General features: G+C 64.9%; 49 protein-coding genes and 1 tRNA gene (1 of these 50 running past the window's edge). 19 read left to right on the forward strand and 31 right to left on the reverse strand.

Translation table 11 applies throughout. The features are described 5' to 3' along the window. From ABG80_RS03860 to groL, 4 genes are all read left to right on the forward strand, one after another. The coding region (locus ABG80_RS03860) for a calcium-binding protein (RefSeq protein WP_321166030.1) at nt 1–1,480 on the forward strand (1,480 nt) is incomplete at its 5' end. 310 nt (nt 1,481–1,790) lie between these two features. Then, nucleotides 1,791–2,603: a GNAT family N-acetyltransferase gene (locus ABG80_RS03870; protein ID WP_152987442.1), complete on the forward strand. Its 813-nt coding sequence runs from the start codon at nt 1,791–1,793 to the stop codon at nt 2,601–2,603. Between the two features lie 409 nt (nt 2,604–3,012). Then, on the forward strand, nt 3,013–3,303 hold the full coding sequence (locus tag ABG80_RS03875) for a co-chaperone GroES (RefSeq protein WP_058086464.1): 291 nt from the start codon (nt 3,013–3,015) through the stop codon (nt 3,301–3,303). A gap of 36 nt (nt 3,304–3,339) precedes the next feature. Further along, nucleotides 3,340–4,986, forward strand: coding sequence for a chaperonin GroEL (gene groL / locus ABG80_RS03880; RefSeq protein ID WP_058086465.1), 1,647 nt, complete (start codon nt 3,340–3,342; stop codon nt 4,984–4,986). Between the two features lie 137 nt (nt 4,987–5,123). Here groL and ABG80_RS22400 read toward each other — a convergent pair whose 3' ends face one another. Beyond that, nucleotides 5,124–5,291: a DUF3149 domain-containing protein gene (locus ABG80_RS22400; protein WP_160322425.1), complete on the reverse strand. Its 168-nt coding sequence runs from the start codon at nt 5,289–5,291 to the stop codon at nt 5,124–5,126. A 157-nt stretch (nt 5,292–5,448) separates the two neighbouring features. On the opposite strand from ABG80_RS22400, the gene ABG80_RS03885 reads away from it, so the two are divergent. Then, entirely contained in the window at nt 5,449–7,770 is a 2,322-nt protein-coding gene (locus tag ABG80_RS03885) for a patatin-like phospholipase family protein (RefSeq protein WP_152987443.1), read from the forward strand. Nucleotides 7,771–7,797: 27 nt separating this feature from the next. Here the strand turns inward: ABG80_RS03885 and ABG80_RS03890 are convergent, their stop codons facing one another. Genes ABG80_RS03890 through ABG80_RS03900 form a run of 3 tightly spaced genes read right to left on the reverse strand, consistent with a single transcriptional unit; the run spans nt 7,798 to nt 10,508 of the window. Continuing rightward, on the reverse strand, nt 7,798–8,925 hold the full coding sequence (locus tag ABG80_RS03890; RefSeq protein ID WP_058086467.1) for a protein-glutamate methylesterase/protein-glutamine glutaminase: 1,128 nt from the start codon (nt 8,923–8,925) through the stop codon (nt 7,798–7,800). Between the two features lie 18 nt (nt 8,926–8,943). Next, complete coding sequence (gene cheD / locus ABG80_RS03895) at nt 8,944–9,642, reverse strand: chemoreceptor glutamine deamidase CheD (RefSeq protein ID WP_058086468.1); 699 nt, start codon at nt 9,640–9,642, stop codon at nt 8,944–8,946. A 26-nt stretch (nt 9,643–9,668) separates the two neighbouring features. Next, on the reverse strand, nt 9,669–10,508 hold the full coding sequence (locus ABG80_RS03900; RefSeq protein ID WP_058086469.1) for a CheR family methyltransferase: 840 nt from the start codon (nt 10,506–10,508) through the stop codon (nt 9,669–9,671). 227 nt (nt 10,509–10,735) lie between these two features. Here ABG80_RS03900 and ABG80_RS03905 point away from each other — a divergent pair, with 227 nt between their 5' ends. The 3 genes from ABG80_RS03905 (at nt 10,736) to ABG80_RS03915 (ending at nt 12,831) form a co-directional block, all read left to right on the forward strand. Then, a complete protein-coding gene (locus ABG80_RS03905) occupies nt 10,736–11,497 on the forward strand; it encodes a GGDEF domain-containing protein (protein WP_058086470.1) in 762 nt (253 codons plus the stop codon). Between the two features lie 8 nt (nt 11,498–11,505). Next, nucleotides 11,506–12,306, forward strand: coding sequence for a MinD/ParA family protein (locus tag ABG80_RS03910; RefSeq protein WP_235513739.1), 801 nt, complete (start codon nt 11,506–11,508; stop codon nt 12,304–12,306). 93 nt (nt 12,307–12,399) lie between these two features. After that, the gene (locus ABG80_RS03915) at nt 12,400–12,831 is read left to right on the forward strand and encodes a group II truncated hemoglobin (protein ID WP_058086472.1); all 432 of its coding nucleotides are present in this window, start codon (nt 12,400–12,402) and stop codon (nt 12,829–12,831) included. A 19-nt stretch (nt 12,832–12,850) separates the two neighbouring features. On the opposite strand, the gene ABG80_RS03920 is transcribed toward ABG80_RS03915, so the two are convergent. Continuing rightward, the gene (locus ABG80_RS03920) at nt 12,851–13,552 is read right to left on the reverse strand and encodes a Smr/MutS family protein (RefSeq protein ID WP_235513740.1); all 702 of its coding nucleotides are present in this window, start codon (nt 13,550–13,552) and stop codon (nt 12,851–12,853) included. A 95-nt stretch (nt 13,553–13,647) separates the two neighbouring features. Further along, nucleotides 13,648–14,316, reverse strand: a complete 669-nt coding sequence (gene radC, locus ABG80_RS03925; RefSeq protein ID WP_058086473.1) for a RadC family protein — start codon at nt 14,314–14,316, stop codon at nt 13,648–13,650. 93 nt (nt 14,317–14,409) lie between these two features. Here radC and ABG80_RS03930 point away from each other — a divergent pair, with 93 nt between their 5' ends. The 10 genes from ABG80_RS03930 to ABG80_RS03975 all read left to right on the forward strand — a co-directional run bounded on the left by ABG80_RS03930 (nt 14,410) and on the right by ABG80_RS03975 (nt 23,885). Continuing rightward, nucleotides 14,410–14,871, forward strand: a complete 462-nt coding sequence (locus ABG80_RS03930) for an FKBP-type peptidyl-prolyl cis-trans isomerase (RefSeq protein ID WP_058086474.1) — start codon at nt 14,410–14,412, stop codon at nt 14,869–14,871. An 18-nt stretch (nt 14,872–14,889) separates the two neighbouring features. Further along, nucleotides 14,890–15,882: a 4-hydroxy-3-methylbut-2-enyl diphosphate reductase gene (gene ispH / locus ABG80_RS03935; RefSeq protein ID WP_058086475.1), complete on the forward strand. Its 993-nt coding sequence runs from the start codon at nt 14,890–14,892 to the stop codon at nt 15,880–15,882. Nucleotides 15,883–15,960: 78 nt separating this feature from the next. Further along, complete coding sequence (gene serS / locus ABG80_RS03940) at nt 15,961–17,283, forward strand: serine--tRNA ligase (RefSeq protein WP_058086476.1); 1,323 nt, start codon at nt 15,961–15,963, stop codon at nt 17,281–17,283. A 115-nt stretch (nt 17,284–17,398) separates the two neighbouring features. Next, a tRNA-Ser gene (locus tag ABG80_RS03945) sits at nt 17,399–17,489 on the forward strand. A gap of 178 nt (nt 17,490–17,667) precedes the next feature. Beyond that, nucleotides 17,668–18,108: a hypothetical protein gene (locus ABG80_RS03950; protein ID WP_058086477.1), complete on the forward strand. Its 441-nt coding sequence runs from the start codon at nt 17,668–17,670 to the stop codon at nt 18,106–18,108. Between the two features lie 139 nt (nt 18,109–18,247). Next, nucleotides 18,248–20,095: a phosphogluconate dehydratase gene (gene edd / locus ABG80_RS03955; RefSeq protein WP_200964251.1), complete on the forward strand. Its 1,848-nt coding sequence runs from the start codon at nt 18,248–18,250 to the stop codon at nt 20,093–20,095. Between the two features lie 101 nt (nt 20,096–20,196). Then, nucleotides 20,197–20,841, forward strand: coding sequence for a bifunctional 4-hydroxy-2-oxoglutarate aldolase/2-dehydro-3-deoxy-phosphogluconate aldolase (eda, locus tag ABG80_RS03960; RefSeq protein ID WP_058086479.1), 645 nt, complete (start codon nt 20,197–20,199; stop codon nt 20,839–20,841). 108 nt (nt 20,842–20,949) lie between these two features. Continuing rightward, entirely contained in the window at nt 20,950–21,732 is a 783-nt protein-coding gene (locus ABG80_RS03965; RefSeq protein ID WP_058086480.1) for a Spy/CpxP family protein refolding chaperone, read from the forward strand. A 27-nt stretch (nt 21,733–21,759) separates the two neighbouring features. Beyond that, nucleotides 21,760–22,476, forward strand: a complete 717-nt coding sequence (locus tag ABG80_RS03970; RefSeq protein ID WP_058086537.1) for a response regulator — start codon at nt 21,760–21,762, stop codon at nt 22,474–22,476. Further along, nucleotides 22,473–23,885, forward strand: coding sequence for a sensor histidine kinase (locus ABG80_RS03975; RefSeq protein ID WP_058086481.1), 1,413 nt, complete (start codon nt 22,473–22,475; stop codon nt 23,883–23,885). Before ABG80_RS03970 ends, ABG80_RS03975 begins: the two co-directional genes overlap by 4 nt. A gap of 69 nt (nt 23,886–23,954) precedes the next feature. Here the strand turns inward: ABG80_RS03975 and ABG80_RS03980 are convergent, their stop codons facing one another. The 3 genes from ABG80_RS03980 to ABG80_RS03990 form a co-directional block, all read right to left on the reverse strand. Next, nucleotides 23,955–24,974, reverse strand: a complete 1,020-nt coding sequence (locus ABG80_RS03980; protein ID WP_058086482.1) for an NAD-dependent epimerase — start codon at nt 24,972–24,974, stop codon at nt 23,955–23,957. Between the two features lie 67 nt (nt 24,975–25,041). Next, nucleotides 25,042–26,145: a sugar phosphate nucleotidyltransferase gene (locus ABG80_RS03985; protein WP_058086483.1), complete on the reverse strand. Its 1,104-nt coding sequence runs from the start codon at nt 26,143–26,145 to the stop codon at nt 25,042–25,044. 165 nt (nt 26,146–26,310) lie between these two features. Continuing rightward, nucleotides 26,311–27,216: an SMP-30/gluconolactonase/LRE family protein gene (locus tag ABG80_RS03990; RefSeq protein ID WP_152987444.1), complete on the reverse strand. Its 906-nt coding sequence runs from the start codon at nt 27,214–27,216 to the stop codon at nt 26,311–26,313. A 78-nt stretch (nt 27,217–27,294) separates the two neighbouring features. Here ABG80_RS03990 and ABG80_RS03995 point away from each other — a divergent pair, with 78 nt between their 5' ends. Next, a complete protein-coding gene (locus ABG80_RS03995; protein WP_160322426.1) occupies nt 27,295–29,895 on the forward strand; it encodes a right-handed parallel beta-helix repeat-containing protein in 2,601 nt (866 codons plus the stop codon). Between the two features lie 4 nt (nt 29,896–29,899). On the opposite strand, the gene ABG80_RS04000 is transcribed toward ABG80_RS03995, so the two are convergent. The 22 genes from ABG80_RS04000 to epsI form a co-directional block, all read right to left on the reverse strand. Then, nucleotides 29,900–32,701, reverse strand: a complete 2,802-nt coding sequence (locus tag ABG80_RS04000) for a NosD domain-containing protein (protein WP_152987446.1) — start codon at nt 32,699–32,701, stop codon at nt 29,900–29,902. 261 nt (nt 32,702–32,962) lie between these two features. Beyond that, the gene (locus ABG80_RS21215) at nt 32,963–34,885 is read right to left on the reverse strand and encodes an acyltransferase family protein (protein WP_083505791.1); all 1,923 of its coding nucleotides are present in this window, start codon (nt 34,883–34,885) and stop codon (nt 32,963–32,965) included. Nucleotides 34,886–35,198: 313 nt separating this feature from the next. After that, nucleotides 35,199–38,015: a NosD domain-containing protein gene (locus ABG80_RS04010; protein ID WP_058086487.1), complete on the reverse strand. Its 2,817-nt coding sequence runs from the start codon at nt 38,013–38,015 to the stop codon at nt 35,199–35,201. 308 nt (nt 38,016–38,323) lie between these two features. Then, complete coding sequence (gene gmhB / locus ABG80_RS04015; RefSeq protein ID WP_058086488.1) at nt 38,324–38,881, reverse strand: D-glycero-beta-D-manno-heptose 1,7-bisphosphate 7-phosphatase; 558 nt, start codon at nt 38,879–38,881, stop codon at nt 38,324–38,326. Then, nucleotides 38,878–39,603, reverse strand: coding sequence for a nucleotidyltransferase family protein (locus ABG80_RS04020; RefSeq protein WP_058086489.1), 726 nt, complete (start codon nt 39,601–39,603; stop codon nt 38,878–38,880). The genes gmhB and ABG80_RS04020 overlap by 4 nt, the downstream gene beginning before the upstream one ends. Continuing rightward, nucleotides 39,603–40,187 (reverse strand): D-sedoheptulose-7-phosphate isomerase, encoded by a 585-nt coding sequence (locus tag ABG80_RS04025; RefSeq protein WP_058086538.1) that lies wholly within the window; start codon nt 40,185–40,187, stop codon nt 39,603–39,605. Before ABG80_RS04025 ends, ABG80_RS04020 begins: the two co-directional genes overlap by 1 nt. Then, a complete protein-coding gene (locus tag ABG80_RS04030) occupies nt 40,184–41,218 on the reverse strand; it encodes a GHMP family kinase ATP-binding protein (protein WP_058086490.1) in 1,035 nt (344 codons plus the stop codon). Before ABG80_RS04030 ends, ABG80_RS04025 begins: the two co-directional genes overlap by 4 nt. A 13-nt stretch (nt 41,219–41,231) precedes the next feature. Further along, nucleotides 41,232–43,352: an acyltransferase family protein gene (locus tag ABG80_RS04035; protein ID WP_058086491.1), complete on the reverse strand. Its 2,121-nt coding sequence runs from the start codon at nt 43,350–43,352 to the stop codon at nt 41,232–41,234. Nucleotides 43,353–43,418: 66 nt separating this feature from the next. Next, on the reverse strand, nt 43,419–44,573 hold the full coding sequence (locus ABG80_RS04040; RefSeq protein WP_058086492.1) for a glycosyltransferase: 1,155 nt from the start codon (nt 44,571–44,573) through the stop codon (nt 43,419–43,421). A 6-nt stretch (nt 44,574–44,579) separates the two neighbouring features. Further along, nucleotides 44,580–45,161, reverse strand: coding sequence for a putative colanic acid biosynthesis acetyltransferase (locus ABG80_RS04045; RefSeq protein ID WP_058086493.1), 582 nt, complete (start codon nt 45,159–45,161; stop codon nt 44,580–44,582). Beyond that, the gene (locus ABG80_RS04050; RefSeq protein WP_058086494.1) at nt 45,142–46,299 is read right to left on the reverse strand and encodes a glycosyltransferase family 4 protein; all 1,158 of its coding nucleotides are present in this window, start codon (nt 46,297–46,299) and stop codon (nt 45,142–45,144) included. Before ABG80_RS04050 ends, ABG80_RS04045 begins: the two co-directional genes overlap by 20 nt. Next, the gene (locus ABG80_RS04055; RefSeq protein ID WP_058086539.1) at nt 46,296–47,600 is read right to left on the reverse strand and encodes a glycosyltransferase WbuB; all 1,305 of its coding nucleotides are present in this window, start codon (nt 47,598–47,600) and stop codon (nt 46,296–46,298) included. The genes ABG80_RS04050 and ABG80_RS04055 overlap by 4 nt, the downstream gene beginning before the upstream one ends. A 62-nt stretch (nt 47,601–47,662) precedes the next feature. Then, nucleotides 47,663–49,171 carry an O-antigen polymerase gene (locus ABG80_RS04060; protein WP_152987447.1) on the reverse strand — a complete coding sequence of 503 codons (1,509 nt, stop codon included), beginning with the start codon at nt 49,169–49,171 and terminating at the stop codon, nt 47,663–47,665. Nucleotides 49,172–49,186: 15 nt separating this feature from the next. Then, a complete protein-coding gene (locus ABG80_RS04065) occupies nt 49,187–50,026 on the reverse strand; it encodes a glycosyltransferase (protein ID WP_058086496.1) in 840 nt (279 codons plus the stop codon). After that, nucleotides 50,013–51,263: a glycosyltransferase gene (locus tag ABG80_RS21850; protein WP_058086497.1), complete on the reverse strand. Its 1,251-nt coding sequence runs from the start codon at nt 51,261–51,263 to the stop codon at nt 50,013–50,015. The genes ABG80_RS04065 and ABG80_RS21850 overlap by 14 nt, the downstream gene beginning before the upstream one ends. Before the next feature lie 4 nt (nt 51,264–51,267). Beyond that, on the reverse strand, nt 51,268–52,464 hold the full coding sequence (locus ABG80_RS04075; RefSeq protein WP_058086498.1) for a hypothetical protein: 1,197 nt from the start codon (nt 52,462–52,464) through the stop codon (nt 51,268–51,270). Further along, nucleotides 52,457–53,890: a hypothetical protein gene (locus tag ABG80_RS04080; RefSeq protein WP_058086499.1), complete on the reverse strand. Its 1,434-nt coding sequence runs from the start codon at nt 53,888–53,890 to the stop codon at nt 52,457–52,459. The genes ABG80_RS04075 and ABG80_RS04080 overlap by 8 nt, the downstream gene beginning before the upstream one ends. A gap of 30 nt (nt 53,891–53,920) precedes the next feature. Then, the gene (locus ABG80_RS04085) at nt 53,921–54,664 is read right to left on the reverse strand and encodes an SDR family NAD(P)-dependent oxidoreductase (protein ID WP_058086500.1); all 744 of its coding nucleotides are present in this window, start codon (nt 54,662–54,664) and stop codon (nt 53,921–53,923) included. Further along, nucleotides 54,661–55,596 carry a phosphoglycerate dehydrogenase gene (locus tag ABG80_RS04090; protein ID WP_058086501.1) on the reverse strand — a complete coding sequence of 312 codons (936 nt, stop codon included), beginning with the start codon at nt 55,594–55,596 and terminating at the stop codon, nt 54,661–54,663. Before ABG80_RS04090 ends, ABG80_RS04085 begins: the two co-directional genes overlap by 4 nt. A 3-nt stretch (nt 55,597–55,599) precedes the next feature. After that, a complete protein-coding gene (locus ABG80_RS04095; RefSeq protein WP_200964250.1) occupies nt 55,600–56,307 on the reverse strand; it encodes an acylneuraminate cytidylyltransferase family protein in 708 nt (235 codons plus the stop codon). A 24-nt stretch (nt 56,308–56,331) separates the two neighbouring features. Next, nucleotides 56,332–57,213, reverse strand: coding sequence for a glycosyltransferase family 2 protein (locus ABG80_RS04100; protein ID WP_083505795.1), 882 nt, complete (start codon nt 57,211–57,213; stop codon nt 56,332–56,334). A 10-nt stretch (nt 57,214–57,223) separates the two neighbouring features. Further along, nucleotides 57,224–57,671, reverse strand: partial view of an exosortase-associated protein EpsI, B-type gene (gene epsI / locus ABG80_RS04105; protein WP_058086503.1) — the 3' portion only. 254 nt of this gene lie beyond the right edge of the window; the window shows 448 of its 702 coding nt (coding positions 255–702); the start codon falls outside the window, past its right edge; it ends in the stop codon at nt 57,224–57,226.

Here is a 57,671-nt window from a genome sequence, read left to right on the forward strand (position 1 = left end):
AAGTGACGACACCATTTCTTTTGGTGACGGCATCAGTGTGTCAGATGTGGTGTTTTCTGTTGGATCATCAGGACTCATCATCCGAATCAAGGAAAATGGTGTTTTGACCAATGATCAAATCACTGTCCAAAACTGGAACGACACCGCCTACAGGATCGAGAACTTCGTCTTCAAGGATAGTGCGTCAATGTCGATGGCGACCGCGAACCTGCTGTCCACCGCAGTTGTGATGGCAGGTGATGAAAATGGCAACAGCATCACTGGCACCACGTCATCAGACATCATGCAAGGGCATGGTGGGGCTGACTCCATCAGCGCCGGGGAAGGTTCAGATGTCCTTTTTGGCGGGGCAGAGGGTGACAGTCTCTTTGGCCAAGCTGGAGATGACACCCTGTACGGCGAATCCGGAGGAGACACGCTGGATGGCGGGCAAGGCGCCGACACCATGTACGGTGGCTTTGGCGATGACAGCTACAACGTTGACGACGTTGGGGACAGGGTCATCGAAGCAGCCAACGGTGGCAACGACACGGTCGACACCACCCTGAGCGACTACGTCCTGCCTGATCACGTTGAAAACCTGATCATGAATGGCAAGGCTGAGGTGAACACGGCCAGTGGCAATGCGCTGGACAACTACATCGTCGGCTCATGGATCGGTTCCAACATCAGCGGTCTTGCTGGAAACGACACGATCGTCAGTTATGACGGCAACGACATCCTGGATGGTGGGCTGGGATACGACGTGCTTGAGGGTGGTTCGGGCGATGACGTCTACTACGTTGATCAAACGCTGATGCCAGGCGACAACTATGTTGTGGACGAGGTGCTTGAGTTCGATGCCTACTCAGGCGGCATCGACACGGTTTACACAGACATCGCCGACTACGTTCTCCCCGCCAACGTTGAGAACCTGGTCATGTCTGGCAAGTCCGCCTTTGGTAATGCGCTCAACAACGTGATCACCGGTTCGGACGATGCAAACCAGGTCGATTCAGGCAACGGCAATGACCAACTGATTGGCTTGGGCGGCGATGACTGGCTCACAGGCGGTGAAGGCAATGACATTTATGTCGGTGGCGCCGGTGATGACATGTTGATTGACGATGCTGGGGACGAACACTACACCTGGGGGCGTGGAGAAGGGTATGACGTCATCTCCGATGGAGGTGGTGTTGACAAGCTTCAGGTTCTCGACGGAGTCGCCGCCGATCAAATCTGGTTGCGCCAGGAGGGGCTGGCCCTTGAGCTCCAGGTCATTGGTACCAGCGACCGATTGCTCATCGAGGGCTGGTTCATCGACCCGCTGTATCAGGTCGAATCCTTCGAGTTGGCTGACGGCAAGACCCTGAATGCGTCCAACGTGCAATCCTTGATCTCAGCGATGGCCGCCTTCACGCCGCCGGCCATGGGGCAGACGACCTTGACCGCCCAGCAGCAGTCGCAGCTTGGCCAAGTGATCGCCACAAACTGGGTCTGAACGAGCTCCGCGAGCGGGCAACCCCTGCTCGCAGGCTCAAACTTGCATGCAAAACAGCATTCAACAGTTGATGCAGCAGGGGAGGATGGCTGAGGCCCGTGCTCAAGCAGGGGCCATACTGCAAGCACGCCCTCATGACCTGGCCTCTTGGGTGGCGTGGGGTGCTTGTGAGCTGGCACAAGGCACAGACCTTAGGGCACTCGTTAAAGCGTGCCGAGGGTATCAACAGGTACTTCCCCATTTGCATGCACCTGTTCTCTACCTTGCGCTGCTTCACCACCGCAGCAGAGCATTTGAAGAATGCGTTGACTTGCTGAAGCCCATCGCAAGCGCGCACCCTCGGGTCCTGTTGTCTCAGCCAAAGGTGGTGGACTGCTTTGTTGCCGCCTGCTTGGCGACGAACAACTTGAACGCCGCCACATGCTTGCATGAAGCAGCAGCGACATTGAACCCATTGATGTCCAGTCCAAGCCTGTGGCGCGTCAACCCAGCATGGTGGGCACGCCATGAAGGCCAGTCCCTGTTGTTCAGGCGGCTGCAACCATCGGACGCGGCTTGGCTCAAGCGGGTGTTCTCTCAGCCTCTGTTTGCCCAGCAGGTTAATCGCAACTATGCGAACAAGGTTGCGAAGATGACTGTTTCGGCCATCAGCAAGGAGTTGGAGCGGCAGTCGCCTCAATCACCTGCCGTCCTTGGCGCACTCATGTTGGTGGTCGAAGAGCGGCAGAGCGGTCGCCCCATTGGGATTGCGTGCTTTGTGTCCATCGATGCTGAGGCCAGGCAATCGGAGTTGGTGGTCGGCTTCACAGAGGATCAGTCCTCATTTCGGATCGCCGAGTTGTCTTGCTTCTTAACCCACCTTGCGTTCAAACGGCTGCGCTTCAGGCGTGTCACGACCTCCATTTACTCCAGCAACCCCAAGCTGAAGACGTTGAAGTCAACTTTGCGGAAGTTTGGGTTCCTTGACGAGGGGGTGCTGAGGGCTCACGCCATGTTGGGGCCAGGTCGATTCTCCGATGTTCACCTCATGGGTGGCATGGGCGAGGAGGTGGAGGCCTCCGACGGCTTCCAACGCCATTTGCGGCGACACGGTCCGTGGTCGGAGGTCTCGATGCGCTCCTAGGCTTGAGCTCGTGCCCATGCCGCCCAAAGCGGATTTTTGAGCTCTGAGCGGCTACTAAAGATCAGATGGGCGGACGACTGTCGACATCAATCCTGCTGTGCTATTCGCCATTTAGGGGCCTCATGCAGGTTGCGAAAGTACAAAACTGAACGAACAAAAGTACAGAACTGAACGGCGCTCGACAGCTCCCCCTTGGCATCGACGCCCTCTTGAAACCGCCAAGCATGTCCATATAATCATTAGCACTCGACTTCGGTGAGTGCTAACATGCCTGCCGAACCACCCCGGAGATCCGCTCCAGCGGCCGGTCCCCGTGGTGGACGAGACCCAAAAATCAGCTTCGATGTGAGTGTTCGCTCACTCGAAAGCGCTTGCCAACCCACAAGTTGTCTTCCAGACAGGAGAACCCATGAAACTGCGTCCTCTGCACGATCGCGTGATCGTCAAGCGCCTCGAAAGCGAAACCAAGACCGCCTCCGGCATCGTCATCCCCGACGCCGCCACCGAGAAGCCCGACCAAGGTGAAGTCCTGGCCGTCGGCCCCGGCAAGCGAAACGACAAGGGCGACTTCGTGGCCCTGAACGTTGCCGTCGGCGACCGCGTCCTGTTCGGCAAGTACTCCGGCCAGACCGTCAAGGTCGACGGCGACGAGCTGCTGGTCATGCGCGAAGAAGACCTCTTCGCCGTCATCGCCAAGTAAGCCAACCCCACACACTGAATTCTTCGGAGAACAAACATGGCAGCTAAAGACGTCGTCTTCGGTTCTGACGCCCGCGCCCGCATGGTCGAAGGCGTGAACATCCTCGCCAACGCAGTCAAGACCACCCTGGGCCCCAAGGGCCGCAACGTGGTGCTCGAGCGCTCCTTCGGCGCCCCCACCGTGACCAAGGACGGTGTGTCCGTGGCCAAGGAAATCGAGCTCAAGGACAAGCTCATGAACATGGGCGCCCAGATGGTCAAGGAAGTCGCTTCCAAGACCTCTGACAACGCTGGTGACGGCACCACCACCGCCACCGTGCTGGCTCAAGCCATCGTGCGCGAAGGCATGAAGTACGTGGCCGCCGGCATGAACCCGATGGACCTCAAGCGCGGCATCGACCGTGCTGTGGCCGCCCTGGTTGTCGAACTGAAGAAGGCCTCGAAGGCCACCACCACCTCCAAGGAAATCGCTCAGGTCGGCACCATCTCGGCCAACAGCGACTCCGACGTCGGCGGCATCATCGCTGAAGCCATGGACAAGGTCGGCAAGGAAGGCGTGATCACCGTTGAAGACGGCAAGTCGCTGCAAAACGAACTCGACGTCGTCGAAGGCATGCAGTTCGACCGCGGCTACCTGTCGCCCTACTTCATCAACAACCCGGAAAAGCAAGCCGCGATCCTGGACAACCCCTTCGTGCTGCTGTTCGACAAGAAGATCAGCAACATCCGTGACCTGCTGCCCACGCTGGAGCAAGTCGCCAAGGCCGGTCGTCCGCTGCTGATCATCGCCGAAGAAGTCGACGGTGAAGCCCTGGCCACCCTGGTGGTCAACACCATCCGCGGCATCCTCAAGGTCGTGGCTGTCAAGGCCCCTGGCTTCGGCGACCGCCGCAAGGCCATGCTGGAAGACATCGCCATCCTGACCGGCGGCAAGGTCATCGCCGAAGAAGTCGGCATGGCCCTGGACAAGGTCACCCTGGCTGACCTGGGTCAGGCCAAGCGCGTCGAAGTGGGCAAGGAAAACACCACCATCATCGATGGCGCTGGCGCCGCTGGTGACATCGAAGCCCGCGTCAAGCAGATCCGCATCCTGATCGAAGAAGCCACCAGCGACTACGACCGCGAAAAGATGCAAGAGCGCGTGGCCAAGCTGGCCGGCGGTGTGGCCGTCATCAAGGTCGGTGCCGCCACCGAAGTCGAGATGAAGGAAAAGAAGGCCCGCGTGGAAGACGCCCTGCACGCCACCCGCGCTGCCGTGGAAGAAGGCATCGTGGCCGGTGGTGGCGTGGCCCTGCTGCGCGCTCGCCAAGCCGCTGGCGCCATCAAGGGTGACAACGCCGATCAGGACGCCGGCATCAAGCTGATCCTCAAGGCCATCGAAGCCCCCCTGCGCGAAATCGTTGGCAACGCCGGTGGCGAGCCCTCGGTCGTGATCAACAAGGTGCTCGAAGGCGCTGGCAACTTCGGTTTCAACGCCGCCAACGACACCTACGGCGACATGATCGAGATGGGCATCCTGGACCCGACCAAGGTGACCCGCACCGCCCTGCAGAACGCCGCTTCCGTGGCTTCGCTGATGCTGACGACCGAGTGCATGGTCGCCGAAGCCCCGAAGGACGATGCCCCCGCCGGTGGCATGCCCGACATGGGTGGCATGGGCGGCATGGGTGGCATGGGCATGTAAATGCCTGAGCCAGGTGCCTCGCTTCGGTGAGGCGCCTGCCCTGCTGCAAAGCACAAAGGCCGCTGAAAAGCGGCCTTTTTCTTTTTTGGCGGCGACACCTCAGCCGTGCGCGGGCACAGCCGAGCTGCCCGACGGGATCAAAGCTTGCCGGCCTCGCGCAGCAGCTTGTCGTGGCGCTCGGTGTCTTCCTTGACGTGCTTGCTGACGTAATACAGGAAGTAGCCCAGGCCGCAAAGCATGGCTGCGATGGACAGCAGGCTCAGGATGCCGTAGTCGGTGGTCAAGAAGTCGATCCAGGCTTGCATGGTGTTTTCTCCTCTGCGGGGCGTTTCTGACAGGCTCCATCTGACGCCTGTTCGACCTTTGGCGTCCTGATGCAGATCAAGTCGCGAAGGGACGCGAGCCACCGGGTTCGCCGGATTTGATGCGGCACAATCGTTTGCACTGCTCGTCATCCGCCCGATGAAACACCCTGCCTCGTCCCCCCGCCGGCTTCACCCCTGCGCTTTGCTTTGCGGCCTGGCCTTGGCGTTTGCCGGGCAGCTGGCCGGAGCGCAGGCCACCAGCGCGCCCGGCTCACCTGGCTCGACGGATGCGCTCCTGCGGGACGCGACCCGCGCCCGCGTCGGGCTGGTGCTCTCTGGTGGCGGTGCGCGCGGTTTGGCCCACGTCGGGGTGCTCAAAGTGCTCGAGCGAGAGCGCATCCCGGTGGACCTCATCGCCGGCACCTCCATGGGCGCCATCGTGGGTGGTCTCTACGCCACGGGCCTGACCGCCACCCAGATCGAGGAAGAGGTCAAGCGCCTGGACTGGATTGGCGCATTCGCCTTGCGTGTCAACCGCCAAGACCTGTCGCAGCGCCGCAAGGAGCAGGACTTCGAGGTCTCGCCGCTGCTGGAGTTCGGCATCCGCTCCGATGGCCTGACCGCGCCGCTGGGCGCTGTCTCGAGCCGGGTGCTGGAGTCGCACCTGCGGCGCATGACCCTGGGCGCCACCCAGGTGCCGGACTTCGACGACCTGCCCACGCCGTTTCGCGCCATCGCCACCGACATGGAGACAGGCCAGGCCGTGGTGATGGAGTCGGGTGACCTGGCGCGCGCCTTGCGCAGCAGCATGTCCGTGCCGGGCGTGTTCGCGCCCACCGAGGTCGATGGCCGCATCCTGGGCGATGGCGGGCTGGTCAACAACCTGCCGGTCGATGTGGTGCGCAAGATGGGGGCCGAGCGCATCATTGCCGTCAACATCGGCACGCCGCTCTCGGGTCGGGACACCCTGGCTTCCATCATGGGCGTGACGGCTCAGATGATCAACATCCTGACCGAGCAGAACGTGCAGCGCAGCCTGCAGACGCTCGGTCCGCAAGACGTGTTGATTGCGCCGACCCTGGAGGGCCTGACCTCCGGCGACTTCGACCGCGCCATCGACCTCATGCGCCTGGGCGAGTTGCAGGCCGAAGCCCTGGTGCTGCGCATGCAGGACCTCAAGCTCTCGCCCGAGGCGTATGCCCGCTGGCAGGCCCAGCGGCGGCAGAAGTCCTTGCAATCGACCAAGCTGGACTTTGTCCGCTTCGAGGGCTCGGACATCACCCACCCCGAGAACCGGCCTGACCTGCTGAAGTCGCAGCCGGGCGAGGACTTCAGCGTGGCCCACGCCGAGCGGGACCTCGTCAGCCTGGCGGCATCGGGCGATTACCTGCGCACCGACTACCGACTGGTGCGCACACCCGATGGCGAGCGTGGCCTGGTTTTCGACCTGCAGGACAAGCCCTGGGGGCCCAACTACCTGCAGGTGGGCATGGACTTCAGCGCCGACAACCGCGGCCGCAGCATCTTCAACCTCAAGCTGGTGCACAACCGGCACTGGCTCGACGCTTCGGGCAGCGAGTGGCGCAACTTCGTGCGCATCGGCACCAGCCCGGCCATCCGATCGGAGTGGTATCGGCCCATGAACCTGCGCCTGCCCGATGGCCTGGAGGGCTTCGTGGCGGTGCAGGGCAGGGTGGAGCGCCACCGGCTCGACTACCACCTCGTGCCCGAAGAGAACCCCGATGCCGAGGTCAACCGCCGCATCATCGGCGCCAACCTGGACCTGGGCATGAACTGGCGCGAGCTGGGCGAGATCCGCCTGGGTGTGGTCAACGAGGCTTGGCACGACGACCCCACGCTGGTGAGCAGCCGCCTGGAGGCGCTGCGTGGTGTTCGCCCCGTGCAGACCGAGCGCTGGTACGAGCGCGGCCTGAGGCTGAAGGTGATCTTCGACCAGCTCGACCACGCTTTCTTCCCCATGCGGGGTTGGCGCGTCGAAGGGCAGTGGATGCAAGGGCATCGCGACAGCCGCGACCACCGCTTCCAGGACGGGTTCATCCGCCGGGTTGACCTGCAGGGCCAGTGGGCCACGTCATGGGGGGTGCACACTTTCAGCGCCCTCGGGCGCTTCAACCTGTCTGACGGCGTGGAATCGCTGGTGCCTCGCAATGGCCTGGGTGGTTTTCAGCAACTCTCCGGTTACGGGCCCTTCCAGGTCAGCGGACAGCAGGTGGCGCTGGCGCGCATCGGCTACCAGGTCAAGCTGGTGCCTTCGCCGCTCACCAGCGGCACCTTCATGGGCGTCAGCCTGGAGAGCGGCCGCGCATGGGACCGCCGAGATGCGTACGCTGCAGGGGTTCACCGCCAGGGCATGAGCCTGTACCTGGGCGCCGACACGGCGATCGGGCCGATCTACGCGGCACTGCTGCACAGCCCGCGCATCGGCCCGACGGTGATGCTGTTTGTCGGCCGGCCTTGACGGCGCGGGCCAGTTGCCCCGCTCGCTTCAGACCCGGCTGAGTGCCTGGCCGACGGTGGCGCGCAAATGGTCGAGCACGTGGCCCGAGATCTTGCCCAGGGGCAGCACCTCCTGCACGGCGCCGGCGTTGATGGCTTCACGGGGCATGCCGAAAACCACGCAGCTGGCTTCGTCCTGGGCCACGCAATAAGCGCCTGCGTCCTTCATCTCGCGCATGGCCTTGGCACCGTCGGCGCCCATGCCCGTGAGCATGATGCCGATGGCGTTGGGCCCCACCACGCGAGCCGCCGACTTGAACAGCACCTCGACGCTGGGCTTGTGGCGGTTGACCGGTTCACCGTCCTGCACGCGCGCGATGTAGTTGGCGCCTGAGCGCTCGACGCTCAGGTGCATGCCGCCCGGTGCGATGTAGGCGTGCCCGGGCAGGATGCGCTCGCCGTCGCTGGCTTCCTTGACGCTGATCTTGCACAGCCCGTCCAGCCGCGCGGCGTAGTTCTTGGTGAAGCCCGGCGGCATGTGCTGGGTGATGACCACGGCCGGCGCGTCGGCGGGCAAGCCGATGAGCACCTCTTTGGTGGCTTCGGTGCCGCCGGTGGAGGCGCCGATGAAGATGAGTTTTTCGGTGGACAGCCGGCCCAGCGAAGACGTGGCCGCGGCGGGCCTGGCTGCGTTGGCGGCCGCAGGTGCGCCCGGAGCGCGTGCTCCGGCTGGCGTGGGTGCGCTGGCACCAGGTGCCGGCGCCAGTCGGTGAATGCGCGCCTTCGACGCCACGCGGATCTTGTCGGTGATGTCGTCCGACAGCTGGCGCAGGCCATCGGCCACACCGATCTTGGGTTTGGCCACGAAGTCGATGGCGCCCAGCTCCAGCGCCTTGAGCGTGACCTCGGCGCCGCGCTCCGTCAGGGTCGACACCATCACCACCGGCATCGGGCGCAGGCGCATCAACTTGGACAGGAAGTCGATGCCGTCCATGCGCGGCATCTCCACGTCGAGCGTGATGACGTCGGGGTTGAGGTTGCGGATCATCTCGCGCGCCACCAGAGGATCAGCTGCGGCGCCGATGCACTCCATGTCGGGCTGTCGGTTGATGATCTCGGTGAGCATGCTGCGCACCAAGGCGGAATCGTCCACCACCACCACACGTGTTTTGGCCATTTTTCTTGTCTCCGTGTCTCAGAACAGGTCGATCGAGCCACCGCTGGACGCAACCGGCACGACCTTCTGAGCGGCGGCGCGTTCCTGCTGGACGATCGCGTCCGGGTTGGTGGGGGCCAGGCGCTTGACCATGGCTTTGCCGCTGTGCGGCAGGAAGCAGACCTTGCGCGGGTAGATCTCCAGCACGTCCTTGGAGACCACCGGGATGCGTTCGGTCTTGAGGTAGTCCATCACGAAGGCGGTGTTGCGCTCACCCACGTTGATGGTGTTCATGCCGCTGATGACCGCACCACCGCCGAACACCTTGGCTTCCAGCGTCAGCCGCGAGGCGCCCAGCTTGAGCATTTCGTTGATCAGCAGTTCCATGGCGAACGAGCCATACCGACCCGAGTCGCTGGCGCCGCCGCCGTTGTCGGGCAACATGAAGTGGTTCATGCCGCCGACCTTGGCCTGGCGGTCCCACAGGCACACGGCGATGCACGAGCCCAGCGTGGTCATGATGAGCACGTCCTCGTTGAACACGAAGTACTCGCCCGGTAGCACTTTCACGGCTTCGGACTGGAAGTGCGCATCGTAGAAAAAGAAGGAGGCCTCGCCCGGCTTGGCGATGCGCGACTTCAGGCGCGTCAGGCGCTCGGTTCGGTTGGCCTGCAGGCCCATGGCGGGCGGGGCGGCGGATCCTGCGCGCGAGGCGCCAACGGACGGGGTGCTGATCATCTGGATGTCCTGGCTGGCGGTGACTGTCAAACCCTGTCGTAGACCGTCTTGCCTCGCAGGAGGAAGAGGTCCCTTGATTCGGTGAAGTTCTCGGAGTGGCCCACGTACAGCATGCCGCCCGGTTTCATCACGGCGTGGATGTGTTCCAGCACCTTGCGTTGTGTCGGGCCGTCGAAGTAGATCATCACGTTGCGGCAGAACACGACGTCAAAAGGCTCGCCCAACTGCCAGTTCGCCTGCATCAGGTTGAAGGGGCGAAACTCGATGAAACGCGCCAGCTCCGGCTTGATCCGGATGCTGCCCTCGTGCGCGCCCTTGCCCTTGAGGAAGTGGCTGCGCAGCCGCTGAGGAGACAAACCGCGCGAGCTGGCGTCGTACACGCCACGCGAGGCGGTTGTCAGAACGTTGGTGTCGATGTCGCTGCACAGGATCTTGACCGGCGCGTGCAGACCCAGCGTTTCGGCGACGGTCATCGCCAGGGAGTAGGGCTCTTCGCCGGTGGAGGCCGCGCAGCACCAGATGCGGGTGGGCTTGCTGCCCCGTGCCTTGAGCCACTCAGTCAGCATGTGGAAGTGGTGCTCCTCCCGGAAGAACGAGGTCAGGTTGGTCGTGAGGCAGTTCACGAATTCCTGCCATTCCGGCTGGTTGGGGCTTTGTTCCAGCCACTGCAGGTAGGACTCGAAGGACGAGTAGCCGGTGTCGCGCAGGCGGCGCGAGAGGCGGCTGTAGACCATGGCCTGCTTGCCGTCGTGCAGGCTGATGCCGGCGCGGTCGTAGATCAGGGTGCGCACGCGTGCGAAATCGCGCGTGGTGAAAGTGAACTCTCGGTCCACGGGCATGCTCGGGGCTTCGGCGGTGGAGATCATCGTGGCATCAAGAGGTCGCGAGCCGAAGGTGGCTCATTCCTGCTTATCGGACAGCACTGGTGGAACCTTGAGCTTGCCGCGCCAGGGGCGCACGCACCGCGAGATATGTGGCACAAAGCCGGCTTTCATCGGGCTTTGGCGCCTTGAGCCGCTGCTAGACTGGACGGCGTTCCCCCGTTGTTCCCTGGAGAACCACCATCGCCCTCATCGACCTCGCCTCAACAGGCGTGGCGGCCGGATCCGCAGAACCCGCGACCGACCTGCGCCTCGAGACCGCCCTGAGCCTGCTGGCCCAGGCGGGCTGGCAGCCGCCGCCTGGTTTGTTGCCGGGGTCAACAGCCTGGTTGCAGGCGGTCATCGATGGTTTGTGCGAAGTCTCCAGCCGCGACGCCCTCACGGGCTTGAGCAACCGCCGCCAGTTCGAGGCCGCGATCGCACGCGAGGTCGACCGCGTCGCCCGCATCGGCGAGCCGGCCTTGCTGCTGCTGGCGGACATCGATCATTTCAAGAAGGTCAACGACACCCACGGTCACGCTGCCGGCGACGTGGTCATCAAGACGGTGGCCGACTGCCTGCAGGACTGCGTGCGCCCGATGGACCTGGTGGCCCGCGTGGGTGGCGAAGAATTCGCCATCATCCTGCCCAACTGCCCACCCGCCTTCGGGCAGACGGTGGCCGAGCGCATCCGCCAGAAGGTGGCCATGCGCCCCTCGGTCATCATCGGCGGCCAGGCCTTGCACGTCACCGTGAGCATTGGCGGGGCTTTTGCGCCACCCTGGGTCCGATCGTCGGCCAGCCTGTGGTCCGATCGCGCCGACCAGCAGCTCTATCGCGCGAAAACCGAAGGCCGCAACCGAACCTGCCTCGACATGCCACCCCTGACGGTGGTCAGCGCCGAGGAAAAAGGCATGCTCTTTGCCGGTCTGACTTCAACTGACGCCAATGAGGCCTCAGGAATGGCGCTCAACCTGCCGAATACACCGGAATGATGGAGCTCATGACCGCCCCCGAAACCACCCCCAGTGCGACGACGACTCGCCTTGCCCGCACGGTGGCCATCACCAGCGGCAAGGGCGGCGTGGGCAAGACCTTCTTCAGCGCCAACTTGGCCGCTGCCTTGACCCGCCAGGGCTTGAAGGTCCTGGTGCTCGACGCCGACCTGGGCCTGGCCAACCTCGACGTGGTGCTCAACCTGTACCCCAAGATCACGTTGCACGACGTGTTCACTGGCAAGGCCGAGCTCGAAGAGGCCATCCTGCCTGCGCCCGGTGGCTTTCATGTGCTGCTGGCTGGCTCCGGCCTCGTGGAATATTCACGCTTGACGCCCGAGGTGCGCGACCAGCTCATGCGCATCTTCGAAGCGGTCAAGCCGCGCTTCGATGTGGTGCTGATCGACACGGGCGCCGGCATCTCCGACGTGGTGCTGTACGCCGTGTCCATGGCCCACGAGGTCATCGTGGTGGCCACGCCCGAGCCCACGTCCATGACCGACGCTTACGCCACCATCAAGGTGCTGTCGGCTCAGCAAAACCGCGAGCAACTGCACCTGGTGGTCAACCAGGTGACCCGCGCGGGCGATGGCCGCACCATCTGCAACCAGCTCCAGCAGGTCGTCGAGCGCTTTGTTCAAGGCCCCAACGGGGTCTCGCCCAAGCTCTCCTTCCTGGGGGACATCCCGCTCGACAGCAGCGTGCGCGAAGCGGTGCAAAAGCGCCAGCTCCTGCTCGAGTTGCACCCCGGTAGCGCTGCGGCGCAGGGCGTGGTGCAGGTGGCAACGCGGCTGCAAGCACGCGGCTGATCACCTGTTGGCGGCGCCCCCACCCGGGCGGCAATCGATCCGCCTCAAATCCTGGCGCCCGACTTGGTCGAGACCGGCTGCTAGAGTGCCGGCATGTCCGACCTGCAAGACCCCTCTCAAGCGCCTGCCGATGCCGCCTCGCGGCCTGCCACCGCCTACGAATGGCTGGGTGGCCAAGCGCGCGTGCGCAGCCTGGTTGACCGCTTCTACGACCTGATGGACCTGGAGCCGCTCTACACCGAGTTGCGCGCCGCACATGGGCCTTCGCTCGACGATGCCCGAGACAAGCTCTTCTGGTTCCTCAGCGGCTGGCTGGGTGGCCCCAACCTGTACATCGAACGCTTCGGGCACCCCCGCCTGCGCGCGCGGCACATGCCGTTTCGCATCGGCATCAAGGAGCGCGATCAGTGGGTGGCCTGCATGGCCCAGGCCATGGCCGACGAGCAAGTCGATGCCGAACTCGCCACCCGCCTGCGCGAGTCGTTCATGCAAACCGCCGACTGGATGCGCAACCAGGGCGTCTGAGGTCGCCTGATCCCCGGCGTCAGGCCGGCCCGGAGGCCGATTGCAGCAGCACCACCAGGGCCCCGGCACCACCTTCGTCGGCCCGGGCCTGCACGAAGGCCAGCACCCGGTCGCTTTGCACCAGCCAGCGTTTGGCCTTGTCCTTGAGCACCGGTTGTTTGCCCGGTGAGCCCAGGCCCTTGCCGTGCACCACGCGCACGCAGCGCCAACCTTTGAGGTGAGCTTCGCGCAGGAATTGAGACAAGCGCTCGCGGGCCTCGTCTGTGCGCAGGCCGTGCAGGTCCAGCTCGCCTTGCAGGGCCCAGACGCCACGACGCAGCTTGCGCACCACGTCGATGCCGAGTTCCGGTCTTCGCCAGGACAGGCTCTCGTCGGTTTCCAGCAAGCTCTCCACGTCGAATTCGTCGGACAGCGAGGATTTCAACACCTCCTGTTCGTCGGCCTGGCGGCGGGCCGGCACAGGGGGAGGCTTGGGCGCAGGCGTGGTGTCGCGCCCCGTGTCGGGCAGGCCATTGACCTGACCCACCATGCGACGGAACAGCGCGGCATCGGCCTCGCGGGAGCGTTCCTGGGCCTCGCGTCGCGCGCGCTCCTGGCGTTCCTGTTCGGCGCGAGCAGCCGCCTCTTTGGCGGCATTGCCCAGCGCACGCTTGAGGTCACCGAAGTCACGCAGCGTGGTGGGGGTAGAGGGCTTGGCGGTCGACTTGGTGGAGCGGCTCACGGGCCGAAGACTACAACAAGTCCGAGGCGGATTGGCTGCACACGCGCCTGGGGGCGCTCCCAACCCTGATCCAGGCTTTTGTGTGCTTCAAGCGTTCACATGAGGCCCCGTTCGGCAAAGGACATGGCGCCCGTGCGTCCAACCACCACGTGGTCCAGCACCCGCACATCCACGAGCTGCAAGCTGGACTTGAGCGTCTGGGTCAGCAGCTCGTCGGCGCGCGACGGCTCCAGCACGCCCGAGGGGTGGTTGTGGCTGAGGATGACGCTGGCGGTGTTGAGCTCCAGGGCTCGCTTGACGACCTCCCGGGGGTAGACCGATGTCTGCGTCAAGGTGCCCCTGAACATTTCTTCGCAGGCGATCAGGCGCTGCTGGGCGTCGAGGAAGAGCACCGCGAACACCTCGTGGGGCAGGGCGCCCAGGCGCATTTGGAGGTAGTCCTTGACCCGCTGCGGGGTGGTGAAGACGGGTTCTTCGCGCAGGCCTGCCGTCAGGCCGCGGCGCGCAAGCTCCATCACCGCCAGCAGTTCTGCCCTTTTGGCTGGCCCCAGGCCTTTGATGCCCTGCAGCTGGCGCCCCGACGAGGTCAGCAGGCCGCCCAGGCCGCCGAGCTGTTGCAGCAGGTTTTCGGCCATCTGAAGCACCCCTTGCCCCCGCAGGCCCGTGCGCAGCAGCAGGGCCAGGAGTTCGGCGTCGGCCAGCGAGGCAGGCCCCAGAGAGAGCAGCTTTTCGCGTGGCCTCATGGCGGCTGGCAGGTCTTTCATGGCGTGGGATCCCCGATGTGTCGTTCTCAAACCTAAAATTGTGGTTTTACACCCCCGCGAACCCCATCCTCCTGAAGGGTGGGGCGTGACACCATGACCACACCCGCTCCCACCGTCGTCCCCGGCTCCTTCCTGACCCTGCACTACCGCCTGGCGGGCCCTGATGGCGACGACCTGGTCAACACCTTCACGGACAAGCCCGCCACGCTGTCGCTGGGCTCGGGTGAGCTCTCGCCCGCTCTGGAGACTCGTTTGTTGGGTCTGGTCGAGGGCACCCGCACGACCTTGCAGCTCGAGCCCGGTGAGGCCTTCGGCCCCCGCAACCCCGAGATGATCCAGCGCGTGGCGCTCAAGCTGCTGCGCGAGCTGGGTGACCCGGACGAGACCTGGAGCGTGGGCGATGTGGTCCAGTTCCCCACGCCGGATGGCAGCGGCAACTTCGCCGGTGTCGTGCGCGAAGTGGACACCGCAGGCGAGTGGGCCTTGTTCGACTTCAACCACCCGCTTGCCGGCCAGCCTGTCACCTTCGAGGTGCAGCTGATCGGCGTGCTCTGAGCCCGAGGCTGCACCCGCATGAGCACCCCAGCCCCCCACCGTGTTGACGACGTCCTGCTGGCAGAGCCCCGCGGCTTCTGCGCTGGTGTCGACCGCGCCATCGAGATCGTCGAGCGCGCACTGACCCAGTTCGGCGCGCCCATCTACGTGCGCCACGAGATCGTGCACAACACTTATGTGGTCAACGACCTCAAGGCCAAAGGCGCCATCTTCATCGAAGACCTGGCCGAGGTGCCTGTGGGAGCCACCCTCATCTTCAGCGCCCACGGCGTCAGCCAGGAGGTGCGCCGCGAGGCCGATGCACGCGGCTTCAGCGTCTTCGATGCCACCTGCCCGCTGGTCACCAAGGTGCACGTCGAGGTGGCCAAGCTGCGCCGCGAGGGCTACGAGTTCATCATGATCGGCCACAAGGGCCACCCCGAGGTCGAAGGCACCATGGGCCAGTTGCACGATGGCATCTACCTCGTCGAAGACGAAGCCGACGTCGAGCGCGTGCAGGTCACCACCCCGGACATGCTCGCCGTGGTCACGCAGACCACGCTGTCGGTGGACGACGCGGCGGCCATCCTGGCGGCCATCAAGCGGCGCTTTCCCAAGGTGCGCGAGCCCAAGCAGCAAGACATTTGCTACGCCACCCAGAACCGCCAGGACGCCGTCAAGCTGATGGCGCCGCAGGTTGACGTGGTCGTGGTGGTGGGCAGCCCAACGAGCTCGAACAGCAATCGCCTGCGCGAACTCGCCGAGCGCCTGGGCACACCCGCCTACATGGTCGACTGCCCTGGCGACTTGCAGGACGCCTGGTTCGAAGGCCGCCCGCGCGTGGGCCTGACGGCCGGTGCCTCGGCGCCCGATGTGCTGGTGCAGCAGGTGATCGCCCGCCTCAAGGCCATGGGTGCGGTGTCCGTGCGCCGCATGCAGGGCGTGGAAGAGCACGTGCGCTTCCCGCTGCCCAAGGGCCTGGGCGGCACCGGACTGGATCGGCCATTGCCGACGCAGCGATCCCAGGCCTGAACCGAGCCCCAGAACACCGACCTGCGCAGGCACATGCCGCGCCACAACGAACCCACTCTTCGAGAACCGAGAACCAACATGCTCGACATCGCTCTGCTGCGCAAGGACCTCGACACGGTCCTGACCCGACTGACCCAGCGCAAGAACCCCCAGCCCTTCCTGGACGTGGAGCGCTTTCGCGCCCTCGAAGGTGAGCGCAAGACCATCCAGACCCGCACCGAAGACCTGCAGGCCCAGCGCAACAGCCTGTCCAAGCAGATCGGCATGCTCAAGGGCAAAGCCGCCAAGGGTGAAGACACCGCCGCCGAGGTGGACGCCGTGATGGCCCAGGTGGCCGGCATCGGCGACGAGCTCAAGGCCAGCGCCGACAGGCTGGAGATCATCCAGACCGAGCTGCAAGCCATGCTGCTGTCGGTGCCCAACCTGCCCCAGGAAGGCGTGCCGGTTGGCAGCGACGAGTCGGGCAACGTCGAGGTGCGCCGCTGGGGCACGCCCGGCACCTACGCCTTCGACGTGAAGGACCACGTGGACCTGGGTGAAAAGCTCGGCCTGGACTTCGACACCGGCGCCAAGCTCTCGGGTTCGCGCTTCAATTTCATGAAGGGCCCCATCGCCCGGCTGCATCGTGCGCTCGCGCAGTTCATGCTCGACGTCCAGACGCAAGAGCATGGCTACACCGAGTGCTACACGCCTTACCTCGTCAAGGCGCCGGCGCTGCAGGGCACGGGCCAGCTGCCCAAGTTCGAGCAGGACCTTTTCCACGTCACCTCGGGCGATGCCGAAGACGCCGACAGCAAGTGGTACCTGATCCCCACCAGCGAGGTCACGCTGACCAACACCGTGGCCGACAGCATCGTGCCGCTGGAGCAGCTGCCCATCAAGCTGACGGGCCACACGCCTTGCTTCCGCTCGGAGGCGGGCAGTGCCGGCCGCGACACGCGCGGCATGATCCGCCAGCACCAGTTCGACAAGGTCGAGATGGTTCAGGTCACCACGCCCGAGCAGAGCAACGCCGCGCTCGAAGCCATGGTCGGCCACGCCGAAGCCATCCTTCAAAAGCTGGAGCTGCCTTACCGCGTGATGGCGCTGTGCACCGGTGACATGGGCTTTGGCGCCGCCCGCACCTATGACCTGGAGGTGTGGCTGCCTGCGCAGAACACCTACCGCGAGATCAGCTCGTGCTCGAACTGCGAGGCCTTCCAGGCCCGCCGCATGCAGGCGCGCTTGCGCAACGCCGCAGGCAAGACCGAGTACGTGCACACGCTCAACGGCTCGGGCCTGGCCGTGGGCCGCGCGCTGGTGGCCGTGCTGGAGAACCACCAGCAGGCCGATGGCAGCATCAAGGTGCCCGCAGCACTGCGCCCCTACCTGGGCGGCGCCGAGGTGCTGACAGCGGCCTGATGTGGTGAGCAGGCCGCACGGAGCGGTCAAAAAGCTGCAAAAGGCCTGCTATACTGCCGAGCTTTCCAGGGCACGAGCCCTGGCGCCGAACAAGACCCCGGCGTGCCCCGTTTCAGGAGAGGTGGCAGAGTGGTCGAATGTACCTGACTCGAAATCAGGCGTACGTGAATAACGTACCGTGGGTTCGAATCCCACCCTCTCCGCCACTGCTCACGCAGACACGAACCCCGAGTGCCTCCCACTCGGGGTTTTTGCTTTGTGCTCCCCAGATTGACCCAAAGCAAGACGCCCGAGGGGTCACGTTTGCCATCCGCCTCGCTCGGGAGTAGCCTGCCGCAGGTATCTCACCCCCGGCAACCCCAGGCACGACACGAGGAGGCAGACATGAGCAACACCAGCAACAAGGGTTCCGCAGCCCGTTCCCGTTCGAAGGCCGCCAGCGGCAGCCCGACCGCCCCGGTCGATGCAACCCTCACCAACCTGCAGGCTGCCCCATGGGGCCAGGTGATGGGCGACGTCATGCAACTGTGGCTCGATCAGGTGGCGCAGGGGCAGCGCACCGGCTTGGCCCTGGTCGACAGCCAGATGCGACTGTGGCAGGACATGCAGGCCAACGCCACGCGCCTTTGGACCGGTGGCGAGCCGCAAGACCTGCACGTGATGCCCGATTCGGCGGGCCCCGTGCTGTGCCCGCCGCTCGACTTCACCCCCGCCGGCTTGACCCGCAGCACCCTGGGCACTTTGCAAGCGATCGGTGCGGCCTGGTCCACCGCCGTGCAGCACGAGTTGCAGGACCTGAACGAAACGTCTCGCGCTCGCCACTGACCCTGACGTGGTCTTGGCCCGCAGCAGCCCTGCCGCGTCAACCAAGTGGTGACGCAGCCGGGTGGTCCGTTTTTTTCGGCGACACTGGTTCGATCCTGTTCCCGATGATGTGCGCATGAGCGAGAACCGACCCGACCTGATCGTTCCCCTGCACCCGGTGCTTGAGCGCGTCACCGAGCGCATCCGCGAGCGCAGCGCGCCCACCCGCCAGGCCTTCCTCGGCATGCTGGCGGCCTCGCGCAAGCCAGGCCGCTACCGGCAAGGCATGGGTTGCGCCAACGCCGCGCACGCCTGGGCCGCCTTGCCCACGCCCGACAAACTCACCCTGGCTCAAGAGCGCCAGCCGCACCTGGGCATCGTCACCGCCTACAACGACATGCTCTCGGCCCACCAGCCCTACGAGCACTACCCGCCGCGCCTGCGCGAAGCCGCCCGCCTGGCTGGTGCCACCGCACAGGTCGCCGGTGGTGTGCCCGCCATGTGCGACGGCGTCACCCAGGGCGAAGACGGCATGGAGCTGTCGCTCTTCTCGCGTGATGTGATCGCCTTGTCCACGGCTGTGGCCCTGTCGCACAACGTGTTCGACGCGGCCTTGTGCCTGGGTGTGTGCGACAAGATCGTGCCGGGCCTGTTCATGGGCGCGCTGCAGTTCGGCCACCTGCCCATCGTGTTCGTGCCGGCCGGGCCGATGACCTCGGGCCTGTCCAACGACGACAAGGCGCTGGTGCGACAGCGTTACGCGCAAGGCCTGGTCGGGCGCGCCGAGTTGCTGGCCTCCGAGCAGGCCGCCTACCACGGGCCGGGCACTTGCACCTTCTACGGCACAGCCAACTCCAACCAGATGCTCATGGAGATCATGGGCCTGCACCTGCCGGGCTCGTCCTTCGTGAACCCTGGCACGCCGCTGCGCGAAGCCCTGACCGATGCCGCGGTGCGCCAGGCCGTGCACCTGAGCCAGGTGGGCAGCGAGGCCGAGCCGGTCGGCATGGGCTGGCAGGTCGATGAGCGCGTCATCGTCAACGGCATCGTGGGCCTGCTGGCCACGGGGGGCTCGACCAACCACACGCTGCACCTGGTCGCCATGGCACGCGCGGCGGGCATCGTCATCGACTGGGATGATTTCTCGGAGCTGTCGGCCGTGGTGCCGCTGCTGGCGCGCGTCTACCCCAACGGCAAAGCCGATGTGAACCACTTCCACGCGGCCGGCGGCATGGGTTTCCTGATCCGCGAACTGCTGGGTGTCGGCCTGTTGCACGAGGGCGTGCAGACCATCACCGGGCAGGGGCTGCAGGCCTACACGCACGAGCCCCACCTGATCGATGGTCAACTGGCCTGGCGCCCCGCGCCCGTCACCTCGGGCGACGAAGACGTGCTGCGCCCCGCCAGCCGCCCCTTCAGCGCCGACGGCGGCCTGCGCCTGATGGCGGGCAACCTGGGGCGCGCGGTGGTCAAGGTCTCGGCCGTCAAGCCCGAGCACCGCGTGGTGCGCGCGCCAGCCGTGGTCGTGACCGACCAGAAGCAACTGGAGCAGCGCTTCAAGGCGGGTGAGCTCAACCGAGACTTCGTGGCCGTGGTGCGCGAGCAGGGCCCGCGTGCCAACGGCATGCCCGAGCTGCACAAGCTCACGCCGGTGCTCGCCGTGTTGCAGGACCAGGGCTTTGCCGTGGCCTTGGTCACCGATGGGCGCATGTCCGGGGCCTCGGGCAAGGTGCCAGCGGCCATCCACCTCTCGCCCGAGGCGCTCGATGGCGGTGCCATCGCCCGCGTGCAGGAGGGTGATCTCATCACCGTCGATTGCGAGCGGGGTGTGCTGCAGCTCGAAGTCGATGACGCCGAGCTGGCCGCCCGGCCGCTGCCGGCGCCTTCGCCCCAAGCAGCCTGGCTGCCACATGGTCGCCAGCTGTTCGGCCTGTTCCGCCAGGGCGTGTCGCGGGCGGAGCAGGGCGCTTCGCCTTTGTTCCCTGCAGACCCGCGCCCGATGCCCTGAGGAGCTCGGGCCCGGCCTGCTGTGTCCAAGCGGCCTGCCAACATTGCATTTCTGCACCACACCGTGTCAACACAGCGCCCAGCACGAACCCGATCACGACGATGACCACGCCAGTCCCTTTGCCCACTTTCACCACCCGCGTCCTGCCCGTCATCGTGATCACCGATGTGGCGCAGGCGGTGCCGCTGGCCGAAGCCTTGCTCGCCGGTGGCATCGACGCCATGGAGATCACCTTGCGCCACGCTGCCGGCCTGCCGGCCATCGAGGCTGTGGCCCGAGCGGTGCCGGCCATGCGGGTGGGCGCCGGCACGGTGACGAGGGCCCAAGAGGTGGCCCAGGTGCGCGATGCCGGTGCCGGGTTCGCGCTGTCGCCAGGCTTCACCTCCGAGTTGCTGGAGGCTGTGCAGGCAGCCCGGCTGCCTTTCGTGCCGGGTGTGATGACACCGGGTGAGGTCATGCGGGCGCGCGAGCTGGGTTTCGGCTTGATGAAGCTCTTCCCGGCCGAACAGGCGGGCGGCATCGGCATGCTCAAAGCGTTGGCCGGTCCGCTCGGTGACGTGAGGTTTTGCCCGACGGGCGGGGTCTCGCCAGCCAACCTCGCCACGTTTCTGCAACTGCCCAACGTGGCGCTGGTGGGCGGCTCCTGGCTCACGCCCCTTGAAGCGCTGCAGGCGCGCGACTGGGAGCGCATCACGGCCCTGGCCCGCCAGGCCTGTTCGCTGGCCGCATCGGTGGCGCCTGTCTGAGCCGCGGCGTTCATTTCACAGATCTTTACGGCGGCGCAACCCTGGCTTGACCTCGCCGGGACACCATGGCGTCATCACACGTTGCCATCCCAACAAGGACAGAGAACCATGACCCACGCTCGCGTCAACCGCCATCCTCTTGCCGCCCAGCCCGCCCGCATCCTGGGCAGCTTGCTGCTGGGCGGGGCCCTGGTGTTCGCCGCCGCCCAGGTGGCTCAGGCCGCCAGCCCCGCAGTGGCCAAGGCAGCGTCGGGCCCGTCCTCTGCGGGCGGGTGCGATGACGGCATGTGCCCCTGGCATGCCGGCGAGCATGCTCACAAGGGCGATCGCAAAGGCCATGGCAAGGGGGGCCACCATGGCCACGGCATGAAGGCCGAGCACGGCATGGGCCTGCCGTTTGCCGGCCCGGGCTTCGAGCGCCTGCTCGACGAAGTTCAGGCCACCGATGCCCAGCGCAAGCAGATCCGGGACATTGCCGACAAGGCCCGCACCGACCTGCGCGCCCTGCACGACAAGTCGCGCGAGCAGCACCACCATGCCATGGCCATCTGGACCTCGCCCAAGCTCGATGCCGGCGAGGCCGAAAAGCAGCGTCAGCAGATGCTGGCCCAGCACGACCAGGTCAGCAAGCGCCTGACGCAGGCCATGCTGGACGTCGGTCAGGTGCTGACGCCCGAACAGCGTGCCAAGGCTGCGGCCCTTCTCAAGCAACGCCATGAGCGCATGCAAGAGCGCATGGCCGATCGCAAAGAGCGACGTCACGAGCGCCGCGAAGAGGCGCATGGCTCCCGCGAAGGCGCGCAAGAGCGCCTGAACAACCACATGCTGCGCCGCCCGGCACCGCCCGCTTCGGCCCCAGCAGTGGCCAGCCAGCCGGCCCCTTCCCGCTGACCCCCGGAGGGCGCGACAATGGCGGACATGGCTGAACACATCCTGCTCATCGACGACGACATGCGCCTGAGCGCCATGGTGGCGGACTACCTCCGCAGCCACGGCTACCAGGTCTCCACCGCTGCGAGCCTGAACGCGGGGCGCGAACTCCTGGCTCGCCAAGCGGTGGATGCCCTGGTGCTCGACCTCATGCTGCCCGACGGCGACGGCCTGGACCTGTGCCGCGAGCTGCGGGCCTCGCCGCGCACCCGCACCCTGCCGGTGCTCATGCTCAGCGCCCGTGGCGAGCCGACCGACCGCATCGTCGGCCTGGAGGTGGGCGCCGACGACTACCTGCCCAAGCCCTTCGAGCCGCGCGAGCTGCTGGCGCGCGTGCGGGCCCTGCTGCGCCGCACTTCCGTGCACGCCGATGACTCCGACGTGTGGCGCTTCGGTCGCCTGGAGATCGACACCGGGCTTCGCCAGGTTCGCCTGGCGGGCTCGGCATGCGACCTCACGTCCTACCAGTTCGACCTGCTCAGCGTGCTGGCCCAGCACCCGGGGCGCGTGCTCAGCCGCGACCAGATCATGGACGCGCTCAAGGGCCACCCGCTGGAGGCTTTCGACCGCTCCATCGACGTGCACATCTCGCGCATCCGTGCCGCCATCGAGGACGATCCGAAAGAGCCGCGCCGCATCCTCACGGTGCGTGGCGTGGGCTACGTCTTCGCCAAGAAGCAGGACGCTGACCTCGACGCGGCATGAAGACCCTGGCCCTGCGCATCTACCTCACGGTGGTGGCGGTGCTGCTGGTGTTCGCGCTCGTCTCAGGGTGGCTGGCGCAGCGCAACCTCGAGCACGAGCGCACCCAGGTGCAGTCCATGGCCGCCTGGAACGAGCGCGCTGCAGCCTGGGCCGAGTTGATCGAAAACAGCTTGCCACCGGCCACCGCGCCGGTGGATGAGCAGTCGCGCATCTTCCTGGATTGGTCCGAGCGCCTGCGCATGCCCATGGCGCTGGACGACCCGCTGGGCCGGCGCATCGCCACGTCCATCTTGCTGGAAGAGCGCTTGCGCCGCCAACCTGAGTTGCGCGAACGCATGCAGCGCTCGATCTTGTCCGATGGCCGCACGATGTGGGTGCTGCGCGCCTGGGTGGTGCGCGGCAAGGGCCCGCAGACCATCATGGGCCCGATGCGGGAGGGCGATGCCCCGCCTGGTGTGCCGCCACCTCCGCCGCGCGTGCAGCCCTGGCTGGAGCCGGTGGCCATGTTCGTGCCGCCCTGGATGGCCCATGGGGTGCCGGCGCTCATCCTGGCGCTGGTGCTGTTGTTCGGTGCCGTGGCACTGGGCGCCTGGCCCGTGGTCAACCGCCTGACGCGTCGCCTGCAAGCCTTGCGCTCCGGCGTCGAGGTCTTCGGCTCAGGCCAGCTGCAGCACCGTGTCAGCGTGGAAGGGGCCGACGAGGTCGCCGCGCTGGCGCGCAGCTTCAACGAGGCCGCCCAGCGCATCGAAGACCTGGTCACCTCCAACCGCAGCCTGCTGGCCAACGCCAGCCACGAACTGCGCTCGCCGCTGGCCCGACTGAAGATGGCGGTGTCGCTGATGGCCGAGGCCTCGCCAGAGCGGGCCGCGCGCATCCGCGACGAGATCAACCAGGACATCCGCGAACTCGACGCCCTGGTCGAAGAGGTGCTGCTGGCCAGCCGCCTTGATTCGCGCCGCGACATCGAACACGCGCCGGTGGACCTGATGGGCCTGGCCACCGAAGAGGCTGCGCGTGTGGGGGCAGAGGTGCACATCGATGCGTCCTTCCCGCTGACGCCGCACCAGGGTGACGAGCGGCTGCTTCGCCGCGCCTTGCGCAACCTGCTGGAGAACGCACGCCGCTATGGTGGCCCGCAGGTCGAGCTCTTACTGCAGAGCGCCCGAGGTCAGCTGGAGTTGTCGGTGGCCGATCGCGGCCCGGGTGTGCCAGCCGAGCAGCGCGAGCGCATCTTCGAGCCCTTTTACCGCCTGCCGGGCCACGCAGAGCACGCCGGCGGCATCGGGCTGGGCCTGAGCCTGGTGCGCCAGATCGCCGAGCGGCATGGCGGCCAGGTGCGCTGCGAAGCGCGCGAGGGTGGGGGCAGCTTGTTTGTGTTGAGCTTGCCGGGCTGGTCGCGCGCGCGCTGAACCCTGCGCAACGGCTGCCGCTCGCATGGGCGCCAGCGGCGTCCAACGGCCTCTCGCTGTGTCGGTCGTTCAGGCCCGGTGGTAGGCCTTGTACCAGTCCACGAAGCGGGCCACCCCTTCGCTCAGCCCCGTGTGCGGGGCCACGCCTGTCCAGGCTTGCAGCGCGCTGACGTCGGCGAAGGTGGCGGGCACGTCGCCTGGTGCCATGGGCTGCAGGTCGAGCTGGGCTTTCACGCCCAACGCGGACTCGAGCGTGCGGATGAAGTCCATCAGCTGAACCGGCTCGCTGTGCCCGATGTTGAAGACCTTGTAAGGCGCCCACGAGCCCGATGCCTGCGGCGCTTCGCGGTCGAAGGCATCGTCGGCCTCGGGTGGGCGGTCCAGCGTGGCCACCACGCCCGCAACGATGTCGTCGATGTAGGTGAAGTCGCGGCGCATGTTGCCGTGGTTGAACACCTTGATCGGCTCGCCGGCCAGGATGGCCCGCGTGAACAGCATCGGCGCCATGTCCGGGCGGCCCCACGGCCCGTAGACCGTGAAGAAGCGCAGCCCCGTGGTCGGCAGACCGTAGAGGTGGCTGTAGGTGTGGGCCATCAGCTCGTTGGCCTTCTTGGTGGCCGCGTACAGGCTCACCGGGTGGTCCACGGCGTCGTCTTCGCTGAAAGGCATGCGGGTGTTGCCGCCGTACACGCTCGAGCTGCTGGCGTACACCAGGTGCTCGGTGCGGTGGTGGCGACACGCTTCGAGCATGTTCACGAAACCCACCAGGTTGGACTGCGAATAGGCGTGGGGGTGGGTGAGCGAGTAGCGCACGCCGGCCTGGGCGGCCAGGTGCACCACGCCATCGAAGCCTTCGGCCTTGAACAGCGCGTCCAGGGCGGGCATGTCGACCAGGTCGGCTTCCACGAAGCGGAAACGCTCACCGCCCGGACTGGCCGAGATGGCCGCCAGGCGGTCCCGCTTGAGCTGCGGGCTGTAGTAGTCGTTGAGGTTGTCGAAGCCGATGACCGTGTCGCCGCGCTGCAGCAGCGCTTGCGACACGTGCATGCCGATGAAACCGGCCGCGCCGGTGACGAGGAACTTGCGCATCCCGCTATTGTCGGTCAGCGCAAGGGCTCCCGACACCGCGCCAGGGCGGTGTCAAGCCGGGGCCGGGTCAGACGCGTGCGTCGCCCCAGCGAAGCGACGTGGTCTCGTCACCCTGGTAGGTGGTCTTGCCACTGCGGTCGACGCAGTACTGCGGCGAGGCCACCACGTCTTCGAACACGGTGTTCTCGGAGACGCGCGTGTACTCGAACAACACGCTGCGCTTGACCGTGGAGTTCTTGCGCAGGCGGCTGCCGTGGCCGATCCAGCAAGGGCCTTCGATGGTCACGCCGGGCTCGACATCGCAGCTCGAGCCGATGTAGACCGGGCCGTTGATCTTGACCGTGTCCCAGTCGATGCGCGTGTTCAGTCCCACCCACACGCCAGGGCGAACCTGCGTGCCGGGCATGTCCATCTGGGCGACTTCACCGGCCAGCACGCGCTGGCACACGGCCCAGTAGTCGGAGACGCGGCCGATGTCGATCCAGTTGAAGTGGCGGCTTTGCGCGAAGAAGGGCAGGCCCTTTTCGACCAGCAGCGGGAACAGCTCGCTGCCGATGTCGAACTCGCGGCCCGGCGGGATCAGGTCCAGCACGCTGGGCTCGAAGATGTAGATGCCGGTGGAGGCCAGGTTGGACTTGGCCTCTTCGGGGCTGGGCTTTTCCTGGAAGGAGGTGACGCGGCCTTCCTTGTCGGCCACGACGATGCCGTAGTTCTTGACCTGGTCGTTGGGCACCTCCAGCGTGATCACGCTGGCCATGGCGCCCTTCATCTTGTGCTCGTACAGCGCCGACTTGAAGTCGATGTCGATGATGGCGTCGCCGCACAGGACGATGGTGGTTTCGTCGAAGAAGCCCGAGAAATCCTGGATGCGGCGCATGCCGCCGGCCGAGCCCAGCGGCTTGGGCACGATCTCGCCGTGTTCGCGCGTGCCTTCGAAGGCGTAGCCGATCTCGACGTTCCAGCGGTGCCCGTCACCGAAGTAGTTCTCGATCTTCCAGTGGTTGAAGGCCACGTTGACCATGATTTCCTTGATGCCGTAGCGACCAAGGTGCTCGATGATGTATTCCATCACCGGCTTGCCGAGGATGGGCACCATGGGCTTGGGGGTCTGCTTGGTGAGGGGGCGGACCCGGGTTCCCTGACCCGCCGCCAGGATCATCGCCTTTGCCATGGATCGACTTTCACTGCTGATTGTTGGTTGGAGGATGATGCTACAGAGTGGTGCGAAGTTCCCCACGCGATGAGGGGGGTGTGGCTTGCAGCACGCACTCTGCTTGATGCATCAAGGAGCAAGGGTTTGCCCTGAGCCTCTTGCACGTCGCGTGCCCGATCCAGCTCAGGCGGCCCTTGGGCAGGCCACCGATGTGGGGGCCAGGCCGATCGAGCCGGCCGCGTCGACCTCGAACAGGTGGCCCGCCGCGGGCTGCCGCGACAGCTGTTCGGCTGACAAGCCCTGTCTTGCCGTCGTCACGAACAGCCGATCCAGATCCGGGCCGGCAAAGCAGACGTTGGTGACGTGGTCTGTCGGCAGGGACACGCGGTGCGTGAGCCGGCCCTCTGCCGTGAAGCGGCTGACGCAGGCGCCGCCCCAGTGCGCCACCCAGACGTTGCCTTGGGCGTCGAAGGTCATGCCATCGGGGTAACCGTCGGATTCGCTGAAACGCAGCCACACGCGCTTGTTGCTCAGCGTGCCAGCGGCGACGTCCAGGTCGAAGGCGAAGATGGTGCGCGCGGCGCTGTCGGTGTGCAGCATCCGCGTCTGGCAGGGCGAGATGGCTGGGCCGTTGGCGACGCCATAGGGGCCGTCGACCTCGTCGCAACGCCCGTTTTCGTCGAGCCGGAACAAGCGGCCATCGGGGCGCGACTCGTCGTCGTTGTTGAGCGAGCCGGCCCAGACGCGGCCATGGGCGTCGGTCTTGGCATCGTTCAGACGCAGGGCAGAGCCCTCGGGGAAGGGGCGGGCCAGCCAGCCCAGCACCTCGATTTCGCTCGCGCCAGCCGGGCAACGGACCCAGGCCATGCCACCTTGCAGGCCGGCCAGCTGCAGGTCGGCTTGCCCGGTCGACAGCACCCAGCCCACGCGCTGTGGCGTTTTCCATTCGCACCAGGTCGGGGAACCAAGTTCCCAGCGCATGATCCGACATCCATGGATGTCGACCATCCAAAGGCGCTGTCGCGCCGCTTCCCAGTGCAGGCCTTCGCCCAGCTGGCTGGCGGTGGCCAGCATCACATTCGCACTCATCCTCGCTCCGTCATGGCTCATCGTTTCAGCTGTTTCCGACCGGCTTGCCTGAATCAGGTGTTTCGCGGCCTGGTTTCCGTGTCCGTGGTGGTCGCCGCCGCGCAGCCCCTGTCGTCCGATGCCGCAGAGCTGCTTCGCTCGCCGGGCTGGCTGGCGGTGATGCCGGATGATAGCCAGCCCGTCGTGCCCGAGGTCCGCGCCAAGGGCCGGGAGTGGTTCGTGGACGCGGCCAAGGGCGACGACATGGGTGCCGGCAGCAAGTCCTCACCCTGGAAGACCCTGGGGCGCCTCAAGCGCGCCGCCTTGAGCTCGGGCGACGTGGTGCGTTTGCGCTGTGGCTCGGTCTGGCGGGAGACCCTCCTCCTCGACGGGCGTTCCTTGCCCGCAGGGTTGACCATCGCGGCCGAGGAAGGCTGCGCGACGGGCAAGTCGCCCAGCATCAGAGGCTCGGATGTGGTCGAGGCGGCCTGGGCGGCCGATGCCGTCACCAAAGGGGGCTTCGTGACCGATCGGTTTGGCGCGGCGTCGGCGCTTTTCTACAAGGGGCAACGCATGCTGCCCGCCCGCATGCCCGACGCGGGTGGCCCGGGCCAGGAATTTTTGCTGGCCGATGGTCAAAACAGCCGCAGGTCTTTCCGGGTGCGCGATGCCGAGCGCGGACAGATCGGCAGCCGAGAGCTCGTTGGTGCGACGGTCTATGTGCGTGCGGTGCCCTGGCAGGTCGAGAAGGCCGTGGTGAGCAGCTACGACCCGGCCTCCGGTGTGGTGACGCTGGACAAAGAGCTGACGTCCAACATCCTGACGGGCGCGGGCTACATCTTCGAGGGCAAGCGCTGGATGATGAACGCCAAAGGCGAGTGGTTCCACGACACCTCGGCCAAGCGCTTGTCCTTCCTGCCGCCTGATGGGCAGGCTCCCAACTCGGGAGACATCGAGGTGGTGTCTCGCGACCACGCCATCCTGGTCAGGGGGGCCAGGCAGTTGCGTGTGCTCGGGCTGGACCTGCGTCAAACCGCGGGGGTGGCGCTGGATGTTCAGTCCACGCGCGAATCTGTTTTTGAAGGCCTTGATTTCGCCTACCCGGGCGAGTACGCCGTGGTGATCGACCAGAGCAACGGGGTCATCCTCAAGGGCTCGCGCGTGGTCGCCAGCGGCTGGTCCAGCATCATGACGCGCAACGCACCCGACTGCGTGGTGGACGGCAACCTGGTCATCGACTCCGGTTTGCTCGGGCGTGCGGTGGGCAGTGGCGCGGCCATCATCGCCAATGGCGAGCGCAACCTGGTCACGCGCAACGTTGTGCTGCGCGCGGCCAACGCAGGCATCACCTTCTTCAACAAGGAAGGCACCAGCGTGGTCGACAACGTCGTGATCCAGCCCTGTGCGCGCCTGGCGGACTGCGGTGGCATCTACACCTGGACGGGGCACTCTCCCAGCCTGGCCACGCGCAAGCGCACGACCCGGGCCACGGTCAAGAACAACGTGGTGCTGGGCGGCACGAGCAACCTGGAGGGGACCGCCGGGCGTGGCCGCAACCAATCGGTTGGCATCTACCTCGACGAGATGACGGGTGGGGTGCAGGTCCTGTCCAACGTGTTGGCAGGCATGGAGAACGGGGTGTACCTGCACAACGCGCAGTTCAACGACATCACCGACAACACGGTGCGGGCGGTCACGCACGCCAGCATCACCGCACACATGTCTTTGCCGGACCAGGACGTCATCCGTGGCAACCGGTTGCGCAACAACTCACTGGTCTCCCGCCCTCCCGCTCGCGGTGGCGATGAGGTGTTTGCGTTCAAGTGGCAACAGCGCGCCGATGCAGCTCGCCTGTTCTCGGGCGATGACGCCAACGTGGTTCAGGACAACGAGGTCGTGCGAGCGGGGGGCGAGGGGCGTTCTCGGTGGCTGGTGGGCGAAGGGGTGACGACGCGCACGCTGGCCCCAGGTGACTGGCAGAAGTTCGCCGTGCGCGAGCGCGAGCAGGTCCTGAACCTGGCGCCAGAGCCGGTGCGCCAGTTGGAGCGTGCAGGCGCTGGCGTGGTGCTCGATGGGGACATGCGCGCCAAGCCCTCTGCGTGGTCGCCGTACTTCAACCCCGCTGGCGCCGGGGGCGTTGCGACCCCCATGGCGTGTGATGGCGTGCCCTGCATCCGCTTCGTGACCGGTCACATGGGCGACGTGTTGTCCAGCAAGTCGTTCAAGATGTCGGCACAAAACGGCAAGAACAACCATGTGCTTCGCTACACGGTCAAGGCCGGCCCCAAGGGTGGGGCCATCCGGGTCACGGTGCGGCGCAATGGCCCTCCGTACGAGAGTTTCGGGCTGGATCAACCGCCGCTGAAGCTCGGCCCAGGCCAGGTTTTCAAGGCGGAGCTGCCGTTCGAGGCGACCAGCGCCGACCCTGCCAGGGTCGACTTCTCTGCCGAGCCAGGCTCGGAGGTGTTCCTCAGTCAAGTCGAGGTGGCGCAGGTGGCGCCCGCGTCAACGCAGCGCATCACCGCCGCGCGCTCCCTGTTCCTCGTGAACCTGAGCGATCGCCCACGCAACATCTCTTGTTCTGACGCGGGCTTGCCAGATTGCTCAGCCGTGGACGATGCCGGGCGCGAGGTCAAATGGCCCCTGGCCCTGGCACCGCGCAAAGGGGTGGCGGTGTTTCCTCGTCAGGCTGGCAACTGACGCCTCAGGGGCGCAGCCATCGCGAATCTCGCGTGTAGAGCGACATGCTCGTTCGTGGCGAGAGGTTGATCGGCCAGGCCACGGCTTGGCCTGAGGCATTCACGACGTCGCAGCTGCTGAGGGCCAGCATGGCGCAGGTGAAGGTGGCGGTCGTGCTGCGGGGGTTGTAGAGGTGTCCAGCCAGGTTCGGTGCGTCGGGCAGTTCGACGGCACTCACCTTCTGCAAGGTCACATCGCGCAGCAGGCTCTGGCCGCCCACTTGTCCCTTGAAGTCCAGCACGGCGTCGGTGCCGCCCGATGCCCGGAAGAACCGCTCCACGGCCAGCGTGCTGCCTTGCGCCACCGGGGTTGACGGGATGCTCAGGCCATAGCCCTCCCAAGGCGAGACCCGACGGCGGATGGTGGCCCTGGCGTTGCCACCGCCCTGCCCACCCGTCACGCTGAACTGCAGCAGGTAGAGGTTGTCGCCCGAGGTGCTGCTCATCGTGAAGGGCGCCGAGGCCAGGTAGTCACCAGACATGCCAGGGGTCCAGCTGCCACAGGTCTGCCCCACGCCGCAATCGGCGAGGTTGCCGGCCAGGAACGCACCGCCCGAGCCCATTGAGTTGAGGTAAGGGTCCCAGCTCGTGGTGCCGCTCTGGAAGGCGCCGTTGCCGATCAGCGAGGAGCCCGCCGTGATGGCGCGGTAACGGCGGTGCAGCACGGGCGCGACATGGGTGTCTTGAGGTGCGATGGCCTGCCACTGAGCCGGCTCCAGCACCCACTCGGTGCCACTTTGCACCAGGCGCCAGCGGACTTCCGATTGGGCGATCGTTCCAACGGTTTCGTTGCGCGCACTCACGTTCGGCGTGGCGCCCTGGAACAGGCCCTGGGCGTCGTTGGGGTGATACCAGAACTGCACGAAGGCCATGCTGCGATCCGTGCTGATGCCGCCGGGCAGTTCCGTGATCGACGAGAAGTGCCCCAGGCTGTTGTCAACGACCTGGTTGCCCTTGAGCGCATCCACATCGGTGCGGCTGGCCATGCCTCGGATGGCGGCGTACGAGACCGCGCGAACCTGGTTGCCGGAGATCACGTTGAACGCCGCGTCGTGGAGGTGGATGCCGATCTCGGCGTCGGCGATGAGGTTGCCAGTCACGTTGGCTCCCGACGTCAACTCGTCCAGGAAGATGCCCGTGGCCATGTTCTTGCCCACGCTGGCCCACAGCCCTTCGCGGTTGCTGCGCGAGCCGATCACGACGTTGCCCGAGATGGTGGCTGCCTGCGTGTAGCCCGCCGCCGGCAGGGTCGGGTAGGCGGCTGTGAAGGTGTAGATGCCGGCACAGTCTGTCAGCCGCACGCAGGAGGCCACGACCAGGTTGTCGAGGACCTCGTTGCCAGCCACGTTGCGCAACCTCAGGCCGTGGTGCGCCGAGCGGTAGACGACGTTGTCGTTGACGCTGGCAGCGGACGCGAGCACCGAGATGCTGGCGTCTGTGCTGCCCGGGCGATCGTAGAGACCGATGTCGGTCACCAGGTTGCGCTGCACCGTCACTTGCGAGCCCTCGCGAACCGCGATGCCCACCCAGCCGGCAGCCACCACGGTGGCGTCTTCGATGCGGACGTTGTTGGCATCATGCACCTGCAGACCGTATTCCTGGTCAAAGCGGCTGGCGACGCTGCTCAGTCGCAGGCCGTGCGTTTCCACGAACTGTTGCCCGATGTCGGCGTGTTGTTCGGTCTGAAGCCAGGCCACCGTGGCATCGGTGATCCAGCGCAGGCGCAGCCCTCGGTCGCGGGTGGTGACCTCCACCCGCGTGAACGCGCCGGCTGATTCGCTGTTGGGGCCCCACACCCGCAGCGTCGATGAGCCGCTGTCGTGCACCCACTCGCCGGGGGCGTCCAGCATCCAAGCCTTGCCTTCCAGGATGTAGCCTGCGTCGTCGACGATGGCGTGGTCGAGGTTGCGGTCGAGCGTGAGCAGGCCGGTGCCCGACTGGTGTGCCGTGACCACGGCTTTTTCGATTTCATAGGGCGCCACGCGGACGTACACGGTGGCCCCGATCAGGTCTTGAGCGGCCAAGGCGCTGGTGTCCGCTGCACTCAGGAAGAAGCGGTTGCGGTTGGCGCCATCGGCCCGCAGCAAGGAGAACTCCTGTCCCACACCCTGGGCGTTGGGATGGCGGGCGAGCCTCAGCGGCTGGCCGTTGAAGAACACCCGGCGAGGGGCCGTCGCCAGGGCGTGGGCCATGACCTGGTCCGATCCCTGGCTGACTTTGCTCCATCCCGTCGATGCGATGAGGTCGGAGCCGCTGATCACGGGGCGCGAGCCCCCGGTGCAATCGCCATAGCCGGCGATGAGCAAGTTGCCACCCGTCGCGGCGGCGTTGGTCATGTCCAGCGTTTCACGGAAGGTCTTGCCACAACGCAGCAGCAGGGCATCGCCAGCGGCATAGGGGCCACTGGCCGCACGTTGCAGGGTGCGCCACGGGCGCGCCTGCGTGCCGGGGCCGCTGTCGTCGCCCGAGTCGGGGTCCACGTACCAGCCTCGGCCTGCGAAGCTGGCGCTGTAGCCCGTGACCGCTGCCGCATCGGTGCGCGTCGCCAGGGCCCAGCCGGTGCCTTTGAGGTAGGTGCCAGCCAGGGCCACGGGCAACAAGGACCGGGTGGCGGCATGTTGGGGCGACCAGCCACTGTCGACAGCTTCCGGGGTCAGTGCGCTGACGTTGGCGGAGCTGTTTCCGGTGTTGGCCGAGTCGCCGCCTGAACCACCGCCACAGGCCGTGAGCCCGCCAGCCAGCAACAGGCCTGTGAGCCGTGTTGCCAAGGAGTGCCTGAAATTCGTGAACATCCGTACCGCCGATGACTGAGGCTGGACGGAGCCCACTTGGCACCGCCCTGAACGCGAGACGAGTGATCGCTCGCGGCTTCATCGGTGTTTCGGAGGCGCGAAGGGGAACTTCAGGGTCGCAATTGCAACTTCCTTTCTGGCAAGCAACGCTCGGTAAGGAACGTCGTTTGCGATGAAAGTTCACTGGCGTTACCGGTTTCTTTCAGATATCACAGTGCCAAGCTGAGCCGGCTGGCGTCACGGGCCATCGCCCTCCATGCCCGCGATCGGCGTGTCCATGGCGGGTTCGGGCTGTGTCCCCCTCGCGTAGAGCGGGGGCAGGTGCTCGTGCATCCTTTGGGCAAACAAGCGCGCGCCGATCTCCGTGAGGTGAAAGCCGTCATATTGAATCAGCTGTCCGTTCTCGGAGAGGGTTTCGCAGGCTGATGTCGGGCACAGAAATCTGTACGGATCAATGAACCGCTCTCCTGCAGCGGCCCGGATGGTGTCGTTGATTTCCAGCTTGGTTTGCGTCCGCTGCGTCAGCTTTGGAAAATCGGTGTTTTGATGGGCGCGGATGTGCTGTTCGGGGATGAAATCGATGTTTTTGTTGCCAAAAACAAAGAACTTGTTTCCAAAATCGCGTACGAGTGCTTGGTAGCTTTCCTGAAATAGCTCTGCTTCCCATTTTCTCCAGCCAGATGCCAGGAAAACCCAGTCAGCCTCACGCATCAATTTCCGGGTCGTCTCGGACATGAGGTCATCGCTCTCGGTGCAGCCTTTGAGCTTGTCTCTTTCAATGAAGTGTTCGAAACGCGCGCGCGGCAGGTAGAGGTTGCCGCAACCGACGCTCACCTGAAGTGTGGACAGTGAATACTGGTCGGCACCAGGGCCGTGGGCCAGAACGTTGGTCAGGTCTCCCGAATTGCTGTCTCCGATCACCAGGATCTTGACCTTGGACGGGTCGAAGCTGGCATGTCGATGCGCGTTCTTGAGCTTCCAGACGAACTCGTCTGATGCGTCTTTGAGGGCAAAGTAGTGCGTCACGCCCTCGGTGTAGCGTCCAAGGTTGCCGTTTTGGAGGTGCCCTTGAACGCCCAGGGCAGAGAACATCACCATGCCCATGGCCGCCATGGAGAAAATGGCGCTCCGACCGATTCGCGAGCGGTCCCGAAAAGGCGCTTCGACAAACCTCCAGCTCAGGTAAGCCAGAGCCATGGTGGCCAGCGTCAGGGCCGCGAAGGTGAACGAGCCAGGATGCGCGGTGTTGCCGCTGCGGGCAAAGGCAAAAAGCGGTTGGTGCCAGAGGTAGGCGCTGTAGCTCAGGAGGCCGATTCCGACCAGCAACCTGCTGCCCAACCATTTGCCCACGAGGTTGCTCTCTCGGGCAAACAGGATGATCAGCGTGGCGCCGAGCGTCGGAATCAAGGCGTGCAGGCCCGGGAACGGTGTTTCTTTGTCGAACGTGAACAAGGACGCCAGGATGAGGCCCAATCCAGCCAGGCTGAGCCAGCCTCCCATGCGGGCGTGCGTTCCCGCGTCTTGCCGACCGCGCAGCAGCAGCGCTGCAACCGCGCCGATCAACAATTCCCAGGCCCGGGTCGGCAGCAGGTAAAACGTGGCGGTGGGGGCTGTTCTGACGCCGACTTCGGCCAGCACCAGGCTGGCAATGAGCGCCACCAGCACAAAGGGCATCACCGCCTGTTTGCCCACCTTCCAGAGCACCATCAGGAGAATCGGGAAGAAGAGGTAGTACTGTTCTTCGACGGCCAGGCTCCACGTGTGAAGGAGCGGCTTGAGCTCTGCAGCGGTGTCGAAATAGTTGGCTTCTTTCCAGAAAAGTACGTTCGAGGAAAATGCCGACACCGCAATCAGGCTTTGAGAGAAATCTCTCATTTCATGCGGCAGCAGCCACAGCCACGCGAATGGCACGGTGACCAGCATCACCAGGAACAGGGCCGGGAGAATTCGCCTGGCTCGACGCTCGTAAAAATCGATGATGGAAAACCTGTCTTTCTCCAGCTCATCCATGATGATGGAGGTGATCAGGTAACCGCTGATCACGAAGAATATGTCAACGCCGATGAATCCGCCATGGAAGGTTTGAAAGCCTGCATGGAAGAATATGACCGGCAGGACAGCAATGGCCCTCAGGCCATCGATTTCTCGCCTGTATTTCATTTTTCTCTCTGATTTTGTGTTTTTGTTCCAGCTGTATCGCGAGCTGGGCGCGGTGAGGGATCTGGTTGGGTGATGCTGTTCGAGGGTGCGTCCTTTTGGTTGGTCGGTAGGCGCCTGAAATGATGGGCGGGTGGGCGCTCTCAGGCAATCATCCAATCAGCCCATGGCTTGCCTGTGACAAGAGATGTCACGACCCGTGCGCCTGCCCCAGCGCTCAGCGCACTGGTTGAAAGCCATTTGGCAGACGAAAAAAAACCAAACCGGCTCAAGGCCGGTTTGGTTTTTCAGGGGAGCGTCGCTGGAGCGTTTGCCGTCAGTTGGCAACCCAGACCGGGTCTTTGGCGAAGACCAAAGCGCTGCTGCGTGCCGGAACCCTCATCGGGAACACCACCTTCGCGCCGGTTTCGTCCACCAGGTCGCAGCTGTTGAGTTGCAGCGCGACGCAGGGGTAGGTGAGGTCCTCGGGCGTCGGGTTGATGACGTGCGAAACCAGTTGCTTGGGCTGCTGGAACGCGATGGATGAAACGCGCTGCAGCGAAACGTTGCGGAACAGGGTTTCTCCACCCACGGCGCTGCGCAGGTCGAGCACACCCGCATCGCTGCTGTTGGCCAGGAAAAACTGCTCGACGTTGGCCACTTCGCCGTTGGCCAGCGGGGTGGCGGGAATCGACAGGCCATAGCTTTCCCAAGGAGAGACCGGGCGCCGCACGACCGCGCGCTTCATGCCCCCGTTGGCCCCACCGATGGCCGTCATGCGCAGCACGTACAGGTTCTGGCCTGCCGTGCTGTTGAGCTGGAAGGTGTTGCTGGTCAGGTAGTCGGAGCTGTGGCCTGCGGCGTATCGGGCGCAGTTGCTGCCACATCCCGTGAACGTGCCCATCGAGAACGCGCCACCGGTGCCGGCCGAGTTGAAGTACGTCGTCCAGCCATCGGTCGTTGCGGGGTTGAAGTTGCCGTTCTTGAGCACGTTGGCTTCGGTGGTGACCGAGTAATCCTTGAACGCCACGCGGCTGACGGCTGCGTCCGTGGGGGCATAGCCCGCCCACTCGCTCTTCTTCAGCGTTTTGCTGGAGCTCCAGGTGGCCAGAGACCAGGTGGCCTCGCCGCCCTTTTGGGTGCTCAGGATGGTGTTGTTGCTGACCGTGTTGTTCTGGGTGGTGACGAGGCTGACAGGCGACGCACTGTGGAACCAGTAGAACGCATGGATGGAGCCGGTTTCGGCAGGCACGCCGTTGACCATCGCCGTCGTCTTGCCGGCCACCAGAGAGTTGTTCGTGAATTTGTTGCCCACCACGTAGTTCTGGTCGGAGCGGGTTTGCACCACGCGGACAGAGGAGAAGCTGACGTTGCGAACCTTGTTGCCGTTCAGGATGTTGAAGGACGCGTTGTGCATGCCCAGGCCCACCTCGGTGTCCGAGATGGTGTTGCCCTGCAGCGTCACGCCCGAGGTCAGTTCATCCAGGTAGATGCCCACGGCAAGGTTCGCGCACGAGAAACCGCAGCCTTCCATGTTGCTCTTGGCGCCCACGATGATGTTGTTGCGCACCATGCCGCGTGCCACGTAGGTGGTTTCGGGGGTTTTGGGTGCCGAGGCGGTGAACGTGTAGACGCCTGAGCAGTCCGTGAAGCGCAGGCAGTAGTAGAAGACGGAGTTGCCTTCGACCACGGTGCCCTCTCGGTTGCCGAAGCGGATGCCGATGTTCGCCGAGCGCTCGACCAGGTTGCTCGTCACGACCGAGCCGCTGCCCAGAACGGTGATGGCGGCGTCTGTGGTGTCGGCGCGGGCAAATCCGCCGGTGTCCGAGACGTGGTTGGATTGCACCTTGGCGTCAATGGATTCGCGCGTGACGATGCCGTTTTCGCCTGCACCAACCACTTTCGATCCGATGATGGACACGCGAGGCGATGACAGCACGGAGATGCCGATGTCGCGCGAGTGCATGGAAATCACGTCCCGCACGCTGGCGTCGGGCGTTTCGATCAGAGACAGACCATTGCCGCTTTGTTGTTCGAAACGCAAGCGCTCGATGCGAACGTTCTTGAGCCACTTGACCGTCAGGCCGCTTTCACGCCAGGCCGCTTCGATGCCGCTGTGTGCGGCGGGCGAAGCGCTGTCCGTCGTCCAGGCCAGCAGTTCCTTGGTGTCTGCGTCGTAGAACCATTCGCCAGGGGTGTCGAGCATCCAGCGCTTGCCTTCCAGGATGAAGCCGGCGCCTTCGCGAACGGTGAAGGGCAACTGGCGGTCCAGGGTGATGACGCCAGTGCTGGAATCAAAGGCTTGGATCTTGGCGGTTTCAACCATCCATTGCGTCGTCTTGACGTGGACGGTCGCGCCGATCAGGTCACGCGAGGCCAGCGCGGCCAGGTCGGCGGGCTTGAGCTTGAAGCTCTGGCGGGACGCCAGGTTCACGGCCAGCGCGTATTCAGCACCCACGCCCTTGAAATTGGGGTAGCGGGCAGGAATTTGTGGTGCGCCGTCGATGAACAGGCGCGTCACGGCGGTGCTGGCTGCGCGGGTGTAGATGGGGCGGTCGTCGTCGGCGACGCGGCTCCAGCCTGTGGTGGGCACCCAGTCCGATGCGCGGATGACCGGGCGGATGTTGTTGGAGCAGTCACCGTAGGCGCCGATCAGGAAATCACCCGTGCGGCTGAAGGCGGAAGTGATCTCGAGGCTTTCGCGCCAGACGGAGCCGCACTTGAGCAGCAGTGCATCACCAGCCTGGAGCGGCGCAGAGGATGCTTTGGCGAGGGTGCGCCAAGGTGCGGCCAGGGTGCCAGGGTTCGAGTCGTTGCCGTTGTCGCGGTCCACGTAGTAGCCGGTGCCGGTGAAAACGGGCATGTAGCCCGAACTGTCAGCGGTCGGGGTCGTGGCGCGGCTGCGCTGGTCGGGCAAGAGCAAGGGGGCCGACACCCAGCCAGTTCCCCGGATCACCCAGGAAACCGGCGTGGCGGTGCTGCCGCCAGCCAGGGCTGATGCGGTCGCGGTCTCCGAGGCGTCGGTGGTGACAACCTTTTGCGTGGTTGCCTTGTCGTCTGGGGTGCTTTCGCCACCACCGCCGCCGCAAGCGCTCAGCGCAAACAGGGAGGAGACCAGGGACATCAGCAGGAGGGAGCGATTGATCGGCTTCATGGGTACCTGATGGGTGACTGGGGCGCCGGGCGCCTTTCGAATGATTTGATTGTCCTTGATTCGCATCCTGGACAGCAGTTGGGCAAACGGATGAGGGGGTTTCTTCGTTGAAAACTCCCGTCCAGTCCCCCTGGGCAAGGGGGGGCGCAGCTTGCGTGGTTACCCTGTGTGCGTTGAATGAGAGCCGTGACGGAAATTCCGTCGAGATACATGTGTTTCGTACTGTTTCTCGAGGCGGTCGCGCAAAATTGAAAACCCGCGCTGATATGCCGCTCAAACCCTTGAGACCGCAGCGTTGAGGCAATTCATCAAGACAGCATTTCACCCGAGCACGCCAGCCACCCTGGCAAGTCGGCAAGGCTGTTGATTTTGGGGATGCCGGGGTCGAATTCGGGCCGTTGTGAGGTGGTCACCCCGTTGCCTGTCAACACCAGCACCGGCTGGCACCCAGCGGCCTTGGCGGCTTGCATGTCGCTCCATGAGTCACCGACGAACACGGCTTGCTCCATGGGCACGCCCAGGTCCTGGCAAGCCGCGATGAGCATGCCCGGTTGTGGCTTGCGGCAAGCACATCGCTCGTCCGGGTGGTGCCGACAATCGTAGATGCGTGGGGCAGGTGCGCCCGTCGCCTGAACCAGTTCGCGCAAGCGCGCGTGCATGGCATCGAGCTCATGCTCCGGCACGAACCCTTTGGGCACGCCGGCCTGGTTGGTGGCGATGGCCACAGGGTAGCCCTCACGCGAGAGGCGAGCGATGGCTTCGATGGATCCGTCGATGGGTGTCCATTGCTCCAACGACCGGATGTAATTCGGGCTGTCGTGGTTGATGACGCCGTCACGGTCCAGGATGACGAGTGAGAACTTCATGGGGTCGGCACTTGTGCGGGCAGCTCGATTTGGGCTCGTCGGTAGTCATCCGGCACCCCGATGTCGATGAAGTAGCCATCCGAGCGGTGGGCGAAAGGTCGCAGATCAGGCAGGTGCTTGGCCACGAAATCCGTCTCGAATGAGAACGCCTCCGGCAGGTCAAAGGACGAGAACAGGTCCCGACGCAGCGCGTACACGCCGGCGTTGATCAAACCTGGCCCCGATCCACTCTTCTCGCCAAACACCACGATGCGCTGGTCCTGCACGACGCAGCGCCCGTAACGGGCGGCATCGTCCACCCACCGGGTGACCATGGCCACGGGCGCACCGGCTTGTTCAGCCTGGCTCAGGAACTCGCCGTAGGGCATGTCCAGCCAGGTGTCGCCGTTGATGACGAGCACCCATTCGGTCCGGGCCGCAGACAGCGCCTTGCGGATGCCACCGCCTGTTCCCAGGGGGGTGTCTTCTCGCACGCAGGTGATGTCCAGGCCAGCGAAGCCAGCGCCGTACCGCTCTTCGATCAGGTGCGCCATGTGCCCCACGGACAGGATCACGCGGGATGCCCCTTGCAGCGCCAGGCGTTGCAGCAGGTGGTCGAGGAAGGGGCGCCCCGCAACGGGCGCCATGGGCTTGGGAACGTCGGCTACCACTTCGCGCAGGCGGGTGCCAAAGCCCCCGGCCAGCACGATGACGTCGTGGGCCAATGCCTGCGACATGGTCATCACTCGGCCTTCGGGTGGACGATCGCTTCGACCAGGCCGCACAGGACGTGTCCAAGCAGGATGTGGGATTCCTGGATGCGTGGCGTGGAGGTGGAGGGCACACGCAGGCAGATGTCGACCGCGTCGCGCATCTTGCCGCCGGTGGCACCTGTCAGCGCCACGGTGCGGATGCCCATGCGGCGAGCCTCTTCGAAGGCCAGCAGCACATTGGGCGAATTGCCCGAGGTGGACATCCCCACGAGGACGTCGCCGGGCCGACCGCAGGCCTGAACCTGGCGGGAGAACAGGTGCTGGTAGCCGTAGTCGTTGCCGATGGCCGTCAGGATGGAGGTGTCCACCGTCAGGGCGAAAGCGCCGATGCCGGGGCGGTCGTAGTTGAAGCGGCTGACGAACTCGCCCGCCATGTGCTGGGCGTCGGCTGCGCTGCCGCCGTTGCCCATGAACATGACCTTGTTGCCCGCCTGGCATGCCTCGGCGCACCACACGGATGCTTGCTGGAGCAGCTCGATGAGCTGCTCATCGCGCACCACGGCTTGTTTGACTTCCAGCGATTCTTGCAGCCACGACTGCACCAAATTCTTCAACCCAGCGTCCACGATTGAGCCCCCACAGGAGTGAAATGAAAGTTCATGACCTGACCCTCGAACTGGGCCAGGCGTTGGATCAGTTGCATGCGGTGTTCAGGCGGCACGAAGAACATCATGAAACCACCACCGCCTGCGCCGGAGATCTTGCCCGACAGGGCGCCAGCAGCGAGGGCCGCGTCGTACACGCCATCGATCATCGCGTTGCTGATGCCTTGGGCCATCTGCTTTTTGGCCACCCACGAGCGGCCCAGGATTTGGGCGTAACCACTCAGGTCCCCGCGCAGGATGGCTTCCTTCATGGACACCGCGTCATGCTTGAGCGCGTGCATGGCTTCGATCGAACGCACGTCCGCGCGCTCCGTGTTGTCGATCTGCTTTTGAATGATGGCGGCCGATTCGCGAGACTGCCCCGTGTAGTACAGGACGGTGGAAGCTTCGAGCTCGTTGACCACCCATTCCTTGATGCGCAGCGGGTTCACCAGCACGCGGCCTTCGGCGCCGAATTCGATGAAGTTGAAGCCACCGAACGCCGCAGCGTACTGGTCCTGCTTGCCGCCAGACATCTTCAGGTCTTCGCGTTCGATCTCGAAAGCCAGCCGAGCGAGTTCGTACTCACCCAGGCCCAGGTTGAGCCATTCGGCATAAGCCTGCAAGATGGCCACCACCATGGTCGAAGAGGTGCCCAGGCCTGAGCCAGCAGGGGCGTCGGCGAAGGTGGTCAGGGTGCAGGACAAAGGCTTGCCGCCGTTGAACTGCCGAACCACCCTGCGATGGATGCCGCGGTGCAGGCGCAACGGGTCGGCGTCGGGCATGTCGGTCTCGGCGTCCAGCAAGACCTCTTCCAGGCGATCGGTGGCCCGAAAGCACACCTGTCCATCGTCGCGGGGTTCGATGATGGCTTGTGCGTAGAGGTCGATGGTGGCGTTGAGCACGCAGCCACCATGCACGTCGCTGTAGGGGCTGACGTCGGTGCCGCCGCCCGCCAGGCCGAGGCGCAAAGGTGCGCGAGCACGGAATACTTTGGGCATGCTGTTTTTCCTGTCAGTGATGTGTGGATGGGGCGGCTTCCACGTCGGGTTTGCCGTCCGATGGCTGCGTTGTGGAGCTGGCCTGAATCGTTTGTTCGAAGCCGGGGTAGAGCACTTCGTTGGCGTGACCGCTGAGGTGGTCGCCATCAAAGAACAAGGGGCGCCCATTGACCTGAACTTCGCAGGTGGTTGCAGGGCAAAGTGTGGGCAGGGGATCCCAGACGCGCACGCGCCCTGGTGCGCTCGTGCGCGCCAGCTCGTCCAGGGCCTGCATGACGGGCGATCTCAGGCGCTCCATGAAGGCGCGATCTGTGGTCATGCCTTGTGCGCAAATCGGATTGTGCTTGTTGAACCAGTCCGAGCAACGGAATGGCGGCGATGGGAACAAAGGTGTCGGGGCGGCGAAGACCACGTTGGCGCCCTTGGCCAGGATCTTCCGGATGGCCGTTTGGGCTTCATCCAGGGCGATGCGACGCTCGCTCGAGGCCTGTGGCCCGGAGATGAACGCTTCGATTTCGGCGGCCGGCTTGAGCCCGTTCTGATCACCCAGCTTGATGAGCCGCAATGAAGGCAGGAACACCAGGTCTCCCGGTTTCATTTCCTGGAGGGCTTCGTCCATGGCGAGCGCCTGAAATTCACGGCAGGCCTGGTTGAAGCTGCTTTGGGCCTTGATCAGGCTCAGCGTCGGGCACCCTTGGTAGAAGTACAGGGTGACCTGGATGCCGTGCTCCTTGGCCAGCCGGCTCAACATGGTTTCGTAGACGCGGGCATGGGAGTCCCCCAGCACAAACAGGCGCTGGCCGTTGTGCTGTGACGGGCAACCTTGCGCAAGAAAGTCTGTGCGCGAGCCGCTGAGTTTGCCGATGGAAGACCTGCTGACCCGGCAACCAGACACGTCATCGTTGTTGGCGTACCAGGCATCGGGGTACCAGTCTTTGGCGTCTCGCGTGACGCTGAGCGAGAGCAGCGGGTCCTGGATTTTGTAGACGCCTTTGGCGAACACGATGCCCAGCAGCACGACGATCAGACCCGCCACGATGATCTGGTACCTGGGCAGGCCAGGCAGGGCGGGGTGACGGCGCAGGGGGTTCTCGACGAATCGATAGGACAGCCAGCTCAGGCCGACGGTGGCACTCAACGCCAGGGCGCGTTGCACCGGTGTTTCCAGCCCGACGGTCCAGCGGAAGGCCACGTAGACAGGCCAATGCCACAGGTAGAGCGAGTACGAGAGCTTGCCAACGGTGACGAAGGCGCCGTGGCGAAGGATGTCCATCCAGGTCTGCGCCTTGCTCGCTGGCGAGACGATGGCATCGATGAGGAGCGCGGTGCCCCCGACCGTGAGCATGGCCCATGGGAAAGGGAAGTGGGCCTTGTCCGAGAGGACCAGACCCAGGGCCAGCAACAGCAAGGCCACGGTGGCCTGGAGCGCTGACCAACGAGGGTGGTTGCACAGGTGCAGCCCGTGTCGGTGTGCCTGGAACAGCAGGACACCGCAACCCAGCTCCCACCAGCGGCTGGCGATCGAGTAGTAGGCCTGTGCGGCACCGCTGCCGCTCACCCAGGCCGAGTAGGCCAGCGACAGCAGCGACATCGCCAGCACACAAAAAACCAGCGCCCTCTGACGGGTCTCGGGGCGTTGCAGGCGCAGGAAGACGCAGTACAGCGCCGGCAAGATCAGGTAGAACTGTTCTTCGACACCCAGCGACCAGGTGTGCGCCGCCGGGTTGAACTCGATGCGCTGTGAGAAGTACTCATCGCCCGACAGCATCAGCGCGTAGTTGCTCAGGCCCGCAAAGGCCCAGGTCAACGTGGATTGATTGCTGTTGCTGAGCCAGCTTTTGGGGATGATCATCCCGGCCATCAGCGCGGTGACGCCCAAACACACCACGAGGGCGGGCAGGATCCGGATGATGCGTCGCGCGTAGAAGGTCGACAGGAACCTCGATGGCTTGAGCGACTCGAGATCGGTCATGGACGCGCTGACCACGTACCCGGAGATCACGAAGAAGACATCCACGCCTGAGAACCCACCAGGCAACCAGCTGGGGTCCATGTGAAAGGCGAGGACGGCGACGACTGCCAGCGCCCTGAGCGCGTCAATCTGCGGGATGTGTGGTCGCTTCAGCTCGGACATGGACAGGCGTGATGGGCGGGTGAATGGGTGGCAAAACGTGAGGTGGCAGCGCGGGCTGCAAAGGTGTCAGCGCCGATGTCGAGCAACGATGTCCATGACACCACGGGCCATGGCCTCGACGGTGAAATGTTCGAGAAAGGTCGCGTGAGCCTTTTTCCCCATCTCTGCGCTGGCGTGCGCTGGCATCTCCAGCCAGCGTTTGAGCGTGCCGGTTGTGCCTGCCAGCGTGTCATCGCCCACGATGCCGCCGCCGCCCGCTTCGATTTCCCGCCAGATGTTGACCTTGTTGGAGATCAGCACAGGTTTGCCGCAACCCATGGCCTCGGCCACGGCGATGCCGAAATTCTCCTGATGCGAGGGCAGGGCGAAAGCGTCTGCTGCGTGGAATGCCCCCCACTTGTCGTCGCCCGAGAGCATGCCGAGCCACTGCACGCGCTCGGCCATGCCGCTGTCCTGGGCCATCTTGAGCAAAGGCTGGCACAGGCCCTCGTCGTCAGGACCGACCAGGACCAGGTCGACATCGGGGTGCTGCCGCGCCAGCCCAAGGAAGGCCTCCACGAGCAGGTCGGGGCCCTTTTTCTCGTGCATGCGCCCCAGGAACAGCACGATGCGCCGGTCTCTGTATTGCGGAAAGCGTGTCAGGAAGCGCTCGCGCAATGCCTCGCCGTCCTGAGGGGGCAGGCGGGTGCCGAAGGCGCTGACTTCCTGCGTGCAGCGGTACAACCAGAACGATTCATGCGAGAGGATGCGTTCTTCTTCACACGTGAAGATCACGGCAGCGGCGTCGCGCAGGACCCGGTACTCCGCCCAGGGCCAGTACAGCCATTTCTTGAGGTGCTTGAGCGGGTAGTGCCGCTTGAACCACGGGTCCAGCATGCCGTGGCTGAAGACGAAGTAGGGTGTCTTCGATCCGCGCAGGGCACGCCAGGTGCCAAAGCCGTTGTACTGCCACAGCCCGTCGACGATCACTGCGTCGTAGTGGGGGGCGTGCTCGCGCAGCCAAGGCACGAGCCTGGGCGAGTAGCGGTAGTGTCCTTTGGCGGGGCCCAGTGCATGCACGGGCAGGGGAAACGACGCCAGCCAATCGGAGCCTGCCTCGTCCAGGCACGCGACCTCGACGGTGTGACCCCAGGACCTGAGCATGGCCCCCATTTGTCTGACCCCTTCCACCGGCCCGCCGGTGCGGGGGTCGACGGACGGCAGGACATGCAGCAATTTCATGTTGACTTACTTCAGGGGGGCTTGGCCACCCACTCGGGGTTTGACGGGGCGGCAGGGCGAGCCAACGCAGAGCATGCGCGGTGGCATGTCGCCAAACACCGAGCTGCGCGCGCCGATGACTGCACCCTCTCCGATGGTCACGCCGGGGGCGATGAACACGTCCGCCGCGACCCAGGCTTGTGAGCCGATGGTGATGGGCCGACCCCGGATGGGGAAGTCGACCTGCTCGTGATCGTGGTCGCCCGCACACAGGTGACTGCGTTGCGAGACCACGGCGTGATCGCCGATGACGATGGGCCCGAGGCTGTAGAGGATGGCGTCGTCGCCGACCCAGGCCCGTTCACCGATGGTGACTTTCCAGGGGTAGGTGACGGTGACGGTGGGGCGGATCACCGTGTGTGGCCCCACCTTGGCGCCAAAGGCCCTGAGCAGCATCGCCCTGAAACCGTAGGCGAACTGCGGCGACCAGCGAAACAGCGTGGCTTGCACGAGCCACCACAGCTGCACGTACCAGCCAGGGCGGCCCCGAAACCCTGGCGGCAGCTTGAAGCGCGCCAGGTCCTGGACATCAAGGTTGTTCGAGCGCATGCAGGGCCTGGTTGAATCGTTCGAAGACGGCGGTCTCGCCGTAGCGTTGGCAAACCGCATGACGCAGGGCGGATAGCTCGGCGTGGCGGCGCGCGTAGAGCGCCGGTGCGCGCTGCATGGCGTGAACCAACTCGTTGACGGAGCCGTCGAAGGTTTCGATGTGGCCGGCCAGGTCGAGGTCGATCGCTGGCAATGGCGTGGTGATCAGCAGGGCGCCGCTGGCCAGCGCTTCGCAAACCTTGAAGGGGAACACGCCGTTGTCCATCTCGGTGATGGCGGCGTGTGGGTTGACGATGGCATCGCAACCCGACATCAAGCGGATGACATCTCGGTGTGCGACCGCGCCGTGGAACTCGATCGCATCCGGGTGACGCTCGGCGACCTCGCGAAGCCGATCGGTCAGGCTGCCGACACCGGTGACGACAAGCTTCCAGCGCTCAGGCATGCGGGGCACCAGCTCCAGCAGGGTCTGAGCGCCCTTGTCCACTTCCAGTCCACCGAAGTAGCCGAGTCGATGGGTGGCACTGGAGAACCGTTGTCGGTCTGGCAAGGTGGCGATGGCATCTTGCAGGACCGAGGGAAGCAAGAAACTTTGCCGCACGCGCGACGCGTACTGCTGCATGAGGTCCGCGTTGACGAACGTCACCATGTCTGCGCGAGGCAGCAGGCGCTGGAAGTACCACTGATCCAGGTGCGGCTTGGGATTGAGTCCGCGATGGCGAGCCAGTGGCAGGTCTTCGAGTTCCAGGATCAAGCGCGCGCCTGTGCGCGCCTGCAGCGCCATGCCCCAGCGTGCCTCGAAGGCGTAGGAGTTGTACAGCCAGATCAATTGCGGTTTGCGACGGGCGAGCTCGTCAATGAGCGAGCCCGCGTGCAGCACATTGAACAGCTTGCCGACCTTGCGATGCGGCAAACATGCCGGGCGCCACAGGGTCACCGCCGACTCGCCCACCACCGCCGCCTGGCCTTGCACTGGCTGAGCCAGTCGTTGCTCGGGGTGCCCGCTGTCGACGTAGTGCAGCTCGTAGCCCATGCGCTGCAGCAGCTTGGCCACCAACTCGATTTTTTTGGTGGCGCCGAGGTGCTCCGCCGGGAACCCAGGTGAGTAAGACGCCATCAGGACAGCCACTGGTTTCATGTGGTGACCTCTGCGGGTTGCGACTTGATCAGTGCGTGCACGGCTTGTTCGAACTTGCCCAGCACGGCCTCGTGCGACAGGTGCGCGAGTGCATGCTGGCGGCCCATGGCACCGAGGCGAGCTTGTTCCTGAGGAGAGCTGGCGAGCGCTCGGATGGCGGCAGTCAGCGCCGCTGCGTCACCCGGTTCGACGCGCACGCCGCATTCCGCCAGGACCTGGCCCAGCTGGGTCTCCAGCGTGGCCGTGCCGATCACGGGCTTGCCGCTGGCGAGCATGCCGGTGAGCTTCGATGGCATCACCAGGTCGGCTGCATCGGCCCTTTGGGGCAACACATGGATGTCAGCCATGTTGAGCAAGTCATTGAGCAACTCGAGCGGTTGCAAGGGCAGCCAACGCACGTTCTTCAGGTCGGCCGCGTGGGCCTTGAGCGTGGCTTCGGCGGCACCAGCGCCCACCATGACGAACTGGATCCGGGGCTCTGCCTGCAACGCCCTGGCCGCATCCAGGACCACTTCGATCCCCTGCTTTTGCCCCAGGTTGCCGGCGTACAGAACCACGGTGGCACCTTCAGGCAGTCCTGCCAGTTGTCGGCAGGGGTTGAGCGAGCGCGGGGTGTGCAAAGGGTGGATGGTCGAGACGTCCACCCAGTTGGGGAACTCGACGATCCGACGTGGATCGACGCCTTTTTGCGCCAGGCGTTCCACCATCTTTTGGGAGATGCTGGAGACGCGGTCAAAGCGGCGCATCAACCAGGACTCGATCCCCAGGGCCAGGCTTTGCAGTGTTTTGCCCCGCCCACCCAGTCCCATGGCGTGCATGGCGTCCACCTCGAAGTCCTGGACGTGCAGCCACACGGGGGTCCTGGTCAGCTTGCCCACCAGCCATGCGCCCGGGGCACAAGCCAGCGTGGGCACGACCAGCATGATCACCGATGGCCGTTGCCGCAGGCTCTGCCAAAGCAACGCCGGGAAGCTGGTGATGGCAAAACTGATCAGGTGCAGCATGCGCGTCTTGCCCGAGACCTTGTGCGGCACCCAAAGCGGGCAGCGCAGCACGCGCAGCTTGTCCTGCGACAGCGCCTGGTCCGTGCTGTAGCGCCATCCCACATAGCCCTCGCGGATGGCCCATTCCGGGTAGTAAGGCGGTGCCGTGACGACTTGAACCTGGTGTCCACGAAGGGCCAGCCAGCGCGCCATCTCACCCGAGTACTTGCCGATGCCCGTGAGCTCAGGCTCGTAGTTCAGGCCGTACAACAGGACCGAGAAGGCGGGCTGCTCTGTCTCTGTGCCAGGGGGGCTCACGCGAGCGCCAGCAACCGATGCGCGATGGCGGTCGTCGGGCGATGGGGGGTGTGATGCGCGGATCATGACGAGGAAATCACCGTGTTCGACGACCCGTTGGCATGTTCATGCCGCAAATCGCTGGCTGGTGTTTTGGCGGGCTTGAGTGTTGCGGAGACGCGCAGGTAGATCAGCAGGGCAAAGCAGACCCAGAACGCTTTCTGGAACGTTTCCACGATGAGCAGGCTGTGCGCGATGGAGAAAATCAGCAGCACGCCGGTGAGCAGCCCCAACACCTTTTGCAGGAAGTTGCCGTCCTGCCTGGCGCTGCGCATCACCCATTCGGCGAAGAAGCCCAACAAGAGCATGATGAGGGGCACACCCGTCCAACCCACGTCAAGGGCCAGGTCGCGCAACAGGGTCGGCCAGACGTTGTCGCCATAGCCCATGACGCGCAGGTAGCGGGTCGCTTCCATGCGGATGTCCTGGATGGTCATCTGATCTCGCACCTTGCCCATGCGCCGCATGGCGAAGGTCGCAGGCCCGGTGAAGTTGTACTGTCCCCAATACGGGCCGGGGAACTGCCCGTTGGGCATGTCGTAGTAGTAGACCAAGGTGGTCAAGGGCACCGTGACGTAACTGAAGCTCAGCAGCGCGTACTGCAGTTCTTCGGTGTTGCCGATCAGCTCCTCGACGAGAGGGGTCGGCGATGCCCGGTGGTATTGGTAGAGCGACACCATGGGTGGCGTCTCGCCACCACGGTCCTTGATGAAGGCCGTGGCGAAAAACCAGACCAAGGCCGCCGCACCGAAAATCAGCAAGGTGTAGACCGCGCCCTTGGCCCGACCCAGGCTTCGATCGATGAAGCGAAAGATGGAGCGCTGCGGGTCCATCATCGCGCCCATCACCGCGCCCAGCACAAGCAGGATGATGCCCAAACGCCCGCCCTGAATCATCAGCGCGTTGAACGCCACCATCAGGATGGACAGCAGCGCACCTGCGATCAGCACGCGGAACTGCCATCGCTTGAGGTTGAGCTTGGTTGCCACGCCTGCGGTGATCAGGCAAACGTAGACGGTCGAGGCCGATGCAAGGAACTCAAAGGACGCCAGCGGCCCGCCTCGCAAGATCATGGCGTTGGCGACCTTTTCGACGCGGATGGTTTCCAGCCCCTCGCCGCTCAGGCGTTGCCACAACCCCACCTTGCTGGTTGCCAGGCCGTCGTAGATGGCCGAGAAGGTGCCGAACAGGCCGATCAGGCCAATCGCAACCAACATCGGCAAAGTGATCTTCAACTCATCTGCGGCAGCGTCCTTGGGACGACTGGCGCGGGGCACCAGCAGCACCCCGATCAGGAAGGCGGTGTGGCAAAGCAGGATGTAGAGGATGTGCCGCGCCTCGACGTGCTCGCGGTTGATGAAGATCGGCAGCGCGTACGCGATGCTCTGGATCACCCAGGTGCCCGTCAACAGCACGACCGGATCGGTGTACCAGACCACGTTCTGGCGGCTCAGCTTCAGCATGCCGCGGCGGATCAACACCAGCGACAACAGCAGCGCCGCCAGCACATACCCCATTTCATTCATAAGCATGTCCTCGCGTGTGGCTCACCGTGTGCGCGCCCATTGTTTGCTGCCCTGGTCGAACCGGATGGCATTGTCGTAGCCCAGCGCCCTGATGGCAAAGGGGGGCAGGCTGGCCAGGACCTTGTCCGCCAGGATGAGGGCGCGGTCCGACAGCGACAGCGGACCATCGCAAACCTGCGTCAGCTCCGCGAAGTAGCGGTCCTTGGCCTCTGACAGCTGACCGGGTTGGATGCTGAAGGCGGCCAGCGCACTGTTGACCGCCAGCAGCTGGTTCTGGCGCGACATGCACACCCAGAGGTAATAGTCGCCCACCAGCTTGAGCTGCCGCAGGCGTGGCACGTCCACGCTGGACCAAAGGCTGCTGCGCCAGAAGGTCGATTCTTGCTGGATGTAGGGCAAACGTGGGCCGTAGGCGCCGCGCTGGATCAGCCCCGACCAGTAACGCCGGGTGCGTTCGACCTGGAACACCTGGCCCCGCTCATTGCGCAACACGGAAAGCCCGGTGAGCCAGTTCACCTCCGGGTCTTCCAGGGATTCAGCGACGACATCGAATGCCCACGGGAAGTACATGTCCCCGGCGTTGATGTAGGACTGCACTTCGCCGGTTGAGCGCTCGAACCCTTTGGCCACGGCGTCGTACATGCCCCGATCACGTTCGCTGATCCAGGTGATGCGCGGGTCGTTCAGCGAGGCCAGGTACTCTGGTGTGCCGTCTTGGGAGCCGCCGTCCACGATGATGTATTGCAGCTCGGCTCGGCCTTCGAGGAAGGCACTCTGGTTCAGGACCGATGCGATCGTCTCCGGCAGGAAGGCCCGCGCGTTGTAGCAAGGCGTGACGACCGTGAACTTACGCGGGCGCATGCGCTTCTCCTGTCGCGTGCGAGATGGGGCCTTGCGATGCTTGCCTGAGCACCTCGACCACTCGCCCGATGCGACGGCCGTCATAGCAAGCACGCGCCGCATCGCGCTGTTCCTTCTGGCCTGCGGCACCAGCCTGGCGTTGCACGATCAGATCGGCGAACACGGCGGGGTCGTCCGAGATGCCAAAGCATTGCTGCCCCGCTTCGGCCAGACCGGTCATCGCGATGGGGGTTGCCACCAGCCCGGCCGGTGTGAAGAGCATCTCGATGCACTTGGTGTAGACGCCACTGCCGGCAAAAACCGGGTTGATGAGGACGCGAGCGCTGCGCAAGATGGGCTCGGCTTCTGGCGGGTTCTCGATCAAGGCGACCCCCGCTCTTTCAGCCGCTGCACGCACCTCCGGGGACGGACGCGACCCAGCGATGAAGGCCTTGAGGTCGGGCAAGCGCTGGCGCAGTTGAGGCACAACTTTGTCGAGGAACCACACGATGCCTTCGACGTTGTTGGGCTGGTAGAGGTTGCCCAGGTAACCCACGTGATAGCCCGGTGACCAATCGGCTTCCTGGCTGACACGCTGTGCCCAGTTCTGCTCGACCACCAGGGGCAACCATTCACCGTGGCGGTGGCCGCGCGCGTGCCAATGCTTGGCGTCATCCGGCGAGCAATCGAAATACCAGGCGGAGCTTGAAAAAATCGACTCTTCGAGCTCGTCGATGCCCTGGACGTTGAGCCAGGTGTTGACCCGCTCTTTGATGCCCTTGGCCCGCTCGTGGATGAAGCGTGCGTAGCGGGACTCGATGTTGTGGGACCGGTAGACGATGCGCAGCTCGAAGGCCTTGGCGATCTGCTGCGCAGCCGAGTAGGCAAAAGGGCCTTCCAGCAACAAGGCTTGGGGGTCAAAGCCCTTCAGGTCAGCCTGGACCTGGGCCCAGTCTGCCGTTGTCAGCAGGCGGCGGCGAGCATAGCCGGGCAGGCCGAGGGTGAGGTGCGAGTTGGCGAACTTGCCTTTTTCGTCGAGCACCGTGAGCGAATGCAGCACCTGCCGCATGGGCGAGTCGGCCGCCGGCACCTCTTCGCCCAGCGCTGCGTTGCGCCAGCAAACGAGGTGGATCAGCACCCCTTGCGCGGCCAGGGCCTGCAGGCGGCGCCAGACATCGAGGCGACCGCCGTGGTTCATCGGGTAAGGCAGCTCGTGGTAGACCACCACGAGGCGCAGCGGGGTGGATGCGGCACTCATGCGCTCAGCTCGCTTTCTGCATGGCTTGCATCACCACCTCGGACTCGGCCCGTGCCGCAGCGTCCATGCGCTTGGCCAGGGTGGGGGTCCAGGTGTGGTGCAGCATCGTGAAGGTCCAGCCATCCTGCTCGGCTTGCGACAGCAGGTACTCCAGCACGTCGCCGTGTACAGACTGCACGTACTTCTCGGGGTTTTCTCGCGGCACGAAGTGGTCGAAGAACGCAGGGTGTGCGGCCTGCAGCGTGGGCATCAGCTCGGTGTAGCTCTGCTTTTGCGAGTTGGACCAGAACAGCTGGTCTTTCGGCGCGCGGCCGTCAAAGCCCCACAGGCCCACGTGCTTGCTCAGGTTGCAGCCCAGCGGCAGCAAGAGCTTGTTGAGCACATTGCCCAGCGGGGGCAGCGAAAAGTTGACCGCGAGGTCGTCGTGCACGCGCGTCTGCGTGCCGTTGGGGATGGGCACCAGGCGGTTCGCGTAGGCGCTGAACTCGCGCCTGACGATGAAGTCGAAGTAGTCTGGGTAGACAAACAGCACGTCGGGCGACTCGCCCAGGCGCGCATGCAGGTCTTTGCGAAAGGCCCGGGCGAATTCGGTGAAGCCGAAGTGGTAGATGGCGTCCCCGGCCGCGACGATGTGCGGCTGGATGTGGTGCCACAACTCGGCGTCTCGCACGATGGTGTTGCAGACCACGCGAGCGCCGTCCTGCCAGTCGCGCCCACGTGCCCGCTCCAGCGAGGGGCCGGTGCCGAACACGGTGCAGCGCTCGAAGCCTTGGGCCTTGATGGCCTGGATGTGTTGCAGCAACCGCGCCTGCGCGACGTCCTGGTCCTGGATGCCATGGACGTAGGTGCCTGCTTCGCACCAGCTCCAGCCGTCCATCGGGTTGCGGACGTGGTCCACGTTGAAGATGCCGCCGTGCAAGCGTGCCCAACCTGGCAGGTCATCGAGGGTGGTGCCAAAGAGCAGAACTGGAGCCGGCGACAGCAAGGTGCCCAGGCCGAAGTGGCGCGTGACACGGATGTCGGCGCGGGCCTGCGGAAAGAAGTACGCCGCGCGAGCCGTCACTTCCTTGATCTCGTCAGGGGTGGCATGGGGTGCGACGATGCTGACGCGAGAGCTGCGCTGCGAGCCTGCGAAGGCATGCACCAGGGCCGAGAAGGTGCCCTTGATGGCTGCTTTGAGGGATGAGGTGAACTTAGCCATGGAACCAGTGGATGGCGAGGGCGGACATGCCGGTCAGCAGGACCAGGGGCCCGAGCGACGTGCCCTTCTGAAAGGACAGGGCGCCGAAGTCGAACGCCCTTGACGAATGCCAGATGGCGTAAGTGCTGTAGAAGGCCAGGTTGACCACCAGCATGGCCAGCGGCAGGCCGATGGCGCCTTGCCAGCGATAGAAAGCGAAAGCCAGGACGATCAACAGCACACCGGTGACGCCGTTGGCGATGTGCCAGACGATGTGGTTGGTCAGGCTGTAGAGTTGGATGTGCATGGCACCCACGCGCTCCACCAGGAACGCGAACGACATCAGGCACCAGAAGGATTCGGAAACGAAGCTCACTTGGCTTCCCGTGAACTGCAGTGCCCATGGCAAGCCCCACATCACGGCGATGGCGCCAGCAACGTAAACCCACAGCGACAGGGCCATGCCGCGTTGAGCCAATTGAAGCTGCTCCTGTCGCTGGCCGCGGGCGTGCATCTCGGCCAGGGTTGGCAGCTTGCTGTAGAAAGGCGCCGAGCTGAACTGGGTGACCACCGTCATGATGCGCAATGCGAGCAAGTAAGCCGCCACCTCTCCTGCAGGCGCCACTTGGCTGTACAGCACACCACTGAGTTGCACCACGCCATTGCTCATCAACATGCCGACGCCGCTGCGCCAGGCCGCTGGCCACAGCGTTTTCATGATGGCGGGCTCGGGCTTGTGAGGGGCAAGCCGCAGCTCCGGGTGGGTCGCGTAGAGCAGGCGCCGAAGGCGCAGGGCATTGAAAACCAACCAGGCCTGGTTGCTGACGACCAGGGCCAGCAGCCCGCCATCAAGCACGAGCACCAGGAACGAGCAAGAAATCTGGCCCATGGCGGTCAGGATTTCCCAACGACGCATCACCGCAATCTGGTTCAGCCCCTGCAGGGCCGAGCCGAATACCTGCCCCCATACAGCGCCCAGGGATGTTGTGGCAACCAGGGCCCACGCCAGCCATGCATCGCGGGGGTCTGCCAGGGCCGAGGCCGGTTTGAGCAGCACGAGGGTGCCACCGATGCAAAGCAGTCCAGTGGCAACGAGGCCGCAGCGAAGGTAGAGCCAGTGGAGCGTTCCGTACACCACACCAAGCGTCTGGGTGTTGGTCGTCGTTTGGGCACGAGCCTTGACCGTTTTCATCTGGCGCAAGTCCTCCACGCTGGCGCCGCCGTTGGCGTAGGAAAGCAAGCGAGAGAACGTGGGCGCCAGGCCGAAATCAAGCAGCAACAGCAGGGTGGCCAGTGTGGCGAACAACTGCCAGATGACGATTTCTTCCGGGGAGAACTTCACCAGCACCAGCGGCAGCACCAGCACGACGGACAACAACCGAGTGCCCAGGCTGCCCCAGGTGGTGAAGGTGGGAGAGTGCCAAAGGCGCAGGAGCAAGGGCTTCATGACATCAGACTCAGGCGTGACCTGCTGGGGTCACACCGGGTCGTGCAGGCGACCACTGATGCCACCAGACAGGTCCAGGCAGGCGCCGGTCATGAAGGGGCTGCGGTCCGAACACACGAAGGCTGCCAGCTCGGCGACCTCTTCGGGTGTGCCGATGCGACCGATGGGGTGGTGAGCTTCAAGCTGTGCAAACGCTTGCGGTTGGCCGTCAAAGCCGGCCTTGAGCATCGGGGTGCCGATGGCAGCCGGACAGATGGCGTTGACGCGAACCTGTCCGCCCAGGTCAACCGCCATGGCGCGCACCATGCCCGACAGCGCCGATTTGCTGGTGGCATATGCCACGAAGCCGGGCTTGGTCAGGCGCTCATGGATGCTGGAGATGGCCAGCACGCTGCCATGACGCGCCTTCAATTCCGGCAGGAAGGCCTGTGTCAGCCAGAAGGGCGCCATCAGGTTGACGTTGAGGGTGGTCTGCCAGTCTTCGGGCGAAAGCTCGTCCGTTGGCTTGACCACCTGGAAGGCTGCGTTGTGCACGATGGCCGAGAGCTCGCCGCCCGTTTCGGCACGCAGCGCGGCGATCAGCGCGGCACCACCAGGCGTGTCAGGGCTGGAGAGGTCAGCGAGGCTGCCCACCACGTGAGAGGCGCGGTCCAGCGCCACGCGGTCGGTGGAGACCACCCGCCAGCCCTGGGCTTCGAACACAGCGACGAGCGCGCGCCCGATGCCGCCAGCGGCACCGGTGATCAGCGCGACGCGCTCGCCATGCGTGCTCATGCCTTGGCCACCCCCAGGAAACCGAACAGCGTGTCGATCGCGTGCAGGCTGCAGCGGATGACGCCGTCAACGGTGTTCGAGCCGTTGTGCGAGCCGAAGATGGTGTTGGGCATGCTGCGCAGCGGCGAGTCCATCGGCAGCGGCTCGACTTCGAACACATCGAGACCGACCGAGTGCACGACACCGTCCTGCATCGCCTGGATCAGCGCGGGCTCATCGATCAGCGGGCCGCGGGCCACGTTGACGATGCGCACGCCCTGCTTGACCTGCTTGAGCACGTCGGCGTTGAGCATGTGGTGGCTGCTGGGCGTGAGCGCGCAGGTGAAGGCGATGAAATCGGCCTCACCGATGCGCTGTGGCCAGGGGGCCATCTCGACGCCTGCCGGCGGCGTTTCCTTGTAGAAGGGGTCGTAGGCGACGATCTTCATGTCGCTGGCCAGCGCGCGGCGGGCCAGGTTGCGACCGATGTCGCCCATGCCCACCAGGCCCAGGGTGCGACCCGACAGCGACAGGCCACGGGGCTTGGGCCACTCACCGTTGCGCACACCGCGGTCGATCTGGAAGGTCTCGCGCGCCAGCGCCGAGATGTAGGACATGCCCACATCGGCCACCTCGCCGCCGAACATGTTCGGGCAGTTGATGATGGGGAGCCCCAAGTCCTTGCAGGCGGCGAAGTCGACGTTGTCGACGCCGATGCCCCACTTGACGGCGGCCTTCAAGTTGCCGGCCTTGCCAGCGGTGAACACCTCGCGGTTGGCGGGGTCGTCACCGATGATCCAGCCGTCGTGCTGGGGCACGAGCTGCTTGAGTTCTTCGACGCTCAGGGTCTGGACCACGTTGGGCGTGGTCAGCTCGACGCCGGCCTTGGCGAAGATCGGACGGAACTCGTCGATCATGCGCAGCATCGGGGGGCAGGTCACGAGGACTTTCATGGCTCAGGCTCCCTTGCTTGCGTTGCGCGCGACGTACATGGACATGGCTTCGGCCATCTCCCAGCTCTCGGCGTCGTCGATGTCGATGGATTCGGTCTTGCGCTGCTCCAGCATGCGGGCCTTCAGGCCAATGCGGGCGTTGGCGGCGGCAAAGCTCTGGCCGGTGAAGACGAAGAGGTTGGAGTTCTCTTCGAACCAGGGCTCGAGGTCCTGCGTGCGGATCAGGTTCTTGGGGTCGTGGTTCACCGCGCTCATGTCGGCGCGGTAGAAGCGTGTCTGGTGCTTGTTGACGGTGAACACCGAGTCGTGCGCGCCGCTGGCCATGCCTTCCTTTTGCAGGGCAATCGCCTGACGGATGGTGTCGGCCGTCATCAGCGGGTTGGTGGTGTGCGTCATCAGGTAGATGTCGGCGGGGACGTTGGCCACGTCATCACCCAGCACCAGGTTCATGCTGACGAAGTCACCGCAGATTTCGGGCTTGCGGTCGCGGATGAGCACGCGCTCGCGGTCGACCAGGCCGTTCTCGGCAAGGATGTGACGAGCATCGGTGTTGATGACGACGAGGTCGATCTCTTCAACGCTCAACAGCGTGTCGAGCACCCACTGGAACAGCGGCTTGCCATTGAAGAGGCGGAAGTTCTTGCCCTTGACGCGCTCGCTGTTGGCCTTCATAGGCAGCAGCGCGACGATGCGGGGTTTTTGGGAAGTCATGACAGCAATGCCTTGAGAAAAAACTCAACGGGGATAGAAATAGCTTTCCTTGTGCTCACGCGACATGCGGCGATGGAAATGGTTGCCGCGATAGGAGCCGGTGAACTGCATGAAGCGGTAGGTCAGGATGGCCTTGAAGTGCTGGCGCATGCAGCGTTGCTGCAGGGCCGCGCCCAGGTCCAGGAAGACGGCGCTGAAGAAGTAGCGCGAGACGTCGGCCCAGCTCAGGTGCACCTCCGGCATGATGTATTGCAGGGCGATGGCTTCGCGCTCGAAACGGCGGCGCACCTGCGTCCAGCTCTCGCTGTGCAGGTGGTAGACCGCAGCGGGCGCCACGTAGGCGATCTTGTGCCCGCAGGCCACCAGGCGCTTGGCCAGGTGCATGTCCTCCAGGCCGGTGAGCTCCTCGTCGAAGGGGTGGTCGACCCAGACGGACTTGAGCATCGCGGCGTTCGCGTTGTTGCAGTAAAAGCCCTTCTGCGGGATCTTGGAGACAGCAGGGAAGTACTTGCCGAAGATCTGGCACTCGCTGAAGTGGCTGTCTTCGTTGCCCACCTGGCCACCGTAGGTGTAGGCGATGTCGTCCTTGCCGAGCGGCGCCACGAGATCGGCGATCCAGCGCGGGCCGGTGGGGATGCAGTGGCCGCTGACGAACACCAGCGCATCGCCGGTCGCGGCTGCGCACCCGATGTTCAGCGACCGACCAAAGGAAAACTCTTCCTTCTTGATCGGCACGACCCGGGTCGGGAACTCATTGGCGATCTTGACCGTGTTGTCGGTGGAGCCGGAGTCCACGATCACGGTCTCGATCTCGATGCCATCGCGGTGCTGGTTCTGGATGCCTTCGAGCAGGGCACGCAGGTGCTTTTGCTCGTTGTACGTGCGGATGACGATGCTGACCTTCATGACAGGGGGATCACTGCTTGACCAGGTCGGCCTCGTTGCCCAGCAGCATGGCGCGGGTCTTGGCGGGTGAGGCCGCGATCAGGTCGGCGATGAAGCGGTCCTGCAGCTTGTACGCTTGTTCTTTGTCGGTGTCGATGGTCGACACACGCACCAGCAGGCCATCAGGCGTGTAGCCCTTGATCAGGCCGTTCTTGACGCGGGCCACGTTCTGCTCGAACCAGCCGCGAACCAGGTAGTCGCCCGAGCGGATCCAGTAGGTGATCGGCTCGTTGCGGGGGCCGAGCTTGGCCACCAGGCGCATGTTGGGGATGTCGAGCTTGCCGCCCTCGACCAAGGTGCTGCCCTTGGCGGGCGTGTCGATGACAAAACCCTGCCCCACGTAGCAAACCTCGGGCTTGTGCACCTGCATGGCGCGACTTTGGTCCGCACCGTAAGCCAGCGACAGCATCACGCGTTCG

This window comes from Aquabacterium parvum (genome assembly GCF_001447195.1).
Lineage (GTDB): Bacteria > Pseudomonadota > Gammaproteobacteria > Burkholderiales > Burkholderiaceae_C > Aquabacterium > Aquabacterium parvum.

Excerpts from the sequence above, each read along its gene's own strand:
- ABG80_RS04060 (WP_152987447.1), bottom strand. The coding sequence starts at position 49,171 with ATGCTTATGAATGAAATGGGGTATGTGCTGGCGGCGCTGCTGTTGTCG.
- serS (WP_058086476.1), top strand. The coding sequence starts at position 15,961 with ATGCTCGACATCGCTCTGCTGCGCAAGGACCTCGACACGGTCCTGACC.
- ABG80_RS03985 (WP_058086483.1), bottom strand. The coding sequence starts at position 26,145 with ATGGCAAAGGCGATGATCCTGGCGGCGGGTCAGGGAACCCGGGTCCGC.
- ABG80_RS04045 (WP_058086493.1), bottom strand. The coding sequence starts at position 45,161 with ATGCGCTCGAACAACCTTGATGTCCAGGACCTGGCGCGCTTCAAGCTG.
- ABG80_RS03930 (WP_058086474.1), top strand. The coding sequence starts at position 14,410 with ATGACCACACCCGCTCCCACCGTCGTCCCCGGCTCCTTCCTGACCCTG.
- ABG80_RS03950 (WP_058086477.1), top strand. The coding sequence starts at position 17,668 with ATGAGCAACACCAGCAACAAGGGTTCCGCAGCCCGTTCCCGTTCGAAG.
- ABG80_RS04085 (WP_058086500.1), bottom strand. The coding sequence starts at position 54,664 with ATGAGCACGCATGGCGAGCGCGTCGCGCTGATCACCGGTGCCGCTGGC.
- ABG80_RS04010 (WP_058086487.1), bottom strand. The coding sequence starts at position 38,015 with ATGAAGCCGATCAATCGCTCCCTCCTGCTGATGTCCCTGGTCTCCTCC.
- ABG80_RS04095 (WP_200964250.1), bottom strand. The coding sequence starts at position 56,307 with ATGACTTCCCAAAAACCCCGCATCGTCGCGCTGCTGCCTATGAAGGCC.
- ABG80_RS04090 (WP_058086501.1), bottom strand. The coding sequence starts at position 55,596 with ATGAAAGTCCTCGTGACCTGCCCCCCGATGCTGCGCATGATCGACGAG.
- ABG80_RS04100 (WP_083505795.1), bottom strand. The coding sequence starts at position 57,213 with ATGAAGGTCAGCATCGTCATCCGCACGTACAACGAGCAAAAGCACCTG.
- ABG80_RS03910 (WP_235513739.1), top strand. The coding sequence starts at position 11,506 with ATGACCGCCCCCGAAACCACCCCCAGTGCGACGACGACTCGCCTTGCC.
- radC (WP_058086473.1), bottom strand. The coding sequence starts at position 14,316 with ATGAAAGACCTGCCAGCCGCCATGAGGCCACGCGAAAAGCTGCTCTCT.
- ABG80_RS03980 (WP_058086482.1), bottom strand. The coding sequence starts at position 24,974 with ATGCGCAAGTTCCTCGTCACCGGCGCGGCCGGTTTCATCGGCATGCAC.
- ABG80_RS03875 (WP_058086464.1), top strand. The coding sequence starts at position 3,013 with ATGAAACTGCGTCCTCTGCACGATCGCGTGATCGTCAAGCGCCTCGAA.
- ispH (WP_058086475.1), top strand. The coding sequence starts at position 14,890 with ATGAGCACCCCAGCCCCCCACCGTGTTGACGACGTCCTGCTGGCAGAG.
- ABG80_RS03965 (WP_058086480.1), top strand. The coding sequence starts at position 20,950 with ATGACCCACGCTCGCGTCAACCGCCATCCTCTTGCCGCCCAGCCCGCC.
- ABG80_RS04080 (WP_058086499.1), bottom strand. The coding sequence starts at position 53,890 with ATGAAGCCCTTGCTCCTGCGCCTTTGGCACTCTCCCACCTTCACCACC.
- ABG80_RS04030 (WP_058086490.1), bottom strand. The coding sequence starts at position 41,218 with ATGCCCAAAGTATTCCGTGCTCGCGCACCTTTGCGCCTCGGCCTGGCG.
- ABG80_RS03915 (WP_058086472.1), top strand. The coding sequence starts at position 12,400 with ATGTCCGACCTGCAAGACCCCTCTCAAGCGCCTGCCGATGCCGCCTCG.
- groL (WP_058086465.1), top strand. The coding sequence starts at position 3,340 with ATGGCAGCTAAAGACGTCGTCTTCGGTTCTGACGCCCGCGCCCGCATG.
- ABG80_RS21215 (WP_083505791.1), bottom strand. The coding sequence starts at position 34,885 with ATGAAATACAGGCGAGAAATCGATGGCCTGAGGGCCATTGCTGTCCTG.
- ABG80_RS04050 (WP_058086494.1), bottom strand. The coding sequence starts at position 46,299 with ATGAAACCAGTGGCTGTCCTGATGGCGTCTTACTCACCTGGGTTCCCG.
- cheD (WP_058086468.1), bottom strand. The coding sequence starts at position 9,642 with ATGATCAGCACCCCGTCCGTTGGCGCCTCGCGCGCAGGATCCGCCGCC.
- ABG80_RS04035 (WP_058086491.1), bottom strand. The coding sequence starts at position 43,352 with ATGTCCGAGCTGAAGCGACCACACATCCCGCAGATTGACGCGCTCAGG.
- ABG80_RS03890 (WP_058086467.1), bottom strand. The coding sequence starts at position 8,925 with ATGGCCAAAACACGTGTGGTGGTGGTGGACGATTCCGCCTTGGTGCGC.
- ABG80_RS21850 (WP_058086497.1), bottom strand. The coding sequence starts at position 51,263 with ATGAGTGCCGCATCCACCCCGCTGCGCCTCGTGGTGGTCTACCACGAG.
- ABG80_RS04075 (WP_058086498.1), bottom strand. The coding sequence starts at position 52,464 with ATGGCTAAGTTCACCTCATCCCTCAAAGCAGCCATCAAGGGCACCTTC.
- ABG80_RS03900 (WP_058086469.1), bottom strand. The coding sequence starts at position 10,508 with ATGATCTCCACCGCCGAAGCCCCGAGCATGCCCGTGGACCGAGAGTTC.
- ABG80_RS03990 (WP_152987444.1), bottom strand. The coding sequence starts at position 27,216 with ATGAGTGCGAATGTGATGCTGGCCACCGCCAGCCAGCTGGGCGAAGGC.
- ABG80_RS03970 (WP_058086537.1), top strand. The coding sequence starts at position 21,760 with ATGGCTGAACACATCCTGCTCATCGACGACGACATGCGCCTGAGCGCC.
- ABG80_RS03885 (WP_152987443.1), top strand. The coding sequence starts at position 5,449 with ATGAAACACCCTGCCTCGTCCCCCCGCCGGCTTCACCCCTGCGCTTTG.
- ABG80_RS04020 (WP_058086489.1), bottom strand. The coding sequence starts at position 39,603 with ATGACCATGTCGCAGGCATTGGCCCACGACGTCATCGTGCTGGCCGGG.
- ABG80_RS03975 (WP_058086481.1), top strand. The coding sequence starts at position 22,473 with ATGAAGACCCTGGCCCTGCGCATCTACCTCACGGTGGTGGCGGTGCTG.
- ABG80_RS04040 (WP_058086492.1), bottom strand. The coding sequence starts at position 44,573 with ATGAAATTGCTGCATGTCCTGCCGTCCGTCGACCCCCGCACCGGCGGG.
- gmhB (WP_058086488.1), bottom strand. The coding sequence starts at position 38,881 with ATGAAGTTCTCACTCGTCATCCTGGACCGTGACGGCGTCATCAACCAC.
- ABG80_RS04065 (WP_058086496.1), bottom strand. The coding sequence starts at position 50,026 with ATGCGCCCGCGTAAGTTCACGGTCGTCACGCCTTGCTACAACGCGCGG.
- eda (WP_058086479.1), top strand. The coding sequence starts at position 20,197 with ATGACCACGCCAGTCCCTTTGCCCACTTTCACCACCCGCGTCCTGCCC.
- ABG80_RS22400 (WP_160322425.1), bottom strand. The coding sequence starts at position 5,291 with ATGCAAGCCTGGATCGACTTCTTGACCACCGACTACGGCATCCTGAGC.